The organism is Kineosphaera limosa NBRC 100340 (genome assembly GCF_000298215.1).
GTDB classification, from domain to species: Bacteria; Actinomycetota; Actinomycetes; order Actinomycetales; family Dermatophilaceae; genus Kineosphaera; species Kineosphaera limosa.
In genome coordinates, this window is sequence record NZ_BAHD01000061.1 from 1 (window position 1) to 42,512 (window position 42,512).

Consider the following 42,512-nt stretch of genomic DNA (forward strand, 5'->3'; position numbering starts at 1 on the left):
ACGAATTTCGACACAGACTCCAGGAGTTCCTTGGCGGTCCCGATGAGCAGCGCCGGGTCACTGGTGGAGCGACGAAGGCGATCGACCTGCTCCTCGAGGGCTGGCCGGCCACCGGTGTCTAGATCGACATTGCCAAAGGGTTGCAGGTATCCGTCCTCGGTCAGGTACCAGCCGGACGAGGCCAGGGCGCGCTTCAGACGGTCCACGTTCTCCCCGGAAGCCTCTTCTCCGATCAGGCCCGCCACCCGCAGTGTCGACAGGAGCTCGTCGACGAGGGTGCGGGCGCGAGTCGGCTCACGCTGCGCGGTTCTCAACGCGGTCAGCACCCGCTGTTGCTTGTTCGTACCCTGCGCATTGGGGTTGTAGACGTAATTGTCCCCGTATCCCGAGCCCGTCAGGACGGTCGTGATCGTGGTGTGGCTAGGCCCCGCGCCACCGTGGAAGAACATGGCCAGGGCAGCGCTGATGTCGCTGGTCAAAGGGACGGTGGCACGAGGACTCATCGGTGCTCCTCCGGCTGATGGGTGACCCTCAGAACGATCTCGGCCAAGGCCCGGGTCTGCGCGATGGTGAGGGATCGCGCGAACTTTCGATAGCGCCATGGGTCACCAGTTGTCGGCGCCGACGCGAGGTGGCTCTGCGCCGCTTCGAGCCATAACCACTGGACGGCGTACGAGTGGCTAGACGAGCGACTACCTGGACGGTTGGCACGGGCCCAGCGAGTGAACCAGCGGGTGGTGCGGGCAAGGTGCCGGACACGGTCTTCGAGATCTCGGTAGTCGATCTCGAGCTCACGGCTCGCTGCGCCGAGGGCGGCGACGACGGCGGCGGGCGATGCGGTCATCGATGCAGAGCCGGCGCGTGCGGTGCGTTCGCCGACCTCGGGTGACAGCCCGAGTTCGCGGGCTGCATCGGCCCAGGAGTGGATGTGCGGGTGGGTTCTGGCGAGGCAGAGGGATGCGAAGAGGCCGACGGTCGCGGGGCGGGAGTCGAAGAGCCCGCTGAGGTGTTCGTCGACGAGGCGAGCGGGGAGGACTTGCGGGATCTGCCGGGTCGAGTCGGTCAGCGGTGGTTGCTGGTCGAGGAGATGGGACAGGCGACGCCGCGGTGCGTGGGCGGCCATGACAAGCCGCGTGAGGGTCGAGGTCATGCGGGTGTGGTCGGCCAGCCATCCGAGCCGGCCTTCGGGGACGTCGGGGACGTGGCGGAGCCATTGCCCGAATCGGGCCGCGGCGGTGTCGATGTCCTCGACGGCGAGGATGCGGTCGGCTGCCGTGAGCGCGCGTGAGCGGAGTACGGGGTCTTGGGGCGGGCGGATGCTCCAGCGCCGAATACTGCGTGTGCTGGCATCTGCGACGTCACGTGCCCAGCAAGGAAGGTTGTCCGGCGTTCGGGATGCTGCGGCGAGGTGCAGCACAAGGGCGGTCAATGATCGGAGGGTTGCGGTGAACTCTGGCGCGTCGAGTCCGCCGGCGAACGTGGCGAGGATCCCGCCGACGTCGGCGGCGTCTTGCCGTGCTTGGCGTTGGAGGCAGTCATCGTCGGCCGGCTCGGCAGTGAGGGTGGTGAGGTCGACACGGCATTGTTTGCGTGGGCCTTGGCCAAGAGGGTTGCCGCACAGCGTCTGTGGACCAACGACGCGCAGGGGTGAGTGGCGCTGGTCGCGGAAAGGGCGCTGGCAGCCGGGGCACGTTGCGAGCAAGTAGGTGCCGTGGGTGCGGCATGCGGTCGTCGTCGGCAGACGCCAGGAGGTGCGCCAGATCCCGTCGTCACCGAGGCATTGCGGACAGATCTGGGTGCCGTGGCCGGGGGTCCAGCCGCGGGCGGAGATGGAACGGAAGCTGGACTGGTGGCCGGGGTCGAGCCCGCGCAGGTCCAGGCTGGTTCCGTCGTAGGCCGCCAGGGTCGCGTTCTGCAGGGCGGCAGTGTCGACTCCAGTGAGGTGGGCGATGCGGGCAAGGGTCCCCGGTGTGGGCGCGAGCATGAGGTACGCGGTGGTGGTGTCGTGCCCGGCCCGCACCATCTCGATCAGGCGGGCCGTGGTGAGGTAGTTGGCGTCAGCAACGCGTTCGAGATAGGCATCGAGGGCCTCGCCGGGAGCGAGGTCGACGAGGGTCGGCAGGTGGTTGTCGGCGTTGTCAGCCAGCATCTCGACTCTCCTCGGTTGCACCGGCCGGCGAGGCGGATTCCTGGGCCTTGACCAGGTCGCTGACGTGGCTGAGCCGCTGATGCCACCAGGCGCGCAGGTGGAGTTTCGTTTCGGGGTCGAGGGCGGTGTCGAAGGCCGCAATCTCGGCGTTGGCTCGGTGTGGGTGGGGTCCACCGGCGGGCCGGCCTGCGGTGGCGTCGAGCCACACCCAGGCAGCCGCGACCTCGCGATCGAGGTGCGCGCTGCCGGCTCGCGGGATATCTCGGAGGGCGGTGGATGGGAGACGTTGGATGCCGCGCAGTTCTGCCCGGGCTTGTGCCCGGTCAAGCAGGCCTGCGGAGTGCAGTCGCTCAGCATGTACGGCGAGTCGGCAGAGCGAATATGTGTCGGCGAGTAGGCGTGCTGCGACGCGTTGGGCGCGGGAGGAGCAATCGGCCGCGTGAAGCGAGGCAGCTCCGGCGACCGTCATGGGGGTGCCGTGCGCTTGGCTGGCGAGGGCGGTCAGGGCAAGGGCTTCGGCGGTTCGGTGGGTGCGTTGGTGTTCAGGAAGGATGATCGGGTCCTCGGGCAGGCGCAGGATGGTCGGGACGTGTCGTGCCTGGAGGCCGAGGTTCTCCAGGAGGTCGAGCAGACCGACTCGAGCGTCCACCGGGTTGCGCCAGTCTGGCATCTCGTGGGGGTCGGGATCCCACGGGTCGGCCATGATCGCAATGTCATCGAGGATCGCTTCGGCGGTGGCTCGATCAACCGATGCGTCCCAAGTCAGAGTGAGCAGGGTGGCGGTGATCGACGGCGGGCGGGCGAGCGTGTATCGGCCGGTGATGACGTTGCGGTCCACCCAGCGCACCGCCCGAGTTCTCCATTGCTGCGTTTCCCCGTCGAACAGTGGGGGCCAGTTCCGCCAGAGGGCGAGTTCGACCTCGGCCATGAGGGATTCCAGGCGCCGGAGCCGATCTTGAGCAGACTGGCTGGACGTCGTCGCCGCCAGGGTGGCCATCACCTCTCGGTGAACATGGCGGACGCGGGTCGGGACCGGTGGTGGCGTGGGGTCGAGACGATCGATGAAGAGTTCTTCGCAGTTGGTGCAGAGGACGACCAGGTTGAGCCTTGCGGCGACCGTGTCAAAGCAGCCGCGGGGGCATGTAGCGGGTTGGCCGGCATACCGGCGCCCGGTCCGGGCCCGTCCGAGCGCCATCCCCGGATAGGTACCCCCCAGCGTGGCAGCCCGCAGGCGTTCCTCGGCGACCCCGGTGATCGACGAGAGCTGGGCCAGAAATGGGTGCTCTGGGTTCTCCCAGACACGGGCGGTGCGCCGGTGGCTGGTCAAATCGCGGAAATCGAGGTAGTTGGCATCGGCGACCCGTTGCAGGAAGGCCACATGTCTTCCCCGGGCTGGATGTCGACAGCAACGGGGAGCTGGCAGGCACTGGTCATCCGGTGCCCTGCCCGTGCTGGGTGACGCTGACCGTGGGATGCAGCTGGGTCGGCTTCGCGACGGTCTTGTCGGCCTTCTGGGCGAGTTCGTCGACGGTGAGTTTGGACGCGGGAACGGCCAGCACATGCTCCTCGGTGACCGCCCAGGTGCCGTTCTCAATGGCCGCGACGGTGGCTCGGCGCAGGAGGGTGACGATGGCCTGCATTCGTCCGTGGGTGCGTTCCAGGATCAACCCGGGCAGGTCGTTGTGCAGCATGCCCGGTTCGGCGGCCGGAAGGAACGGGGCAATGATGTCGCCGGATTCTTTGAGGAACCGTTGCCACGCCAGCACTTGGTCGTGGGTGTCGGAACCGTAGGGAGCGACGGTGATCGCGTAGGCGCGGCCGGTGATCTGGGGGTCGCTCATCACGTCGTGGTCGTGCAGGTTCGCGCCGCTGAAGATGACAGTGATGCCGTACTCCCCCAGGGCGGTCACGATCGCTTTGAGGTGGTCCAGGGCGTATCGGCCGAGGCGTTCGGTCAGGATCAGCTGGTGGAGGTCGTCGATGACCAGCAGCCGTACCCCGTGCTCGAGGACCAGGTCGAGAGTGGAGGCCTTCTTCGCGGTGCTCTTGTCCATGTCGAAGGCCTCGACGACGAGCTCGTTGAACCGGGTGACTGTGGTCGCGGCTTCCAGGGACAAGAACAGCACCGGAGCGTGGGTGGGGTGGATTTCCTGGTCACGGCGCCCGAACCGACGGGTCGTGGTTCGCCGCGCCATACGTTCGGGGTCACCGTCAGGGCCGACGTGGTGGCGGTGCACGGCATACGACAGCTGGTAGAGGACTGTGGACTTGCCGAGGACGTTGAAGCCGGTCAGGAGGGCGACCTCCCGGGTCCCGGTCAGCATCTCGGCGTTGTCTTCAATCAGGTCATTGAGGACCTGCCGGATGTGACGATCCCGCTCGGAGTCGAAGTAGTGGCCGTTGAGGTAGCGGCGTACCTCACGTGCATACTCGCGACGCTTGGCCTCCGACATCCCCGCAGCCGCTGTCCGAGTCAACGTCGCAGGCGGGACCAGCGGGGGTGCATAAGCCTGCGCGTGCAGGCGGGACGCCTTCACGACTCCCCCTCCTGTGACTCCAGCGTCGGCCACGCCGTCTGTGTCGGGTCAAATGCTGGTGGAGTGCTCGACCTGCTCGCATCGGCGCGGGATCCCTTGGATGAGGCACCGTGGCGGGTGCGTCGGGTGCCGCGGGCGCCAGCTTCGGCGGCTTCGGCGTGGTCGAACTGGGATCGTGATTCGCGCAGGTGGGCCGCCGCGACCTTGTTGGGTTTCCAGTCGACCAGGTCCGGGTTGGCTCGGAGGCGGTCGATCGAGGCGATGTCGTTGATGGCCTCAAGGATTTCCCGCTGAACACTGTCCTTGTTGATGGTGGTGTTCGTGCCGCCGCGACGCTTCACCGCCTTGGCGGCGGCGTCGAGGACCAGGTCGGTCATCGGCGCCTGCAACTGGAATGCTCGCCGCCAAGGGACCTCCACCACGGCACCGGTGTCAGGTCGACGGAACCACAACCGCGAGAGGTCCCGCGGATCCATGAAGAAGGGGGCGGCACGGTCCCGGTCGCGGAAGAAGCCCTTGGGGACGGAGCGGAAGTCGTCCAGTTCCTCACAGTCGAACGTCAGGTCTTTGTACTCGACGCCGTCGTGGCGGATCGTCAGCCACAGTTGTGGCAGCAGGTCATAGAGAAGGTCCGGACGCTGGAGGACGTGCAGCCGGCCCGTAGCGGCCAGGAGCGCGTCGAAGACCTCCAGCGGGGTCATCCCCACCGCCGGTGAGCGGTCTTCCATGGTGCGGTCGACGACCGTGAGACCGCCGTGGCGGGTGCGGTGGTAGTCGGTGCAGATGAACTCTCGCAACCGGAGTTCGAGCTCGCGCGGCGTCAGGCTCGGGCCGTCGCCCTTGAAGACGGCGCGACCCTTCTTGTCGACGACGATCTTGCCGGCGTCGCTGCCCCGCTGGGACACGTTGCGGCCCTTGTGGCCGGACAACTGCAGCAAACAGCGCTGCAGCGTCTCGTGCCAGCGCTCCACAAACGCGTTGTCGGTGGGCTTCTTCGCCCGGGAGAGCAGGAGGTGGATTCCCAAGAGGGTGCACACTTCGCGGAAGTAGCGGCCGGTGAAGATGCTGCCCTTGTCGGCGCGGATCGCGTCCGGGAGCAGTCCCGGGATCGCATGCTCCCCGATCAGCGGGCGCCCGGAGAGGCGTTCGGCCTCGACGACGGCATCATCAATCGAGCCAATCGCCTCCGGGACTCCAGCCCAGCGCCAGTCATGAACCTGGCCGGGTTCGACGACTTGGCTGAACGGGCGCAGCACGTCGTAGAGGATGAGGCCGGCCTCGATGGCGTTTGCGCTGCGGGGCACGACCCGTAGAGCCAGGACGACACGCGTACACACGTCCAGGGCGGTGATGATCTCGACCGATATGGGTTTGCCTGTCCACGGGTCGACGCAGAAGGTGTCGCTGCGGGTCACGTCGATCGCGACGACTTGGCCCGGTCGAAGGGCGGGGTAGGCGGTCAAGGCCAGGACACCGCGAAGCTTCTTGGTCGTGTGGGAACGAGTTGTGCGGCCAGCGGCTTGAGCAGCCTGCGTCAGGTAGGTCCGCAGGGTCGACTCCGGTGGGTTGAGCGAGTCCAAACCCTCGGCTTTGAGCGCCAACAGCGTGCGGCGGAGAAGTTCATCGATCGAGCGAACCGCTTGTGTCCCATCGATGCGGGCGGCGATGTCGTCGGCGACGCGTCGCACCTCAGGATCGAGACCTCCGAAGGCGGAATGCCGGCGAACACGGCGCTTGTCCACCAAGGCCAGGAGGCCGCCGTTGATCGGGCGGTCGAACTCGGACAGCCAGTTCATCAGCTGACGCTGTGAGACCGCGCCAACCCTCGCTCGAGGTGTGGCTTTGCCCGCCTCCATGTTGCGTTGACGACGCCGATCGAGCAGAGCCTCCCGGGCAAGGATCTTGGCCATCGCCTCGCATTTCTTGCTGTCCGAGACCTTTCGGGCCGGGTTGAACAGCGAGTACGGCTCCCCTGGTCGTGCGAGAGCGGGGTGCCCACGGGCGAAGCCCGTGCGAATGGTCAGAACGACCTCCAGCTTGTCCAGCGACTCTTGGACAGCGTCATCGCTGAGCCCGGACAAGACGGCCATCAATGACTCGGCCACCGCGTCCACCCGCCCGTGGACGATGGCGCGTGCCGGTTGGACGTCGGTCCACGACACCTCGTCGACTCCGCCGGTGACGTCGCGGACCGTGTACCCGAACGGGCCGACTGCGACCACCACTCGGGGTCCCTCCGGGAAGAGGATGGTGGCGCCCTCGTAGAGCGTCACTCGGGCGTTCATGTCCGCGCCGCATCGGTTGCCCACGCGAGGCGCGAGCGCTGATCCCAAGGGGCGTTGAGGTCCATCTCGATCTCGCCGGACCAGACCAGGTGCCACATGGCTGACGTGAGGAACCCTCGATCGTCATCGGCCGCGATGACATCACCGACAGTGCCGTCACCGTCGGTCAGGACACCCTGCAGGATCGCCTTGGCAGGCATCACCCACTCCGGGGCTCGGCGCGCCGACGCGATCCAGCGGAGGTTCAACGACGCCACCGGGTCCAGACCACCGAACAGCTCGTAACGCCAGCCGACCTTCGCGCAGACCGCCTGAGTACGCGTCGACATCACCATGAACGTGTCGTCGCGTTCTTCCGGGGCGCGGACATCCCAGATGGTCACCGAACCGTCCCGGTGCGCGCTCAACACGTCGGGGAAGTGCTTCGTTCCGTCCTCCCAGCGCAACAACACGGGTTGACCGACCAGCCACGTCACATCACGTTGATGGTCCAACCATGTCGCGAGCTCGTGCTCAAGACCAGACTCGAGGAACAGCCACCCACCCGTCGTCGTCGACATCGCCTGCACCGGGATGTTTCTCGACAGTCGGCCAGACTTTGTCTCCCGCACCGGCTGCAAGCTGCGTGGATCGGGCGGCCCCGCCACCCATGACCACTCGGATCGCGAACCCCCAGCACACCAAAACGACCACGTCGCTTCACCCACTTGGGCACCGACGGGCCGTAGCCCTACACTGGGCATGACGACACCTCCTGTCTCCTCACCCGGATCAGGTACTTGTCTTACGAGGGCGCTCCGCTGGAACGGGGCGCCCTCGACGTTTGTCTAGTGCGTTGAACGTAGACCTTCCCCTCTCGCGCCGCCTAGCGCAGAAATCACGATCTGACAAGAAGACACGCCGTAAACCCTCCTATGAAACATAGGTGGCGGTTTGTGAAAAGTAGGACCCATCTCTACATGTGCGTCAGAAGTTGGTCGCCATGTTGGTGAAGCGCGAGTAGTGCCCCTGGAAAGCAACGGTGATGGTCTTGGTCGGGCCGTTGCGGTGCTTGGCGACGATGATGTCGGCTTCACCTTCGCGGGGGGAGTCTTGTTCGTAGACGGACTCGCGGTGCAGCAGCATGACCATGTCGGCGTCCTGCTCGATGGAGTTGTGCACGACGACGCCGTTGGCGACGAAGTTGTGGATGCCCAGGACCGTGGCGTCGAAGACCTCTTCGACACCGACCGGCTCGATGCCGACGATCATGTCCCACTCGACGTCGTTGACGGCGGCCAGGTCGACGTCGGCTCGGTCGAGCACGGCCGCGACCTGCGCCAGGCTGCCGGAGTCCGTCGCGGGTGAGCCGCCGGCGACGGCGGCCGCGACCTGATTCCACACCGGGTTGGCGTCCGGGGCCGGGCGGGTGTCGGTGCGCACAATCGTCAGCAGCCGGTCCGCCTCGCTGCCCAGCGCGCCCTCCACGCCGATCTCCTGCAGGAAACGCCGCTGCGAATCCAGGTCCACGACGTCCAGCACCCAGTCGCGGGCCCCGCCCCACACCTGACTCGAGATGCCGAACCGCAACAGCAGCAACGCGATTCGGTCCAAGCGCTCGCGGTCGTCGGCGAAGCAGAAGATCTCCCCGCCCGGGTGCGTCGCCGCCAGGCCCACCCCACCGGCGCGCGTGAACACCTCCCGCAGGAACAACGCGATCTGCGCCTTCGGGAGCTTGCTGATGCCGCTGGGCACCCGCGCCTCCGGCAACTCCGCCACCAGCCGCGCGGCCGTCGTCACGTCCTCGTCGCTGAACGAGTCGTCGTACTGGTCCGGCGCCGGCACGTGCCGCGGCACCGCCACCCGGCCCCCGACCTCCAACTCCCCCAGCGGCACCCACCCCGCGTAGGTGAGGAACGGGTGGTTGGCCGTCGCCCGCAGCGTGCGACCCGAACTCGTCGTCAACTCGAAGACTTCGCGCACCCCCGTGGAGAACACGTGCGTCATCGGCCGCGCCACGTAGCGCAGCGACTCGTCCAGCGCCCACACCGGCACGTCGGTGGCGCCCGCCCGATACAGCGCACCCAGCGTCGTCTCGGCGCCCGTGTCCGCCCGCAGAATCCGCGTCGACGCCGGCAGGCACCCCGACTCACGCAAGTCCGAGACCTGCGGCTTCTTGTCCGTCCGCTGCTCCGGACCACGGTTCAGCTGAGACAGGGCGATGACCGGCACTTCGATCTCCTTCGCGAGCAGCTTCAGAGCGCGAGAGAACTCACTGACCTCCTGCTGGCGCGACTCCACGCGCTTGCCAGAACTCATGAGCTGCAAATAGTCGATGATGACGAGCTTGAGATTGTGCCGCTGCTTGAGCCGCCGACACTTCGCCCGAATCTCCATGAGCGACATATTGGGCGAGTCGTCGATGAACAACGGGCTTTCGCTGACCTCCCCCATCGTGCGCGCCAACTTCGCCCAGTCGTCATCGCGCATCGTGCCCTTACGCATGTGCTGCAACTGGATCGACGCCTCAGCACTCAGCAAACGCATCGTGATCTCGTTACGGCTCATTTCCAACGAGAAAACGACCGTCGCCATGTTGTGCTTGATCGCCGCAGAACGGGCAAAATCCAAAGCCAGCGTCGATTTGCCCATTGCCGGACGCGCCGCGATGACGATCATCTGGCCGGAATGCAATCCGTTGGTCAGATCATCCAATTCCAGAAAGCCGGTGGGGACGCCGACCATCTCGCCGGAGGAGCCGGAGGCGTGCTCGATCTCGTCGGCCGTGGCCTCCAGCAGCTCGCCGAGCAGGTGGTAGTCCTCGGAGCCGCGTTTGTCGGCCACCTGGTAGATCTCCGCCTGCGCGGCGTTGACGATCTCTTCGACGTCGCCGCCGCCCGTGCCGTAGCCCATCTGCACGATGCGGGTGCCGGCGTCGACGAGGCGGCGCAGCACCGCGCGCTCCGCGACGATCTGCGCGTAGTAGCCAGCGTTCGCGGCCGTCGGCACCGCCGCGATGAGCTGGTGCAGGTAGCTCTGGCCGCCGATTCGGCTCAGGTCGCCGCGTTTGGTCAGCTCGTCGGCGACCGTGATGGCGTCCGCCGGCTCCCCGCGCCCGTAGAGGTTGAGGATCGCGTCGTAGATCAGCTCGTGCGCGGGACGGTAGAAGTCGACCCCGCGGGTGATCTCCAGGACGTCGGCGATCGCGTCCTTGCTCAACAGCATGCCGCCCAGCACGCTCTGCTCGGCGTGCATGTCCTGCGGCGGGAGACGGTCTTCACCGTCCTCGCGCGGGCCCTGCTCCATATCCCGCTCAAGGCGAACCAGAGACAACGCACTCCTCCTGTCGTGGCACTTCGTCGGACATGCGGTGTGGCTCCTCGTCGTGCCCTCCCACGACGAGGCGACCACCCCCCACACCCTCTTACGCACCACCGACAAGACTGCGAGCGCTAGGTTGCCTCCGGCCGGTGTGACCACCCGGTGAACGACCGGGTTCCGCAACGCTAAGTCGCAGGTCAGGCAGACTCAACACAGCCTGTGGACGGCCCTGGGGATACCCTGTGGACGCACAGGGGACAACGCCGAGCCGGGCTGTGGACCGACCTGGGGATTTCCGATGAATGCAACGGGACCCGAGCCGTTGACCTGGACATTCGCCATGCACCCCGTGTGTGCGAGAAAAAAACGCCTGACCAGCCGATCTGTCTCGCCCTTCGGTCGACGGGTCTGTCCAGATGAGATGTACGCAAGACTTCCGCCTCGCCACCAAGCCCATGTGGAGAACCTGTGGATAACTCGGGTGATCAGCCGCCACCCAGCACCCTCCGCTCGAGCCGCGACACGCGGCGTGAAGTGCTGCGATTGGCCATTCCGGCGTTCCTGGCCCTGGTCGCCGAACCGCTCTTCCTGCTGGCCGACGCCGCCATCGTCGGCCACCTGGGCACCCCCCAACTCGCCGGCCTCGGCGCTGCCTCCGCCGCCCTGACCACCATGGCGAGCATCTACATCTTCCTCGCCTACGGCACCACCTCCCTGGTCGCCCGCCGCCTCGGCGCCGGCGACCTGCGCGGAGCCCTCGGCGCGGGCCTCGACGGGATCTGGCTCGCCGTCATCCTGGGCCTCACCTCCGCCGTCCTCGTCGCCGTCTTCGCCCAACCCATCTGCGAAGTCTTCGGAGTCTCACCAGAGGCCACACAGCACGCCGTCACCTACCTGCGGATCAGCACGATCAGCCTCCCCGCCATGCTCATCGTGCTGGCCACCACCGGAGTGCTGCGCGGCCTGCAGGACACCCGCACCCCGCTCATCGCCTCCGTCGCCGCCTTCGGCACCAACGTGGTGCTCAACTACGTCTTCGTCTACGGCTTCCACATGGGCATCGCCGGCTCCGCCTGGGGCACCGTCATCGCCCAGACCGGCATGTCCGCCGCGCTGCTGATCGTCGTGCTGCGCGCCGCGCGCCGACACCAGGCACCCATGCGGTTCCGCCCCGGCCGGGTGCTGTCCGCCGCCGCCACCGGCGTCCCGCTGCTCGTGCGCACCCTCGCCCTGCGCGCCGCCATCCTGGCCACCACCTTCGTCGCCGCCCGCCTCGGCGACGTGCCCCTGGCCGCCTACCAGGTCGCCGCCACCATCTGGACCTTCCTCGCCTTCGCCCTCGACGCCCTGGCCATCGCCGCCCAAGCCCTCACCGGCCGGGCCCTCGGCGCCGGCGACGTACCGGCCGTCCGCGACGCCACCGGGCTCATGGTCCGGTGGGGCATCGGCTTCGGCGTCGTCCTCGGACTCCTCGTCGCGGCCCTGTCCCCCGTCCTGCCCCGGCTGTTCACCTCCGACCCCGCCGTACAGGCCGCCCTGACGGCCGGGCTGCTCGTCATCGGCCTCACCGTGCCCATCAGCGGACACGCCTTCGTGCTCGACGGCGTCCTCATCGGCGCCGGCGACGGCACCCACCTCGCCGTCCTGCAACTCATCGCCCTCGTCGCCTACCTCCCGGTGCTCGCGGTCGTCTTCCTCGCCGGCGAGCACCTCATGGCCCAGGGCGCGCCCCTGGCCATCGCCGCCGTCTGGGCCGCCATGGCGTGGTTCATGCTGCTGCGCAGCCTGCTGCTGCACCGGCGGGCCCGCACCGACAAGTGGCTGATTACCGGAGTGTGAGGCGCACCCGAATCGGGCCCCGGCACCTTGCGTAGGGTCCGGCCGTTGAGAACCTGGCCGTCACGCACCCGACCGCAACGGCCGCAACCACCGCAACGACCCGCCCAAGGAGGCGACGTGCGACGCTCCGACCCGCAGCGACGACGCCCCAGCGCGCCTCCCGTCGACGCGCCGCACCACCGCCCCGTCGACCGCGGCGGCTGGCGTGGCTCCGCCAAACCCGCCAAACCCCGGCACAACCCGCCGCCGCCCGCGCCCCTGGACGGCAGCCAGGCCCGCCCGCCGCACGCCTCCGTCGCCTCGAGCGACACGACCCGGATGCTCGCGTTCATCCTCGACGAACTCATCCGCGTGCCCGGCACCCGATTCCGCTTCGGCCTCGACCCGATCCTCGGCTTCATCCCCGGGCTCGGCGACGCGGCCGGCAGCGCCATCTCCGGCATCATCCTCGTCGAGGGCATCCGCCAGCGCGTGCCCTACAGCGTGCTGTTGCGGATGGGCGGCAACCTGCTCATCGACGGCCTGCTCGGCCTCCTGCCGTTCATCGGGGACGCCGCCGACGCCGCCCACCGCGCCAACAGCAAGAACGTGCGGCTGCTCGACCGCACCGTCGCCCGCGGGCAGCGGGTGCAGACCGACGGCATCGGCTACCTCCTCGGAGCCGGCGCCATCGTCGTCCTCATCCTCGCCGCCGTCATCGGGCTGGCCGTGCTGGGCGTCCTGGCGTTGCTGCGGGTGCTGGGCATCGTCTGATCAGCCCCCGGTCGCACCCGGGGTTCAGAGCGGAATGTTGTGCGGAGTGACGACCACGACCGGTCTCGGCAACGACACCGGACGCCCCGGCAGCAGCCCCTGCACCTGCAGCAGCGCGCCCAGGCTGCGGCGGGCATCGCGTCGCAGGTCGTGGTGCAGCACCGCGGTCAGGCGACCCGAGCGCAGCAGCACGAGGTTGTCCTCGTCGAGGTCGTGGGCCACGAAACCGCGGACCGGCCGGCGGGCGGCATCGAACGCGGCGAGCGTGCCCCGGTTGGCCCCGCCCGGGGAGTAGACGAGCGCCAGCCCCGGATCGTCGGCCAGAGCCTGCGCCGCCAGCCGCTCCATCGTCTCGTCGAGGCCGTCCGTACCGTCGAGGACGACCGCGCGCGACCCCGGGCGCAGCCGCGTGAATTCGTCCACGAACCCCTGCGCCCGCTGCCCCTCGCCGAGGAAGGCCGCCCGGCTCAGCGGCACAAGGGCGTCGACCACAGAACGGGCCTCTTGGGCGCGGGCCTCGTGGGTGCGGGCCACCTCCGAACGAGCCGCCCCCGAGCGGGCCACTTGCGAGAGCTCGCCCGGCCCAGGCGCGGCCCCTCGGTTCGTCGTCACCACGTCCGGCGACGCCTCGTCGGCGTGCCCAGGCCCGGCAGCGAGGTTGAGCAGGTAGGCCGCGGTCGCTCCGGCGGCCTGATTGTCGATGCCGACGTAGACGTGCCGGGCCGTCGTCGGCAGGTCGGTGACCAATGTGATGACCGGGATGCCCGCGGCGACCACAGCATCGACGGCCTCGGCGACCACCGGATCGTCGGGTGCCTTGAGCAGGATGCCGTCACTGCCGCGCCGCGCCAGCCGCGCCAGCCGGTCCGCGATCCAGGCCGGGTCGGCCGCCGCGTCCAGGTCGTAGCGCAACCGCAGCTGCGCCGGCCGCAGCATCGCTGCCTCCGCCTCGAAGGCCGCGCGCACCACGTCCGAGAACCGGTCCGGGGCCGCCATCACCAGGTCCGCGACGAGCGAGCGGCCCGTGAGCACGAGCTGCCCCGCCTGCCGATCCAGGTCTGCGATCGCCCGGTGCACCGCCCGCGTCGCGCGCACGCTCACCCCGGGCCGGTGATGCAGCACCCGGTCGACCGTCGCCTCCGACAGCCCAGCCTGATCGGCGATATCGCGCACCCGATGGCGATGCGGCACGGTCGGCCTCCCCTCCTGCTGATCCCCCAGTGTTGCGGTTAGTGCCCACCGGCGCGGTCGCACCCACACCCGTCGGCAGGCACCGCAACCGTCGAACGAGGGGGCCAGCGGGCTGAGGGGTTTCTGAGGGGTCGACCCCCTAGAAGGAGGCCGCTGTCAGCGCGACAGTGGAGTCAAGACGCCGCAGCACCCGTCCCACCGGACCGACTCACGAAGGAGCCCCCATGACCCTGGCCACCGGAGCCATCAGCACCCGCAAGACCGGACGCTACGACCTCTCCGACTGCCGGGTCGACGACCTCGTCGCCCTCATCGAGGAGGGCCTGGCCGGCACCGACATCGCCGACTACCCCACGGCGGCCGAGCTCGTCGAGGGCGTGCTCATCTACCAGGCCGACGCATTGCGCGAAGCCGCCAGCCGTGACGAGGCCGCCCTGACCGCCGAGCTCGCCCAGGCGCTGACCGACGGCCCCGGCATCGTCGTTATCAAGGGCGCCTTCACCCACGACGTCATCGACGAGGCCACCGACGCCTTCAACGACCTCATCGAGCGCCAACGCCAGGAGGGTCGTGTGGTCGGCGACCACTTCGCCGCCCCGGGAGCCAACGACCGGGTGTGGAACGCGCTGGAGAAGTTCGCACTCGCCCACCCGCAGACGTTCGTGCGGTACTACGCCAACGACGTGCTGGCCATCGCCGCCGGCGCCTGGCTGGGCCCGGCCTACCAGGTGACCAGCCAGGTCAACGTCGTCAACCCCGGCGGCCAGCGTCAGGAGGTGCACCGCGACTACCACCTGGGCTTCCTCGGACCGCAGGTCGCCGCCGGCTACCCCGCTCACGTGCACCACCTGTCCCCGGTGCTGACCCTGCAGGGCGCCGTCGCGCACGTCGACATGCCGGTGGAGTCCGGCCCGACGCTGTACCTGCCGCACAGCCAGAAGTACGGCCCCGGCTACCTGGCCTGGTGGCTGGAGGAGTTCAAGGAGCACTTCAACGGCCACCACATCCAGTTGCCGCTGGCCAAGGGCGACGCGGTCTTCTTCAACCCCGCCCTCTTCCACGCCGCCGGCACCAACCACTCCGCCGACATCTTGCGCATGGCCAACCTGCTGCAGGTCAGCTCGGCGTTCGGGCGGGCCATGGAGACCGTCGACCGCGGGCGGGTCGCCCTGGCCATCTACCCGGCGCTGGCCGCCGCGCTCGCCGACGGCAGCCTCGACGAGGCCGCCGCCCACAACGTCGTGGCCGCCAGCGCCGAGGGCTACCCGTTCCCCACCAACCTCGACCTCGACCCTCCGATCGACGGGCTGGCGCCGGCCTCCCAGGCCGACCACGTGCGCGAGGCCCTGCGCGAAGGCCGCAGCGTCGAGCAGCTCGCGCGCACCCTGAGCGAGTACGACGCCCGCCGGGTCAGCGCCTGACGAGGCCTGCCTCAGCCAGCGGCGCCGATCTCCAAGCCGCCAGCCCTCCAAGCCGCCAGCCTCCAAGCCGCCAGCCCGGCGCCGCACGGCGCGGCCCGCAGACCCCAGCCCCCGAGCGACCATGGGCGGACGCTCGGGGGCTCGGCCGTGCCCGACCCCACCTTCAGGTCCGGCCGAAAAACTGTTACCCAGTCACGGTGAGCGACCACTATTCGGACACAGCTACAGTCAGCTCCTGAAACAGCCCAGCAGACGCGTCGCAACTGCCCGAACGGGCACTGACCAGGGATATCGCTTCGATATTCCACGAACTCGGGCAGAAATTTCACCCGTTCATGTTGTTTCAGCAGTGTTTCGGGCCGACAAGGGAGTTGACACACCCCCGGGGGTCAGGCGCACGCTTGATATGTCGATCAGCCCAGTGATCGACGGTGCGGAACCGCTCCGCATCCCCCACAAGCCGCCCACTCCGGGCGCACGACGGCCGTGCAGGACGAGCCGTCGAGGCTCCCCTGCCACCGTCGCACGGTGAAGGAGCCCCACATGATGTACAGCTACCCCTACGCGGACAACACCTCGCCGCTCGGCGGCAAGGACCTGGTCAGCGCCCAGGCCCTCTCGCTGGCCGTGATCTCGCTCGTGATGCTGATCGGCGGCGTCGCCACCGGCGCCCACAGCCTCTTCCTCGTCGCCGGCGCCGCCGCCCTCGTCGCCGCGGGCATGGCCATCGTCCAGGCCATCAGCGCGATCGCCGCCGCCGGCGAGGCCACCGATCTGGACTCCCCGGCTCGCGAGACCAGCGCCGCCTGAATCAACCCAGCGCGCCGTCGCGCGCGACCAACCTCTTTTCGTACCCTCCTCGCCAGAAAGAAAGACTGTGACCATTTTCCCGCACAACGTTCCCGCCCCCACGAGCCTTCAGGCGCGTGACTACCTCAGCGCTCCGGCCGTCAGCGCCGGACTCATCGCCGTCGTGCTGTTCGTCATCGGCATGACCAGCGAGTCGGGCCTCATTCAGCTCCTCGCCGGACTCGCGGCGTTCACCACGGCAGCCCTTTCCCTGTCCGCTTCTGCGGTCGCCCTCATGGCCCCGGCGCAGAAGCAGCAGGGCTGACCTTCACCAGTCCCGCACGAATTGCGTCGGGGTCGACCACAAGGCGGTGGTCGACCCCGATTCGTGTCTCCGCACGCCCCGGGCGCGTAATAGCGTGAGGATCGATCCCGCGAGCGACCCTCGAATCGGCGACCGGAGGCACCCATGGAACCCTTGCGCATCGGCATTCTCGGGGCCGCGCGGATCGCTCCCCTGAGCATCGTCGCCCCCGCCCACACTGTCGGCGCCCGGCTCGTAGCGGTCGCGGCCCGCGACCGTGCGCGCGCGCAAACGTTCGCCGCAGAGCACGGCATCGAGCACGTCGTGGACTCCTACGAGGCGCTGGTGACCGATCCGGACGTCGACGTCGTCTACAACCCGCTGCCCAACGGCCTGCACGGACCGTGGAACCTGCGGGCCGCCCAGGCCGGCAAGCACGTGCTCGCCGAGAAGCCGTTCGCGTCGAACGCCGCGGAGGCCCGCCAGGTAGTAGCGGCAGCGCAGACCGCCCGAGTGCGTCTGCTGGAGGCCTTCCACTACCCCTTTCATCCGGTCTTCACACGACTGTGTGCGCTCATCGAGGCGGGTGCCATCGGTCAGGTGCGGCACGTCGAGGCCCCGATGCGGATGCCGGCCCCGGCGCCCGACGATCCGCGTTGGCAGCTCGACCTGGCCGGCGGCTCCACCATGGACCTGGGCTGCTACGCCTTCCACGCCGGTCGGCACCTCGGCCGGCGGTTCTGCGGCGGGGAGCCGACCATCACCACAGCCATCGCGCGCGAAAGGCCCGGCCACCCCGGCGTCGACGAACGCCTCAGTGTGGAGGCGCAATACCCCTCCGGCGCCACCGCCGCCCTCGGCAGCGACATGAACGCTGGCGACGACATGGACGAGCCCGGCCAGTGGGACTTCCATCTGCGCGTCACCGGCACCACCGGCAGCGTGCGGGCCGCCAACGTCGTGCAACCGCACCTGGACGACACCATCGAGCTGCGCCGCGACGGCCGCGAGCCGGTCGTCGAACACGCCGGCACCCGCTCCAGTTACACCTACCAACTGGAGGCGTTCACCGCGCTGGTGCGCGAGGGCCGGCCGCTGGGCTACGACCCGTTCGAGGATGTCGTGGCCCAGGCCGAGTTCGTCGATGCCGCCTATCGGGCGGCCGGCCTACAGCCGCGCCCGAGCCGGACGCTCTAGGGTGCGTGACGTGACTTTTCCGCCTGCCCCAGACCCGACTGCCGCTTCCAGCGAAAGCGTCGATGACCTGGGGCGGCACGGCCCGTTCACGCTCGCCGTATGTGCCGAGATGGTCTTCACCGACCTGCCCGTCCCCCAGCGGCTGCGGCACCTGCGCGACCTGGGCTTCGTCGCCGAGATCTGGAACTGGGCGAACCATGACCTCCAGGCGCTCGAGGAGGCCCGCCGCGACGGCGTCGTCATCGGTTCGATGACCGGCTACCTGCGCGGCACGCTGGCCGACCCCGCGGGGGCCGATGAACTCCTCGCCACCGCACAGGAGTCTGTGACGGTAGCCCGGCGACTGGGCATTCCCCGCCTCAACCTGCACGGCACCGGGCTCGACGGCCAGGGGCTACCCGTCGTCGCGTGCGACCGGGCGACCGGGCCGATGTGGGCCCAGGCCGCGCTCACGCTGCGCCGGATCGCCGAGCTCGGCGAACGCAACGACGTGGTTTTCGAGTTGGAGAACCTCAATACGGCGGTCGACCACCCGGGCACCCCGTTCGCGACGGCCGCCGACGTGCTGGCCCTGGTGCGCACCGTCGACAGCCCGCACCTGCGCGTCAATCTCGACCTGTACCACGCGCAGATCGGCGAGGGGAACCTCGTACAGCTGTGCCGGGAGGCACTGCCGTGGGTCGGCGAGATCCAGGTCGCCGACGTGCCGGGTCGGTGCGAACCCGGCACCGGCGAGATTCACTACCCGGCGATCGCGCGGGCCCTCGCCGAGGCCGGATACACCGGGACTATCGCCATGGAGGCCCACGCCAGCGGCGACTCCACGGCTGCGGTGGAGGCGTTCCGCGCGGCGTTCACGCTCTGAGCGGTCAGTAGCGGAAGCGCCCCACGAGACCGGTCAGGTCCGCCGCGCGCTGACTGAGCTCGCTGGCCGCCTCGGAGACGTGCTGCGCCGACTGCAGCGACTCCTGCGCACCGCGGGCCGCATCGGCGACATTGCCGGCGATACTGCGCGATCCGGTCGCCGCGTCGCTGACGTTGCGGCCCATCTCGTTGGTCGTGGCCGTCTGCTCCTCGACCGCGGAGGCGATGGTGGCCTGGGAGTCGTTGATCTGGGCGATGATCGTGGCGATCTCGGCGATGGCCTGCACCGCGGCCTCCGTGTCGAGTTGGATGGCCTCGACGCGGCGGCCGATGTCTTCGGTGGCCTTTCCGGTCTCCTGGGCCAGGTCCTTGACCTCGTTGGCGACGACGGCGAAGCCCTTGCCCGCCTCGCCGGCGCGCGCGGCCTCGATCGTCGCGTTCAGCGCCAACAGGTTGGTCTGCTCGGCGATGCTCGTGATGGTCTTCACCACGTTGCCGATTTCGGTGCTCGAGTCGCCGAGCTTGGCGACCGTGCGGTTCGTCGTGTCCGCGACGTGTACGGCCTGCGCGGCGATGCCGGCGGCGGCGTTGGCGCTACTGGCGATCTCGCGGATCGAGGCGGTCATCTCCTCGGTACCGGCGGCGACCGTCTCGATGTTCTCCGAGACGCCCTGGGCCGAATTGCTGACCTGCCCCAAGCGGCTCGAGGAGTCTCCGGCGTCGCGCCCGACCTGCGTCGCCACGGCGGTGAGCTCTTCGGACGCCGCCGCCACGGAGGTGGCGGTCTGACCCACCTGCGCGATGACCTGCTGCATCGAGACCCGGGTCTCCTCGGCAGCGGCGGCCATCTGACCGATCTCGTCGTCGCTGTCCGCCGTGGCCGGCACGGTCAGATCGCCGTGGCCGAGCGCGAGCAGCGCGGTCTTCACCGAGTCGACCGTGCGAAGAATGCCGCCGCTGATGCGCAGCGCCGCGAACAGCACGGCAGCCACGACGAGCAGGATCGTCACGAGGATGCTCAGGCGCGACACGGTGAACGCGTTGTCGCCGGCCTCGACGGTTTCGGCGACCTCGGTGGCCAGGTGCTTGGTCCACGCCGACTTCAGGTCGCGGATCTGGTGGAACACCGGCGTGCCTACCTGCTCCACCAAACGAAGACCCTCGGTGTTAGCGGCCGCCGTGTTCCGCGAGAACGCCGCCAACATGGCCTGGTCGGTCTCCCGGTAGGAGTTGATGAGCTGCTCCGCCTCGTTGGCGCTGGCGCGGTCCGCCTCGCCCATCTCGATGGTGCGCAGGCTGGCGACGGAGGCATCCACCGACTGCCACAGCGTGGAGGAGTACGTGCGCAGTTCACTGCCTTCGCCCAACGCCGCCTGGCGACCCTCGAGGGAGGACTGCAGCGCGATGTAGTTCTGCAGGCTGTCGAGCTCGGCGACCAGGCCGTACAGTTCCCGCGCCCCGGCCTCCACCTTGGCGAGCCGCTCCAGCTCCTCCTCGGCGGTGTGCAAGGACTGCAGACCCCACAGGCTCACGATGCCGAGGATCAGCGCACCGATCACGCCGATCAGTCCGACGCCGAGGATCTTGGCGCGGATGCCCAGGGTGCGAAAGGAGCGGCGCTGCTGCGAGGTAGCGGTGGTCATGGCGTGACTTTCCTGTCAGGACGCCGGCGGCTCGACGTCGTCAGCGGCAACGCCGACCATGCGGACCGGGGCGCCACCCACCTATCGACAGCTGAACCGCGTTGCTCAGCTATCGCTCAGGTGTTTAGTTAGCGCTCGCGAAACGCTCAAGGTTGGTCTGGCGCCGGGAAACACCGCGATGCGGCGGCCGCGCCGCACGTGTCTTCACACTCGCGCGCACGCCTGGGACAACGTGGCGACGGCCAGGCGCACCGACTCCTCTTGGCCCAGGGTGTAGTCCTCGTTCTCGATCGACAGGGGCCCGTCGTAACCGGCCGCCGCGAGCGCGGCGACAAAGCGGGCCCAGAAGTCCACGCCGTCCGGATGCCCGGTACCGACCGCCACGAAGTTCCAGGCCCGCTCGGTGGTCTGTTCGTTGGGCACGGTCTCCAGCCGCGAGGCGACGGCGGCACGGGCCTCGATACGCGTGTCCTTGGCGTGCACGTGGTGGATGGCGCCGGACAGGGCCTGCACCGCGGCCAGCGGGTCGGCGCCCATCCACAGCAGATGGCTGGGGTCGAGGTTCGCCCCGACGATGTCACCGACCGCCGCGCGCAGCCGCAACAGGCCGGGGACGGAGTACACCAGCTGGTTGGCGTGCATCTCGACGGCCAGCCGCACCCCAGCGGCCCGGGCGTGCTCGGCCAGGGCACCCCAATGCTCGACGGCGACCCGCCACTGGTGCTCCAGCAGTTGCAGGTTCTCCGGGGGCCACACAGTGGTGATCCACGCCGGGAAGGAGTCGCCGGGGGCCGCGGGCAGCCCGGACATCGTGACGACCGTGTCGAGCTCGAACGCGTTGGCCAGGTCGATCGCGCCGCGCAGCACGCGCGTGTCGCGGGCACCGTGCACCGGATGCAGGGGGTTGCCGGCGGCATTGAAGGCCTCCAGGCGTAGGCCGCGGGACGCGATGTCGCGGCGCAGCTCGGCGCGGGCGGCGGCATCGGTCAGCAGTTCGTGCAGATCGGCGTGCGGCGCCGGTGACCATCCGCCGTGGTCGCCGCCGAGCCCGATCTCGACGGTTTCGACGCCGAGGTCGGCCGCGACATCCAGTGCGTCGGCGCGGGTCAGGGTGGACAGGCTGTCGGTGAGCAGGCCGAGGTTCATGGCAGGTCCGTTCGATGGGGGAGGTCGCGACGGTGGGCCGTCGCGCGTGCTCAGGAGGTCGTGTGGCCCGGTGGCGCGGTGAGGCCCGGGTCGGGTAGGCGAGTCAGGCGCTCAGGCCGAAGAGCCCGAGGCGCCGGGCGGGTGAGCCTGCGGGCACGTCTAGGTCCGTGAGACCGACGGCGCCGCGCTCGAAGAGGGCTCCTGTCAGCGGCAGGTCGACGGTGCGGCGCAGGGCGCTGGCAGCGTACGCGGCGACGGTCGCCTCCAAGATCCGTTGGGCGGTGGCCCCGTCGGCGGCCGGGGCCCGGCCGGAGGTGATGGCCGCGCCGAGGTCGGCGAGGGTGTCGCGCATCGCGTCGGCGACGAGCGGCACCAGTTGCTGCCCGGGCGGAAGGTCGAGGGTCCGGGAACCCGATCCGGTCGTCACCTCGATCCGGTCGAAGGGTGCCCACGGCATGGTGCCGTCGGCCGCGTAGTGCGCGACGGCGCGTCCGGCGCTGCCCTCGATCGCGACCCCACCAGGGCCCAGGCCCCAGCCGACGTTGACGAGGGCCGCGGACCGGCCGGCCTCCAGTCGGCACAGGGCCAGGCTCTCGACCGCCTCACCGTCGGTGGCGTCGAGGAAGGCGTTGACCGCCTCGATCGGGGCACCCAGCAGGTGCTCGGCCACGTAGACGCCGTGCAGCATGTCCATGAGGACGCCACCGCCCGAAGCCGCCGGGTCCTTGCGCCACTGCGGCCGGTAACCGGCGGCGCCTGGGGAGTCGACGACCCCGAGCATGTCGACCCGCACGCTGCGGATCTCCCCGAGCTCGCCGGAGTCGATCAGCGCGCGCAGGGCAACGACCTCGGGAAAGAACAGGTAGTTGTGCACGACGCCCAGCACGACCCCGGCCGCATCGGCGGCGCTGACCATTGCGGCGGCGTCGGCGGGGATCGCTGCGAGCGGCTTCTCCGCCACCACGTGTTTGCCGGCGGCGGCCGCGGCCTGCACGACCTCGCGATGCAGATGCTGTGGGGTGCACACGTCGACCAAGTCGACGTCGTCGCGGGCCAACAGCTCGGCGACCTCGAGGTGCACCTGCTCGGGGGCCAGCCCGGCCGCCTCGCGGCCCAGCTCGAGCCGCTCCGCCGACGGATCGGCCAGGCCGACGATCGCGAACTGGTCGGGCAGCGCCCGGTAGGCGGGGACGTGGAAGTTGACGGCGACGTTGCCGCAGCCGACGAGGCCGACGCGCAGGGTCATCAGGAGTCCTTCTTGGGGAGGTTCGGGGTCTCGACGCAACGACCCGCAGGTCGTCTACACAGAATTGTTTGGTATTACAGGCGCACGGTCGGCAGATCGACCCAGGCGCCGCTCACGGCGGCGGCATGAACGGCCTCCAGCGTGGCGGCCTGTTCGATCGCGTCGGCGGCGCCGAACTCGTCCGTCTCGTCGGCGTCGCCGGCGATGAGGGCGCAGGCGTGCTGCAGCTCAAGCCGGTAGGCGTCCTCGTTCTCGGCATCGGTCGACAGCCCGAAACGGCCGTCAGGGTCGGCCGGCAGCTCCTGGGTGACGCCGTCGCGCTCCAGCCGCACCACCCCCGCGCGACACAGCCACGGGTCGGGCAGGGTGATCGTGCCGGCGGTGCCGATGAGCTCGAGCTCGTCGCGGCGGGGGTAATCCAGGGCGACATCGAACTGGGCCAGCACGCCCGCGGGCAGCTGGAGGGTGGCGGCCAGGCGCAGGTCGCCGCCGTCGGCCCCGGGAGCCTCGTCGAGCACTCGCGCGGCGGCGACCCGCACGGGCCGGCCGCCGAAGAGGCGGATCGCGCTGACGCAGTAGCAGCCGAGGTCGAGTAGGGCGCCACCGCCCAGCGCCCCCGTGCGGCGGATGTCGCCGGGGGGCACGTCGACGGTCAGGGCCGCGCGGATGAATGCCAGCCGCCCGATCGCCCCGTCGGCCAGCAGCCGGCGGGCCAGGGCGGTCTGCGGGTGGCGGCGCCCCATGAGCCCCTCGAGGACGACGCGATCAGCCTGCTGGGCGGCCTCGAAGCACGCTGCGGCGTCGGCGGCGCTGGTCGCGAACGGCTTTTCGCAGAGCACGTGCTTGCCGGCGCGCAGGGCCCTGATCGTCCACTCCGTGTGCAGCGAGATCGGCACCGGGACGTACACCGCGTCGACGTCGGGGTCGGCCAGCAGCTGCTCGTACGAGCCGTGGCTGCGTTCGATCCCCAGCTCGTCGGCGTAGGCGCGAGCGCGAGCGGCGTCCCGGCCGCCGACGGCGACGATCTGCGCGTTCGGCACCCCGGCCGCCGCCGCCGCGAGCACCCTCCCGATGCCGGAGGTCGACAGCATCCCCCAGCGCACGACGGTCGGCCCGACGCCGGTCCCTGTGCCGGTCCCTGTGCTGTTCGCAGCGCCGGTCACGGCGTCACCGGCGCGTCCAGGTCGGGCCCCGGGACGGCGACGGTGGCGCCGGTGCGCACACTCTCGTCGGCGGCCTGCGCCAGCACGAGCGCGGCGCGGCCGTCGGCGAAGCTCGGCGAGAAGCCGGTGCCGGCCTCGACTCCGGTGATGAAGGCGTCGAGCTCGGCGCGATACGCCGGGGTGTACCGGTCGAGGAAGAAGTTGTAGTACGGGGGCGCGACCTGCGTCGACGTGGCGCCGCTGAAGGTGACGCTCGTCGGCAGCTGATTCTCGGCACGCAGCATGCCAAGCTCGCCGAACGCCTCCAGCCGCTGGTCGTAGCCGAAGGCGGCCCGGCGGGAGTTGATGATCGTGGCGACCGCACCGTTGACTCCGCGCAGCACGACGACGGCGCCGTCGATGTCGCCGGCCGCTTCGATCTCGGGCGAGACGAGGTTGGAGCCGGTGGCGGTGACCTCGACGACGTCGCCGAGGAAGAACCGGGCCATGTCGAAGTCGTGGATCGTCATGTCCTTGAACAGCCCGCCGGAGGTCGCGACGTACGCGGCGGGCGGCGGGGCCGGGTCGCGGCTGATGATCGTCAGCTGCTCCAGCGGGCCGAGTTGACCGGCGGCGACGCGGGCGTGGATGTCGGCGAACGAGGGGTCGAAGCGTCGGTTGAAGCCGAGCATGACGCGGCCGGCGAGGTCATCGATCCGCTGCGCGCACGCGTCGACGAGGGCCACGTCGAGGTCGATCGGCTTCTCGCACAGCACGGCCTTGCCCGCCTCGACGGCGGCGGTCAGCAGGTCGATGTGCGTGGGGGTGGGTGAGGCGATGACGACGGCGTCGATGCCGGGGTCACCGATGATGTCGTCCACGTCGGTCGTCGTCTGCGCACCGAAACGGGCGCCGACCGCCGACGCGGCCTGCTCGAACGGGTCGTACACCCGGGCCAAGTGGGCTCTGGGGTTGGTCGCGATCGAGTCGGCGTGGACCCGGCCGATGCGGCCGCAGCCCAGCAGTCCGATGCTCAGCATGGTGTGGCTCCTTCGTCACCCTCGGTCGTCATCCCGGGACCCGCGAGAATCTCGCCGCGTCAGACTCAAGACTAGACCGGTCTAGTAGTACGGTCTAGGCTAGGAGGTGGAGCGGCCACCGTCAAGGGGCTCCGCCCCCGGATCTGCACCCGCTCGCCGTCGCCACGCCACTGACCCAACCACCCAGGAGGACCGATGCCGCCCGGACCGCGACCAGGCTCCGCGCCGACGATGCGTGACATCGCGGCGGAGGCCGGCGTCTCCAAGGCCCTGGTCTCCATCGTGTTCCGCGGGGCGCCGGGCGCCAGCGAGGCGACGCGACGCAAGGTCTTCGAGGCCGCGGACCGGCTGGGCTATCGGGCCAACCGCAGCGCCAGCCTGCTGGCCCGCACGCGCACCAACCAGCTAGGGGTGGTGCTCGATCTGCACAACGGCTTTCACGCAGAGATCGTCGAGGCGGCGCTCACGCAGGCGGAGGCCGCCGGGTACCACCTGGTGCTGGGTCCGCGCGCCGCCGGCCGCGACGAGCGGTCGGCGATCGAGGGGTTGTTGGAGTTCCGGTGCGAGGCGATGCTGCTGCTGGGCCCGACGTTGGACGCCGACGAGCTGGCCCACTTGGCCGCCGACACTCCGGTGGTGTGCATCGGGCGGCAGGCCCGCGGCGGCGACCTCGACGTCATCCGCAGCGCCGACGACGTGGGCATGGAGCTGGTCGTCGACCACCTCGTGGCCTTGGGCCACCGCCACCTCGCGCATGTCGACGGGGGCGCCGGCGACATTCCGGCGGCCCGGCGCGCGGGCTTCGAGCGGGCGGTGCGCCGGCATCGGCTGGTGGGCCGTTCCGTGGTGGTGCCGGGCGGCTCGACCGAAGAGGACGGTCGGCGGGCGGCGCGCTCGCTGCTGGAGCGCACCCGACGTCCGACGGCGATCGCCGCCTACAACGACCGCAGCGCCCTCGGCGTCATCGACGCCGTGACCCGGGCGGGCCTGCGCGTGCCGGTCGACGTCAGCGTCACCGGGTTCGACGATTCCCCGATCGCTGCGCTGGCCACCATCGACCTCACCAGCGTCAACCAGGACGCCACCCGGCTCGGTGCCGGCGCCGTGCGGGCCGCCCTCGAGCGCCTCGACGAGGGCCGCACGACCCCAAGGGAACTCACCTTGACCCCCGCCCTCGTCGCCCGCGGCACGAGCGCCGCGGCGCCAGCGGCCCCCTGACCGGCCCCCTGACCGCCCCCTGACCGCCGGGGTTCAGCGCGGCAGTAGCCCGATCCCGCGGGTCGCCTCGAAGAGCAGGCTGGTCTCGGTGCGGAGCACGCCCGGGCGATTGGACACGTGGTCGAGCAGGAAGTCGCGCAGGGCGTCGGCGCCGGCCGCAGCGATGTGGACGACGAAGTCGCTCGTGCCGCTCGTGTTGTAGATCGCGATGACGCCGGGCACCTGGGCGAGGTCGTCGCGCAGGGTCTCGTAGTGCGCCCGGCTCTGGCCGCTGAGGCTGACCGCGATCATCGCCTCGATGGCGTAGCCGACGGCGGCCGGATCGACGTCCGCGATGTAGCCGCGGACGATGCCGCGGGTGGTCAGGGAGCGGACGCGACCGGCGCACGTCGATTCGGCCAGGCCGAGGTCGCGGGCCAGAGCGGCGATCGACCGGCGGCCGTCGGACTGCAGGATCCGCAGGAGGTCGATGTCGATGTCGTCCAGCGCCGGCGGAACGGTCGGTGGCGGGCCTGGCGGCAGCTGGCGGCGGGTCGGCGGATTCCTCGGCATGAGCGACAGCGTAGCGGTGCATGTTCGTGGAAACCACGTAGTGGCTGCCTATTCGAAGAGGAATCACCGCATCTATGGCGTTCGATCCGGGGGTTCCGCTGAAATTGGGCTAACGACACCAACTCAGGACCCCCGGAGGACCCCATGTCATCGATCGACACCCAGGCGATCCACGCCGGCCGTGACGACCTGCGCGCCCTCGGCGTGCACGTGCCGCCCATCGACCTGTCGACGACCTACCCCATCACCGATGTGGACAGCGGCGGCGAGGCGTACGAGCAGATCACCGCCGGCGAGCGCGGCGATGGCGCGGCCACGATGGTCTACCAGCGGTTGTGGAACCCCAACTTCGACCGCTTCGAGCGCGCCGTCGCGGCCCTGGAGGGCGCGCAGGAGGCCGTGTCGTTCGCCTCCGGCATGGCCGCCTGGAGCGCCGCGCTGCTCGCGACCGTCGCCGCGGGCAAGCCGCACGTCGTCGCGGTCCGCCCGATCTACGGGGGCACCGACCACCTGCTGGCCACCGGCCTGCTCGGCACGCAGGTCACGTGGGCCACCCCCGAGACCGTCGCCGCCTCGATCACCCCGGCGACCGGGCTCGTCGTCCTCGAGACCCCCGCCAACCCGACGCTGGACCTGCTGGACATCGAGGCCATCGCCGCCCAGGCGGGCGACGTGCCGGTCATCGTCGACAACACCTTCGCCACCCCCATCCTGCAGAACCCGATTCGGCACGGCGCCACCCTCGTCGTGCACTCGGCGACCAAGTCGATCGGCGGCCACGGCGACCTGCTCGGCGGGGTCGTGGCCAGCGACAGCGAGTGGGCGGTGCGGCTGCGCTCCGTACGCGTGCTCACGGGGGCCGTGCTGCACCCGAAGGCCGCCTACGACCTGCACCGCGGTCTGCAGACCCTGCCGGTGCGGGTGCGGGCCGCCCAGGCCGGCGCGCAGGCGGTCGCCGCCTGGCTGGCGGCTCACCCGGGGGTGAGCCGAGTGTTCTACCCGGGTCTGGAGGACCCGAGCGGCCTTGTCGGCACCCAGCAGCGCGGCCCCGGCTCGACGATGGCGTTCGCGGTCCGGGGCGGGTACGCGGCCGCCGCCACCGTCGCCTCCCAATGCCAGCTCATCACCCACGCCGTCTCACTCGGTGGGGTCGACTCCCTGATCCAGCACCCGGCCGCCATCACCCACCGGCCCGTGCCGGCCGAAGCGCGGCCGGGCGCCGACATCCTGCGCCTGTCCATCGGCCTGGAAGACCCGGCGGACCTCATCGCCGACCTCGACCAGGCGCTGGCCGCCGCGGCCCGCCCCTTGTCGGCCTGAGCGCCGCCCGACCCAGCTCCTCGCACCCCCAGGAGGCCCACGCCATGACGACCTTGAACGCCGACACCACTCCCTCCCTCGCTGCCTCGAGCACCGCCTCGACGGGCCTGGATCCGACACCGGACGTGGCGACGCTGCGCTCCATCGCCACGCGCGTCCGCTGGCTGTCCACGGCGATCGTCGACGCCGCCAATCGCGGGCGTCCCAACGTCAGCGGCGTCAAGGCCGGCGGCCACCAGGCGTCCTGCGCCTCGATGGTCGACATTATGGTCGCGCTCTGGTTCGACGCGCTGCGCCGCGAGGACCGGGTGTCGGTCAAACCGCACGCCTCCCCCGTGTTGCACGCCGTCAACTACCTGCTCGGCGACCTGGACCCGAAGTACCTGCCGACGTTGCGTGAGCTGGGCGGGCTGCAGAGCTACCCGAGCCGGCTCAAGGACCCCGACACCGTCGACTTCTCCACGGGTTCCGTCGGCATCGGCGCCACCGCCGCGCTCTGGGCCGCGTTGGCCCACCGCTACACCGCCGCCCACTTCGGCGACACCCCGCCGGCAGGCCGCTTCGTCAGCCTGCTCGGCGACGCCGAACTCGACGAGGGCGCCATCTGGGAGGCCGTCGCCGACCCGCAGGTCGCCTGCCTCGGGGAGCTGCTGTGGGTCGTCGACCTCAACCGGCAGTCCCTGGATCGCGTCGTCCCCGACATCCAGATCGAACGGCTGCAGGGGATGTTCGCGGCGGCCGGGTGGCAGGTCGTCACCCTGAAGTGGGGGCGCGCCATCAGCGAGCTCTTCGCCCGCCCGGGCGGCGCGCAGCTGCAGCAGCGGCTCGAGACGATGCCGAACGAGGAGTACCAACGGATGCTGCGGGCCCCCGGATGCGAGGTCGCCGACCGGCTCCTGGCCGGCCAGGACGGTCCCGCGCTGAGCGAGCTCGTGGGCTCCCTGACCGCGGACGAGTTGGCCGCGATCGTCCGCGACCTCGGTGGGCACGACCTGGCCCTGCTGACCCAGACGTTCGCCGACGTCGACGAGCACCGCCCGACCGTCGTCTTCGCGTACACGATCAAGGGCCGGGGCCTGCCGATCGAGGGGCACCCCAACAACAACTCGGCGCTGCTGACGGCCGAGCAGATGAGCCAGTTGGCCGGCGCGAGCGGCACGAGCCTGGACGACCCCTGGCGCACCTTCGCGGCGGGCAGCCGCGAGGCCGACCTGTGCCTCGAGCGGGCGCAGGCGCTGCGCCGCGAGCCGACCCCGACCTGCCGCGACCTCGACATCCCGACGTCGTTGGGACGCGAGCACCGCACGGCCGGATCGACGCAGGCCGCCCTCGGCCGACTGCTCGCGGACCTGGTGCGCGACGCCCCGGGAATGGCCGACCGGATGGTGACGTGCAGCCCGGACGTCGCCTCCTCCACCAACCTCGGCGGCTGGATCAACAAGACCGGAGTCTGGTCGGCCACCCAGCGGCGGGACTGGTTCGCCGACGACGGGCAGCGGGTGCTGCGCTGGTCGGAGGTCGAGCGGGGCCGGCACATCGAGCTCGGCATCGCCGAGGTGAACCTCGTCAGCCTGCTCGGTGAGCTCGGCACCACCTGGTCACGGTGGGGGCAGCGGCTGATCCCGGTGGCGACCATCTACGACCCGTTCGTGTCGCGCGCCCTCGAACCGTGGTCGTACGGCATCTACGCCGGCGGACAGTCGATCCTCGTGGGCACCCCGTCGGGGGTGACCCTGGCCCCCGAGGGCGGCGCCCACCAGTCCATCACCACCCCGTCGATCGGGTTGGAGCAGCCGAACTGCGTCGCGTGGGAGCCCGCCTTCGCCCAGGACCTGGAGTGGACGTTCCTGGAGGCGGCCCGCCACGTCGGCGTCCCGGGCGGCACGTCGGCCTACTTCCGGCTCTCCACGCGCCCGATCGACCCGGCGCTGGCCAACCTGCCCGACGACCCGGACCTGCGGGAGCGGCGCCGCCGCCACGCGATCGCCGGCGGCTACCGCCTCAGCAGCCATCCGGCGGGGGCCGACCAGGTCACCCTCGTGGGCGTCGGCGCGATCATGCCCGAGGTCATCGAGGCCGCGCAGCGGCTCGCCGACCAGGGTGTGTGCGCCGGGATCGTCGTCCTGACCAGCCCCGACCTGGTGTTCCGCTCCTTCCAGCAGCGCGGCCACGTGTCCGGCGGACACAGCGGCGACATCCTGGGCACGCTGTTCCCGGCGCACGCACCCGCGCCGCTGGTCACGGTGCACGACGGCCACCCGCACACGCTGGCCTTCCTGGCCGGGGCCCGAGGCGACCGCATCCGGTGCCTGGGCGTCAGCGAGTTCGGCCAGTCGTCGGGGTTGGCCGACGCCTACCGCCTGCACGGCCTCGACGCGGCGAGCATCGTCGACGCGGCCCTGGGGCTGACCGGCCACTAGGGCGTGGGTGGCCTTCGGTGCCGCACGACGACGGCCGCCCCGACCCGGTGGGGTCGAGGCGGCCGTCGCTAGCCCGCCGCTTCGGCGAAGTCCGCCGCCAGGTGAGATCAGTTGTCCGGGTTGCCCTGGACGATCCGCATGGCGCCGGTGGGCGGCGCCACGTCGCCGGGCTGCACGGTGTGCGGCTCCACGACCCGCTCGGGGTGCAGGTCGCCCAGCTCGTGGGAGAGCTCGGCGAGCTCTTGACCGCCGGCCATCTCCGCCGTCAGCTGGTCGAGGGTCAGCTCGTTGCGGTGCGCGTCGAGCACGACCCGGCCCAGCTTGAGGATGATGAAGTGGTTGCCCACGAGGTAGGCGTGGTGCGGGTTGTGCGTGATGAAGACGACGCCCAGGCCGGAGTCGCGCATCTTCGAGATGTACTTGAGCACCACCCCGGACTGCTTGACACCCAGCGCCGCGGTCGGCTCGTCGAGAATGACGACCTTGGCGCCGAAGTAGATCGCGCGGGCGATGGCGATGCACTGGCGCTGACCACCGGAGAGCGCGCCGACCGGGCGGTCGAGATCGGGAATGACGATCCCCATCTTCTGCAATTCTTCGCCGGCGATGCGCTTCATCTCCGCGATGTTCATGCCGAAACCCGAGCGCATCTCGTTACCGAGGAAGAAGTTGCGCCACACGCTCATCAGCGGTGCGAGCGCCAGGTCTTGGTAGACGGTGGCGATGCCGCGACCTTGCGCCTCGCGCGGGGAGGAGAACACCGTCTCCTTACCCTCGACGCGCATCGTGCCGCTGGTGTGGGCGTGCAGGCCGGCGATGATCTTGATGAGCGTCGACTTGCCGGCGCCGTTGTCGCCCAGCACGCAGGTGACCTCGCCGCCGCGCACGTCCATCGAGACGCCGCGCAACGCGTCGACGTTTCCGTAGGACTTGCCCACGTCCTCCATCACCAGCAGGGAGTCGGCAGCGCCCGGGCTGCCGTGAGCTTCGGTCTCGACTGCGGTGCTCATAGCGATTCCGCCTTCTTCTTGACGTACATGTTGACCAGCACGGCGCCGAGCAGCATGACACCGAGGAAGGTGCGCAGCCAGTCGACGTCCCAGCCGGCGTAGCTGATGCCGAGCACCGCCATGCCGTAGATGAGCGCGCCGACCGCGCCACCGACGATCGAGCCGTAGCCGCCGGTGAGCAGGCAGCCGCCGATGACCGCGGCGATGATGTAGACGAACTCCTGACCGATGCCCTGGCCGGACTGCACGTTGTTGTACTGGAACAGCGTGTGCATTCCGACGACCCAGGCGGCGAAGCCGGTGCCCATGAACAGGCCGATCTTGGTGGCCGTCACCGGCACACCGACGGCCCGGGCGGCCTTGGCGTCGCCGCCGGCGGCCAGAATCCAGTTGCCGATCTTCGTGCGCAGCAGCACGTACGACAGGACCGCGGTGAGGAGCAGCCAGTAGAGCACGACGATGTTGAAGTTGATCGGGCCGATCTGGATGCTGGAGGCGAAGACGGCCTTGGCGCTGTTCCAGCCGTCCATGTCGCTGATGTTGTTGGACGAGACGCCGCCGGTGACGATGCGGGTCACCGCGAGGTTGACGCCCCACAGGATGAAGTACGTACTCAAGGTCACCAAGAAGCTTGGTAGCCCGGTTTTGATGAGCAAGAACCCGTTGAACGCCCCGACCGCCAGTGACATCACCAGCGCCAGGAAGATGCCGACCCACACATTCAGGCCGAAGTACCAGGCCATATGCGCTGCCGCGAGCCCGGAGAAGGTCACGGCCACACCGGTGGACAGGTCGAACTCGCCGCCGATCATCAGGAGGGCGACGAAGATCGCCATGATCCCGACGGTGGCGGCGGCGTACAGGATCGTGCCGACGTTGGCGACATTGCGGAACGGCTCGGCGGTGACGAAGAACAGGCCTGCCAGCACGATCGCGGCGACGAAGGCGCCGACCGCGGGCATGCTGAAGAAGAGCGCGAACGCGGACCGATTGCCGACCCGGTCGTCGCCGGCAGGCGGAGTCGCGGGCGCCTCCGGAGGCGCCGTGTTGGTGGTGCTCATCGGGTCACCGCGTTCCCTTGGCCGCGAACTCGGCGACCTTGTCGATGTTGGACTTGTCGATGAACGCCGGGCCGGTCGCGACGTTCTGGCCGCCACCGATGATGTTGCCGTTCGTCTTGTACAGCCACAGGGCGTCGACGGCCAGGTAGCCCTGCAGGTAGGGCTGCTGGTCGATGGCCCAGGCAATCTGGTCGTTCTGGATGGCCTTGACCAGCTCGGCGCTGGTGTCGAAGGTGCCGATCTTGGCGCTGCTGCCCGCACCGGAGACGGCCTGCACCGACTGCAGGGCGAACTGGGCCCCGAGGGTCACGATGTGGTCGATCGACGGGTCCTGGGTGAGCTTGGCCTGGATCGTCGTGGTGACGGCTGCCGGGTCGCGGCCGTTGACGTAGACGCGCTCGACGGAGGCGCCCTGGGCGCCCTCGGTGACGCCGGCGCAGCGGTCCTCGAGCTGCTGCTGACCCTGCTCCTGGATGACGCAGATGACCTTCTTCGCGCCGTCCGCGATGAGGCGCTCGCCGACGGCCTTGCCAGCGTCGGTCTCGCCCTGGCCGAAGTAGCTGAGCACGCCGAGTTCCATCGCGTCCGGGCCGCCGGCGTTGAGCATCGTCACCGGGATGCCGGCCTCGACCGCCTTCTTGATGTTGCCGGACAGGGCGCCGGTGTTCGGCATGGTGACGGCGATGCCGTCGACGTTCTTGTCGATCGCGGCCTGAATGAGCTGGGCCTGCTTGGTGGCGTCGGGGTCGTTGGTGTAGTCGAGCTGGACGTTGTCCTTCTTCGCGGCGACCTCGGCGCCGGAGCGCACGATGGTCCAGAAGGCGTCGCCAGGGGCCTCGTGGGTGATCATGGCGATCGTCATCTGGGGAGTGTCGGCGACGCCGGCGGCTCCGCCTCCGTCGGCGGTGGGCTGGCGACCTCCGCTGGAGGAGCAGGCAGACAATGCCAGAGTGGCCGTGGCAGCCAACGCCACAGCGGCACTGATGCGGCGGTTTCGGGTCATGATCTCGGTACCTTTCGCGGGCCCCGCCGCGGCGGCGGGGTCGATGGGCGGACTCCGGTTGTCGGAACCTCGTGCGGGATGGACTTGCTGGTTGAGCTCGGGCTCAGGCCTCGTCAGGCCGAGGCGATCTCGGCTAGGGCGACGGGGCGGTGTTCGCGGCGGGACAGCTCGCAGGCGTCGGCGACGCGGAAGGCCTGCAGGGCGTCGTACACGGTGCAGGGAGAGGGAATCTTGCCGGCGGCGACATCGGCGAAGGCGGTGAGTTCGGCCTGGTAGGCCGGCAGGAAGCGCTCCATGAACGACCACTTCTGCGGCCCGGTCGGCCAGGTGACGCCCTCCTGCGCCGAGACCATGGCCAGGGAGTCGTCGAGTCCCACACCGATGGTGCCCTCGCTGCCGCAGACCTCCATGCGCACGTCGTGGCCCCCGCCGTTGTAGCGGGTAGATGTGACAACGACCATCGTGTCGTCGTCCAGCGTCAGCACCGCGGCACCGGTGTCGACGTCGCCGGCCTCGGTGAAGAAGTCGGCGCCCTTGTTCGCGCCGGTCGCGTAGACCGTGGCAACCTCGCGGCCGGTGACGAAGCGCAGGATGTCGAAGTCGTGCACGTTGCAGTCGCGAAAGATGCCGCCGGAGGTCGGGATGTAGGAGGCGTGGGGCGGCGACTGGTCACCGGTGGTGGCGCGGATGGTGTGGATGAAACCCAGCTCGCCGGACTGCACGGCCTGCTGCGCCCGGCGGTAGCCGGTGTCGAAGCGCCGCTGGAACCCGATGTGGATCGGCACATCGGTCTGCTGCTCCAGTTGAACCAGCTCGATGGACTCCTCGAGCGTGGCCGCCACGGGCTTCTCGCAGAAGGTCGGGATGCCGGCCGCGACGCCCGCCCGCAGCAGGGCCGCGTGCGCCGGGGTCGCGGTGGTGATGACGAAGCCGTCGATGCCCGCACCCAGCAGCGCATCGACATTGTCGACCGACTCGACTCCGAGCCGCTGCGCGACGGTACTCGCGGCGTTCGGCAGGGCGTCGGCGAGCACCACCGACTCCACGAAATCAAGGTCACGCAGGGTTTCGGCGTGAAACGCTCCGATCCGGCCGACGCCGGCGACTCCGATACGCACGAGGGGTCCTTTGCACTTGGGCTGTCACGAACCCTCCCGACGTGCAGGCCTTGGGCGCGACGTCGAGCGGTGGTGAAAGCCTGCCCTGCGGATGACGTGATGTCAATGGTTTGTTATGACATTTTCACGTATCGATGGCGGAGACGCGGTGAACCAGTGCCGAGCGGATCTCGGCGGCGGGCTCGCGTTGGGTGGGCAGCTGCGAGAGCAGCGTCACGAGGGCGTCCCGCACCACCTCGGGTTGGGTGTGGGCCACGAAGGACGAGCCCTTCATGCGCACCGCCGCCCAGCCCAGGCGGGTGCGGGCCAGCGCCTCGATCTCGTCGAAGCCCTGCCCGTACTCGCCGGCCTCCGGCTGCAGCACCCACACCGGCGCGGCGACCCGCTCCAGCAACTCGCGCCCCGGCATGAGGGGAAAGTCCGTGCCCAGCTTGGTCAGCCGTGCCACGGTCTCCATGTTCGGTTGCCGCTCCCAGCGCCCCGTCGCCTCATCGGTGAGCACGGAGCGGCGGACCGAGTAGTTGTCGAAACTCAAGCGGGGCACGCTGAGCCAGTCGCGCGACATCTCCTCGCCGGCCCGCTCGCAGAATTCGTCGCGGGAGGCGATGCCCTGGCCGCAGACACCGAGCCGGAAGCGGCGGGCCAAGTCCGCGCTCACGGCGGGCGTGGAGAAGAGGTCGAGCAGCTCGCGGTACTCCGCCTGGGTGCCGATGACGGGGCTGTCGATCACGCACAGACCGCCCCACAACAGGGGGTAGCGCGCGGCCACCGCGGCGGCGATGCCGCCTCCGTACTGGTGACCCACCAGCACCGGACAGCGCAACTCCAGGGCGGCGACGAGGCGTTCGAAGTCGGCGACCAGATCGGCGACCGTGTCGACCTGGGCCGTGCTCTGCCCGTGGCCCCGCAGATCGACCGCAAGCACCCGGGCACTGCCGGAGAGCAGCGGGGCCAGGCGTCGCCAGACGTCGCAGGAGTAGCCGACGCTGTGGACCAGGACCACGGTGCGCCCCGCGCCGCCATAGTCGCGCACGGCGATGTGCCCGCCAGGCACCTCGATCCGCAGGTCCTCCACGCCGCACGCCTCCCCCGTCGCTCGAGCGGCTCGGGACGGCCTGGCCGCTGGTCTGTTACCGCACGGTAATGGACGCTCGTCACGGACAGCTGCATCACTTCTGCGCATCAGTGCGGCAGGTGTGCGGGCCCGCGGCGGTCAGGTCGCCCCGAGGCATCGTCGCGTCAAACGAAATCGCTACTCTTTCAATGCAACTGGGGCACAGAGGGTTTCCCGTTCAGCAGCTGCCGGCGTAAAAGTAACAATTCGGTCTCCGCCCGAACGGGCGCGGTCAGGCGTAGAACTGGGGCTTGTCGATCATCCGCACCGGTACGACGCCGTCTTCGGTGAGGGCCTTGACCCCGGCGTCGCACACGCAGGCCGCCGCGTAGCCGTCCCAGCTCGTCGAGCCGGTGTGCTCCCCGCGCGCGACCGCGTCGATCCACTCCTGCACCTCGGTGACGAAGGCGCCACCGAAGCGCTGGTTGTGGTCCATCGTCAGCGCGTTGTGTCGCCCGAGGGTACCGGTGCGCTCGATCTTGTGCTGGTCCGAGAGCCGGATCGTGCCGGTCTCGGCGACCGCCTCGCACTGGATGTCGTAGGAGTGCTGGTTGTTGACGAAGATCTCGTCGTCGATCCACACCCCCGACTGGGTCTCCATGATGAGGATGAGGGGGTCCTGCAGGTGCTCGAAGCGGTGCGAGGTCTTCTTCGGCTTGTCGACCCGGACGGCGACGATCTCCTCGCCGAGCAGCCAACGCATCGTGTCGACCTCGTGGATGCCGGTGTCGTTGATCGCCATGTCCCACGTGTAGTGCGCGGGCACGGTGGGGTTGCGGTGCCGGTTGTGCACGATGAGCGTCTCCCCGATCTCGCCGGAGTCCAGGATCGCCTTCATCTGCCGGTAGGACTCGTCGAAGCGCCGCATGAAGCCGACGGTGACGAGCTTGCGCCCGCCCGCCTGCTCGACCTCCATGATCTCCAGGGCCTCCCCGGAGGTCGGGGTCAGCGGCTTCTCGCAGAACACCGGCTTGCCAGCCTTGACGGCGGCGATGACGTCGTCCTTGTGCGCCGGCCCGTAGCTGCAGATCATCACCGCGTCGATGTTCGGGTCGCCGATGAGCGCGGTGGAGGTTTCGTAGACGCGCCCGCCGATCGATTCCGCGACCTTGGCGGCGTTCTCGGTGACGACATCGCTGACGCCGGTGACCCGCCCGCCCGCGATGACGGTGTGGATCCGATCGATGTGGGCCCGGCCCATACCGCCGGGGCCGATCATACCGATGCGTACCGTCATTTCACAGTCTCCTTTGTGGTGTGCCGAAGTCAGAGGATGCCGAGGCCGTGCCGCGCGAGAAACTCGCGGGTCTTGATGGCGTTGGGCTTGGGGTAGGAGGGGTCGCAGCCGTACATGTCCTGCTCGGTGATGACGTACAGCGGCTTGCCGAGGTCGGCGAGGGCCTCGATGACCGAGGGCATGTCGGGCTCACCGGCGGGCGGGGCGACCGAGCAGCCCTTGTGCACGGCCGCGACGAACGGCCAGTCGTCGTCGTGGGCCTGTTGGACCAGGCCCGGGTCCATCGCCTTGATGTGCACGTAGGAGATGCGCTCGGGGTAGGTCTTGATGAGGTCGATGTTGTCGGCGCCGCCGTAGACGATGTGCCCGGTGTCGAGGCAGAAGCCGACGTACTCGGGGTCGGTGGCGGTGAAGATGCGGTCGATGTCTTCGCGCGTCTCGATGTGGGAGTCGCCGTGCGGGTGCAGCACCATCTGCAGGCCGTAGTCCTCCTTCATCATCCGGCCGAGGCGGTTGGCGTTGGTGATGTAGAGGTCCCAGGCGGCGCCGGTCAGCGTGCGCTCGTCGGTGTACTCTCCGGTCTTCTCGTCGCGGAACATCGGGGGCAGGTGCACGACGTACTCGGCGCCCACGGCGGCGTGCGTCTCGCCGATGGCGCGGAAGGTCGCCTCCGTGTCGGCCCACGCCTCCTCCTTGTGCAGGATGCCCCACCCGGTGCCGGCGACGACGCGGAAGCCATGGGCGTCCATGGCCTCCGCCAGGCGCGCGGGATCCTTGGGGAAGTAGCCGAAGGGGCCCGTCTCCATGACCGAGAAGCCCGCGTCACTCATCTCCTGCAGGGCGGTCTCCCAAGGGATCTGTTTGGGGTCCTGCGGGAACCAGACGCCCCATTGGTCGGGGCAGACGCCGATCGTCAGGTTGGCGTAACGGGGCTCGGGGTTGCGGGACTTGTCCTCGCGCATGGCTTCCTCTCGGGGCGTCGTCGGCCCGGACGTCTGCGACCCTGCCAGTGGGGTCGCGCCGGTAGGCACCAACCTACCTCTCTGTAATAATGTCCTGTCAATAGCCCAATCCCCTGCGAGCCGGGGGTTGGCCGTGCCAGCCTGTAGGGGCAACGCCGCCCCATCGTCCTTCGGAGACCGCCATGTTGATTGCCACCGCCCCCTGCAACTGGAACAACGGGGACATTCCCGATTTTCGCCCGTATACGGCGGCCGGCCAGATGATGGACGAGATGATCGAGGCGGGGTATCGCGCCACGGAGTGGGGGCCGGGGATGCCGGACGACCCGGCCGTCGTGCGTTCGGAGATGGCGGCGCGCGGGCTCTCGATGGTCGGGGCCTTCGTGCGGCTGGGCTACCGCGAGCGTGAGGCGTGGGACGAGGTGGACGCGACGGCGCTGGCCGTCGCCGAGCGGGTGCGCGCTGCGGGCGGGTCGATCCTCGTGGCCGCCGAACTGGGCGACGAGCGACGGGATGCCGAGGCGGGGCACGTCGATGAGTCCCGCGGCCTGACCGACGAGCAGTGGCGCAACCTCGCCGACGGCCTGGCGCACCTGGCGGATCTGCTCGAGCCGATGGGGATGCGGGTCGTGCTGCACAACCACGTCGGCACCTACGTCGAGACGGCCGCCGAGACCAAGCGCTTCCTCGACGAGAGCGACCCGGCCAAGGTGGGCTGGTGCCTCGATGTGGGCCACCTGAAGTACGGCGGCGGCGACGCCCTGGACTTCCTGCCCCAGTACGGCGACCGGGTGGCGCACGTGCACCTCAAGGACGTCGACCCCGACGTGCTGGCGCGTGCGAAAGCGGAATCGTGGAGCTTCGGTGACGCGCTGCGCGGCATCATCTTCCCCGAGCTCGGCGAGGGACTCGTGCCGATCCCCGCGATCGTCGCCGACCTGCAGGCCCGCGGCTACGACGGTTGGTACGTGCTCGAGCAGGACACCACCCACAGGCACCCGCGCGAGGCGGCCGCCATCAACCTGCGGTACATCCAGGGACTGGGCTTCTGACGGGGCCACATCTCCTACAGGCTGAGGTGTAGGCGGAGGGCGTCGTCGATGTGGGCGAGCAGGTCGTCGGGCAGTCGGCCGACCCGCCTGCCGGCGCGTGCGACGTCGACGGAACGAACCTGCTCCCCCTGTGCCTTGGAGTCGAGCGGGAGGCCGGTGCGCTCGGCCGGTAGGTAGACCTGGAAGTCGAAGACGCGCCGCACGTTGCTGGTCACCGGAACGACGGTGATGACTCCTCGCTGGTTGCGGACGCTGACCCGGTTGCGTTCGTCGTTGCTGACGACGACGCAGGGCCGCGTTGTCGCCGCTTCGCTGCCGACCACCGGTTCGAGCGCGACAAGGAAAATGTCCCCTCTACGCATCGTCCGCGCTATCGGTCGGCGCGACCCTCCACACTTCATCGTCGAGCCCGTCGCCGACGGCGACATCCCAAGCCGCAGCGTCGCCGGAGGAGCGCCACTCCTCGTCCGCCGCCGCGTACTGCTGCTCGAGATCGGCCTCGTACAGCAACTTCACCGCCGCACTCAGGGCACGCTGCACGGTGGCATCGCCTCGGCGTGCCGCAAAACGTTCGAGGAAGGCGATCTCCAGAGGAGACAGCACCTCCGTCAGGGTGAGCGCATGACCGGGCCGATCCGCAGCGCGCTGCGCGCCTCGATAGCCGCCGACACCCCTTGGCGGGCCACTCTTGTAGCCGTGCCGCGCCGCACGCATCCGCACCCCGGCAACCGACAAGCCGCACGCGTCGGCGATCTGCTGCCAGGAGTGCCCCTGCTCGTGCAGCGACTTGATGAGGTCGCTGAACTCTTCGGACGCCTTTCGCTGGGGGGAGTCCAGCGGCGTACCACCATTCGTCTTTGCCGCCTGTGGGGCAAGCGACCTGAGCCGTTTGGCGACATCCGCTTCGACGGGGCCGGGACTGCCTCGACGCGAGGCCGTACCCGACGATCCGCGCACCGCCGATCGGGATGGGCTCATGCTGCTAGGTTACGCCGCCTCCACCTTGGTAGCAACTGCTACGTAGCAGATAGTTCACTTCCGGCCCGCCCCCTCCCAATCCGCCGACGGTGGCGGTCCCTGCGCTGGGTTGCTGTCGCGACCGCACCCAAAGGCAGGGAGGGCAACCGTCGATGCTCACTCCAGGAGACGCTCGGCGGTACGGCGGGCGAGGTCGGCGGCTAGCGGGTCTTCGCCGGCGGTGAAGCGCACGATCGCGCCCTCGTAGAGGATGGCGAGGGTGCGGGCCAGCTCGTCGACGCGTCGCTGTTCACCTTTGCGCACACTCTCGTGTGCCGCATTGTCGAGATAGCCGTCGCGTTCGAGGGACTCGGTGAAGAGGTCGTGAACCCAGCGCTTCTCCTCGCCGATGACAGCCAGGCCGGCGTGGTTGGTGCCGGCGAGCTCGGCGTAGGCATTGACGAAGCCGCAGCCGCGGGGGTTGACGGCCAGCCACGATTCGAGGGCGTCGAAGATCCCGAGGGTGCGGCCCCCGTTCGGCGGGAGCGCGTCGAGGTGGTCGTGTACGTGCTGGGTGAAGCGGGCGTGCCGGGCGCGCAAGTAGGCGACGACGAGCTGCTCCTTGGAGCCGAACCGGTCGTACAACGTCTTCTTCGTCGTCTCGGCCTCTTGAGCGATGCGGTCGACGCCGATCGCGCCGATGCCGTAGGCGTAGAAGAGGTCGGCGGCGGCGGCCAGGATGCGCGCGGCGGCCGGGGTGGCCGGGGCGTCGGCGAGGAGTCGCACGGTCCTCCGATCGGGGGCGGGTCAGGAGTCGGGGTGTGGCGATCGGGCAGTGGAGGTCGGTCGCGGCGAGAGGTCTCGCGGGTGCGGCATCGCTGCACGTCACGGCCGCGCCGTATCGCCCTTTGGTCAGGATACCGAGAGTATACCGACCGGTATGGTTACCTGCCTTTCATGACCACCCACACAATGGCTCGGCAGGGCACAGCAGGCACTTGCGCCGGCCGACGAGCTGCCCGCCGAGCCCGCCGGGCCGCTCACCCCAGTGGCCCGCGCGGCCCCCTTCCCACGGGGCTCTTGGCCCTTGCGCTGCCGTTGGCGTTCGTCCTGCTGTGGAGTTCGGGTTTCATCGGTGCCGAGCTCGGCGCGCGAGTGACCACACCCGACACGCTCCTCATGTGGCGCTTCGTCGTCGCTTCGGCGCTTCTGCTGCTCGTGTGCGCGGCGACGGGTCGACGGATCACCTCAGCGACGCTGCGCCGGCACGTGCCGCTGGGCGTGCTCATGCAGTTTGTCTACCTTGCGGGGGTCTTCCACGGTGTGGAGGCGGGCGTCTCCGGGTCGACGGTGGCGCTGGTCGCGGCGCTGCAGCCGGTGCTCGTCGCCGTTGTCGGCATCCTGGCGCTGCGCGAATCTCTCTCGTGGCGGGCCGCGGTGGGCCTCGCGTTGGGTTTTGGCGGTGTCGCGCTCGTCGTCAGCGACGGGCTGGGTGCGGGGTCGGCACCCGGCTGGGCCTACCTGCTGCCCATCGGCGGGATGTTGGCTCTCGCGCTAGGGACGATCCTGGCGCAGCGCGTGCCGGATCGCGGCGATCTGCTCGCCGGCCTGACGGTGCAGACCGTCACCGCCGCGGTCGGCTTCACTGTGTGGGCGCTACTGGCGGGCACGGCGGCACCCTCGCCGACGCGGACGTTCGCCGGCGCCGTGGCGTGGGTTGTCGTGCTCGCGGGCTTCGGCGGGTACGGCACCTACCTGCTGCTGCTCGCGACCCGCGGCGCGGCCACCGTCAGCGCGCTGCTGTATCTCACGCCCCCCACGACGGCCCTGTGGAGCGCGATGATGTTCGGGACCCCGATCCGCGCCGCCGCCCTGCTCGGCATGGCGGTCTCCACTCTCGGCGTGCTCGTCTTTCTGCGCGCTCGGAGACGAAGTGTCGCGGGGTCTCGTGCCGCAGGGTCCCGGGACACTGGCGGTCGGGTCGACGGCGATCCGATCGCCTAGAGCGTGTCTCATAGCTCGGCAGCGACGGGACCCTGGTGTAGGTGACGTCGGCGGGGGGAGCCGTCGAGGACGATTCCAGCGCCAGTTCACATGCTTGATCGGGAGGCGGGTGAGCGGCTCGTCGTCAGGGCGGCTGGGCCGGGGGCGCGCACCTCGGCACGTATCGGAAGCACCGGCTCGTCCGTTGTCGTCGCCAGCCCCGTGGACACCTCAGCCGCAGTGGTCGCCGGAGCCCCCGCCGCCGTTGCCGCTGCTGCGGTGGCGGCCGCCGGCGTCTCTGCCGGCACTAGTGAGGTGTCGCCCGGGCGCGGTTGGTTGCCGATGGGCGTGCCGTCGGCGCGCGTCCAGGTGACCCCGGTCGGGGTGACGGTCGCTACGTGGCCGTGTCGGTGCACGACGGTGTGGTGGTGTCGGCAGAGGCAACACGTGTTGCCTTTGGTCGTTGGTCCGCCGTTGGCCCAATGTGTGATGTGGTGCTTGTCGGTCCAGGCGGCCGGTATTCGGCACCCGGGGTAGGTGCAGGTCTTGTCCCGCAGCTCCAGCGCGGTGACCAGTCCGGGCTTGGCGAGCCGATGGGCGTGGCCCAGGTCGAGCAGTTCGCTGCGGGTGCCGAGGACGGCGGGGATGATCTGCGCGTC

37 protein-coding genes are annotated in these 42,512 nt (G+C 69.9%); 12 read left to right on the forward strand and 25 right to left on the reverse strand.

What is annotated here, in order from left to right; translation table 11 throughout:
- From KILIM_RS15915 to dnaB, 7 genes are all read right to left on the reverse strand, one after another.
- Positions 1 to 479: hypothetical protein (locus KILIM_RS15915; RefSeq protein WP_040563625.1), on the reverse strand; the 479-nt coding region annotated here is incomplete at its 3' end.
- Positions 480 to 499: 20 nt separating this feature from the next.
- Entirely contained in the window at positions 500 to 2,149 is a 1,650-nt protein-coding gene (locus KILIM_RS15920; RefSeq protein WP_040563626.1) for a TniQ family protein, read from the reverse strand.
- Entirely contained in the window at positions 2,139 to 3,527 is a 1,389-nt protein-coding gene (locus KILIM_RS24100; RefSeq protein WP_006593751.1) for a hypothetical protein, read from the reverse strand. The genes KILIM_RS15920 and KILIM_RS24100 overlap by 11 nt, the downstream gene beginning before the upstream one ends.
- A 52-nt stretch (positions 3,528 to 3,579) precedes the next feature.
- On the reverse strand, positions 3,580 to 4,686 hold the full coding sequence (locus tag KILIM_RS22590; RefSeq protein ID WP_006593752.1) for a TniB family NTP-binding protein: 1,107 nt from the start codon (positions 4,684 to 4,686) through the stop codon (positions 3,580 to 3,582).
- On the reverse strand, positions 4,683 to 6,971 hold the full coding sequence (locus tag KILIM_RS15935) for a DDE-type integrase/transposase/recombinase (protein WP_006593753.1): 2,289 nt from the start codon (positions 6,969 to 6,971) through the stop codon (positions 4,683 to 4,685). Before KILIM_RS15935 ends, KILIM_RS22590 begins: the two co-directional genes overlap by 4 nt.
- Positions 6,968 to 7,714, reverse strand: coding sequence for a TnsA-like heteromeric transposase endonuclease subunit (locus KILIM_RS22595; RefSeq protein WP_006593754.1), 747 nt, complete (start codon positions 7,712 to 7,714; stop codon positions 6,968 to 6,970). The genes KILIM_RS15935 and KILIM_RS22595 overlap by 4 nt, the downstream gene beginning before the upstream one ends.
- A 223-nt stretch (positions 7,715 to 7,937) precedes the next feature.
- Positions 7,938 to 10,256: a replicative DNA helicase gene (gene dnaB, locus KILIM_RS15945; protein WP_083876212.1), complete on the reverse strand. Its 2,319-nt coding sequence runs from the start codon at positions 10,254 to 10,256 to the stop codon at positions 7,938 to 7,940.
- A 549-nt stretch (positions 10,257 to 10,805) separates the two neighbouring features.
- Here dnaB and KILIM_RS15950 point away from each other — a divergent pair.
- Both KILIM_RS15950 and KILIM_RS15955 read left to right on the forward strand, forming a co-directional pair.
- Positions 10,806 to 12,110 carry an MATE family efflux transporter gene (locus tag KILIM_RS15950; RefSeq protein WP_006593756.1) on the forward strand — a complete coding sequence of 435 codons (1,305 nt, stop codon included), beginning with the start codon at positions 10,806 to 10,808 and terminating at the stop codon, positions 12,108 to 12,110.
- Between the two features lie 117 nt (positions 12,111 to 12,227).
- Positions 12,228 to 12,863: a DUF4112 domain-containing protein gene (locus KILIM_RS15955; RefSeq protein WP_006593757.1), complete on the forward strand. Its 636-nt coding sequence runs from the start codon at positions 12,228 to 12,230 to the stop codon at positions 12,861 to 12,863.
- A 24-nt stretch (positions 12,864 to 12,887) separates the two neighbouring features.
- Here KILIM_RS15955 and KILIM_RS15960 read toward each other — a convergent pair whose 3' ends face one another.
- Complete coding sequence (locus tag KILIM_RS15960) at positions 12,888 to 14,054, reverse strand: LacI family DNA-binding transcriptional regulator (protein WP_006593758.1); 1,167 nt, start codon at positions 14,052 to 14,054, stop codon at positions 12,888 to 12,890.
- A gap of 224 nt (positions 14,055 to 14,278) precedes the next feature.
- Here KILIM_RS15960 and KILIM_RS15965 point away from each other — a divergent pair, with 224 nt between their 5' ends.
- The 5 genes from KILIM_RS15965 (at position 14,279) to KILIM_RS15985 (ending at position 18,630) form a co-directional block, all read left to right on the forward strand.
- A complete protein-coding gene (locus KILIM_RS15965) occupies positions 14,279 to 15,475 on the forward strand; it encodes a phytanoyl-CoA dioxygenase family protein (RefSeq protein ID WP_006593759.1) in 1,197 nt (398 codons plus the stop codon).
- 543 nt (positions 15,476 to 16,018) lie between these two features.
- Positions 16,019 to 16,285: a hypothetical protein gene (locus tag KILIM_RS15970; protein WP_006593760.1), complete on the forward strand. Its 267-nt coding sequence runs from the start codon at positions 16,019 to 16,021 to the stop codon at positions 16,283 to 16,285.
- Positions 16,286 to 16,352: 67 nt separating this feature from the next.
- Positions 16,353 to 16,589 carry a hypothetical protein gene (locus tag KILIM_RS15975; protein WP_006593761.1) on the forward strand — a complete coding sequence of 79 codons (237 nt, stop codon included), beginning with the start codon at positions 16,353 to 16,355 and terminating at the stop codon, positions 16,587 to 16,589.
- Between the two features lie 144 nt (positions 16,590 to 16,733).
- A complete protein-coding gene (locus KILIM_RS15980; RefSeq protein WP_006593762.1) occupies positions 16,734 to 17,765 on the forward strand; it encodes a Gfo/Idh/MocA family protein in 1,032 nt (343 codons plus the stop codon).
- 109 nt (positions 17,766 to 17,874) lie between these two features.
- Positions 17,875 to 18,630 carry a TIM barrel protein gene (locus tag KILIM_RS15985; protein ID WP_006593763.1) on the forward strand — a complete coding sequence of 252 codons (756 nt, stop codon included), beginning with the start codon at positions 17,875 to 17,877 and terminating at the stop codon, positions 18,628 to 18,630.
- Positions 18,631 to 18,634: 4 nt separating this feature from the next.
- On the opposite strand, the gene KILIM_RS15990 is transcribed toward KILIM_RS15985, so the two are convergent.
- The 5 genes from KILIM_RS15990 to iolG form a co-directional block, all read right to left on the reverse strand.
- Positions 18,635 to 20,272, reverse strand: coding sequence for a methyl-accepting chemotaxis protein (locus KILIM_RS15990; protein WP_006593764.1), 1,638 nt, complete (start codon positions 20,270 to 20,272; stop codon positions 18,635 to 18,637).
- A 204-nt stretch (positions 20,273 to 20,476) separates the two neighbouring features.
- Positions 20,477 to 21,418 (reverse strand): sugar phosphate isomerase/epimerase family protein, encoded by a 942-nt coding sequence (locus KILIM_RS15995; protein WP_006593765.1) that lies wholly within the window; start codon positions 21,416 to 21,418, stop codon positions 20,477 to 20,479.
- A gap of 103 nt (positions 21,419 to 21,521) precedes the next feature.
- Complete coding sequence (locus KILIM_RS16000; RefSeq protein ID WP_006593766.1) at positions 21,522 to 22,664, reverse strand: Gfo/Idh/MocA family protein; 1,143 nt, start codon at positions 22,662 to 22,664, stop codon at positions 21,522 to 21,524.
- 74 nt (positions 22,665 to 22,738) lie between these two features.
- On the reverse strand, positions 22,739 to 23,827 hold the full coding sequence (locus KILIM_RS22600) for a Gfo/Idh/MocA family protein (protein WP_006593767.1): 1,089 nt from the start codon (positions 23,825 to 23,827) through the stop codon (positions 22,739 to 22,741).
- Entirely contained in the window at positions 23,824 to 24,846 is a 1,023-nt protein-coding gene (gene iolG, locus KILIM_RS16010) for an inositol 2-dehydrogenase (RefSeq protein ID WP_006593768.1), read from the reverse strand. Before iolG ends, KILIM_RS22600 begins: the two co-directional genes overlap by 4 nt.
- Before the next feature lie 195 nt (positions 24,847 to 25,041).
- Between iolG and KILIM_RS16015 the strand changes: the two genes are divergently transcribed.
- Positions 25,042 to 26,064 (forward strand): LacI family DNA-binding transcriptional regulator, encoded by a 1,023-nt coding sequence (locus tag KILIM_RS16015; RefSeq protein ID WP_006593769.1) that lies wholly within the window; start codon positions 25,042 to 25,044, stop codon positions 26,062 to 26,064.
- Positions 26,065 to 26,097: 33 nt separating this feature from the next.
- Here the strand turns inward: KILIM_RS16015 and KILIM_RS16020 are convergent, their stop codons facing one another.
- A complete protein-coding gene (locus KILIM_RS16020) occupies positions 26,098 to 26,616 on the reverse strand; it encodes an Lrp/AsnC family transcriptional regulator (protein WP_006593770.1) in 519 nt (172 codons plus the stop codon).
- 144 nt (positions 26,617 to 26,760) lie between these two features.
- Between KILIM_RS16020 and KILIM_RS16025 the strand changes: the two genes are divergently transcribed.
- Entirely contained in the window at positions 26,761 to 27,936 is a 1,176-nt protein-coding gene (locus KILIM_RS16025; protein WP_006593771.1) for a trans-sulfuration enzyme family protein, read from the forward strand.
- 44 nt (positions 27,937 to 27,980) lie between these two features.
- Positions 27,981 to 30,356: a thiamine pyrophosphate-binding protein gene (locus KILIM_RS16030; RefSeq protein WP_006593772.1), complete on the forward strand. Its 2,376-nt coding sequence runs from the start codon at positions 27,981 to 27,983 to the stop codon at positions 30,354 to 30,356.
- 107 nt (positions 30,357 to 30,463) lie between these two features.
- Here the strand turns inward: KILIM_RS16030 and KILIM_RS16035 are convergent, their stop codons facing one another.
- From KILIM_RS16035 to KILIM_RS16065, 7 genes are all read right to left on the reverse strand, one after another.
- Positions 30,464 to 31,366 carry an ATP-binding cassette domain-containing protein gene (locus tag KILIM_RS16035; protein WP_006593773.1) on the reverse strand — a complete coding sequence of 301 codons (903 nt, stop codon included), beginning with the start codon at positions 31,364 to 31,366 and terminating at the stop codon, positions 30,464 to 30,466.
- Positions 31,363 to 32,427, reverse strand: coding sequence for an ABC transporter permease (locus KILIM_RS16040; protein ID WP_006593774.1), 1,065 nt, complete (start codon positions 32,425 to 32,427; stop codon positions 31,363 to 31,365). The genes KILIM_RS16035 and KILIM_RS16040 overlap by 4 nt, the downstream gene beginning before the upstream one ends.
- A gap of 4 nt (positions 32,428 to 32,431) precedes the next feature.
- Positions 32,432 to 33,430 carry a sugar ABC transporter substrate-binding protein gene (locus KILIM_RS16045; protein ID WP_006593775.1) on the reverse strand — a complete coding sequence of 333 codons (999 nt, stop codon included), beginning with the start codon at positions 33,428 to 33,430 and terminating at the stop codon, positions 32,432 to 32,434.
- A gap of 113 nt (positions 33,431 to 33,543) precedes the next feature.
- Entirely contained in the window at positions 33,544 to 34,548 is a 1,005-nt protein-coding gene (locus KILIM_RS16050; RefSeq protein ID WP_006593776.1) for a Gfo/Idh/MocA family protein, read from the reverse strand.
- Between the two features lie 124 nt (positions 34,549 to 34,672).
- Positions 34,673 to 35,623, reverse strand: a complete 951-nt coding sequence (locus tag KILIM_RS16055; RefSeq protein WP_006593777.1) for an alpha/beta fold hydrolase — start codon at positions 35,621 to 35,623, stop codon at positions 34,673 to 34,675.
- A 271-nt stretch (positions 35,624 to 35,894) separates the two neighbouring features.
- Positions 35,895 to 36,899 carry a Gfo/Idh/MocA family protein gene (locus KILIM_RS16060; protein ID WP_006593778.1) on the reverse strand — a complete coding sequence of 335 codons (1,005 nt, stop codon included), beginning with the start codon at positions 36,897 to 36,899 and terminating at the stop codon, positions 35,895 to 35,897.
- Positions 36,900 to 36,928: 29 nt separating this feature from the next.
- Positions 36,929 to 37,861, reverse strand: a complete 933-nt coding sequence (locus tag KILIM_RS16065) for a TIM barrel protein (protein ID WP_006593779.1) — start codon at positions 37,859 to 37,861, stop codon at positions 36,929 to 36,931.
- A gap of 182 nt (positions 37,862 to 38,043) precedes the next feature.
- On the opposite strand from KILIM_RS16065, the gene KILIM_RS16070 reads away from it, so the two are divergent.
- A complete protein-coding gene (locus KILIM_RS16070) occupies positions 38,044 to 38,913 on the forward strand; it encodes a sugar phosphate isomerase/epimerase family protein (RefSeq protein ID WP_006593780.1) in 870 nt (289 codons plus the stop codon).
- Between the two features lie 14 nt (positions 38,914 to 38,927).
- On the opposite strand, the gene KILIM_RS16075 is transcribed toward KILIM_RS16070, so the two are convergent.
- The 3 genes from KILIM_RS16075 to KILIM_RS16085 all read right to left on the reverse strand — a co-directional run bounded on the left by KILIM_RS16075 (position 38,928) and on the right by KILIM_RS16085 (position 40,656).
- Complete coding sequence (locus KILIM_RS16075) at positions 38,928 to 39,275, reverse strand: type II toxin-antitoxin system PemK/MazF family toxin (RefSeq protein ID WP_006593781.1); 348 nt, start codon at positions 39,273 to 39,275, stop codon at positions 38,928 to 38,930.
- Positions 39,268 to 39,891, reverse strand: a complete 624-nt coding sequence (locus KILIM_RS22605; protein WP_006593782.1) for a hypothetical protein — start codon at positions 39,889 to 39,891, stop codon at positions 39,268 to 39,270. Before KILIM_RS22605 ends, KILIM_RS16075 begins: the two co-directional genes overlap by 8 nt.
- A 156-nt stretch (positions 39,892 to 40,047) precedes the next feature.
- Positions 40,048 to 40,656: a TetR/AcrR family transcriptional regulator gene (locus tag KILIM_RS16085; protein ID WP_006593783.1), complete on the reverse strand. Its 609-nt coding sequence runs from the start codon at positions 40,654 to 40,656 to the stop codon at positions 40,048 to 40,050.
- 294 nt (positions 40,657 to 40,950) lie between these two features.
- Here KILIM_RS16085 and KILIM_RS16090 point away from each other — a divergent pair, with 294 nt between their 5' ends.
- Positions 40,951 to 41,874, forward strand: coding sequence for a DMT family transporter (locus KILIM_RS16090; RefSeq protein ID WP_006593784.1), 924 nt, complete (start codon positions 40,951 to 40,953; stop codon positions 41,872 to 41,874).
- An 86-nt stretch (positions 41,875 to 41,960) separates the two neighbouring features.
- Here the strand turns inward: KILIM_RS16090 and KILIM_RS24495 are convergent.
- Positions 41,961 to 42,512 (reverse strand): HNH endonuclease signature motif containing protein (locus KILIM_RS24495; protein WP_006593785.1); only part of this gene is annotated, 552 nt, incomplete at its 5' end.

Excerpts from the sequence above, each read along its gene's own strand:
- iolG (WP_006593768.1), bottom strand. The coding sequence starts at position 24,846 with ATGCTGAGCATCGGACTGCTGGGCTGCGGCCGCATCGGCCGGGTCCAC.
- KILIM_RS16065 (WP_006593779.1), bottom strand. The coding sequence starts at position 37,861 with ATGCGCGAGGACAAGTCCCGCAACCCCGAGCCCCGTTACGCCAACCTG.
- KILIM_RS16040 (WP_006593774.1), bottom strand. The coding sequence starts at position 32,427 with ATGAGCACCACCAACACGGCGCCTCCGGAGGCGCCCGCGACTCCGCCT.
- KILIM_RS15970 (WP_006593760.1), top strand. The coding sequence starts at position 16,019 with ATGATGTACAGCTACCCCTACGCGGACAACACCTCGCCGCTCGGCGGC.
- KILIM_RS16015 (WP_006593769.1), top strand. The coding sequence starts at position 25,042 with ATGCCGCCCGGACCGCGACCAGGCTCCGCGCCGACGATGCGTGACATC.
- KILIM_RS15990 (WP_006593764.1), bottom strand. The coding sequence starts at position 20,272 with ATGACCACCGCTACCTCGCAGCAGCGCCGCTCCTTTCGCACCCTGGGC.
- KILIM_RS16020 (WP_006593770.1), bottom strand. The coding sequence starts at position 26,616 with ATGCCGAGGAATCCGCCGACCCGCCGCCAGCTGCCGCCAGGCCCGCCA.
- KILIM_RS15965 (WP_006593759.1), top strand. The coding sequence starts at position 14,279 with ATGACCCTGGCCACCGGAGCCATCAGCACCCGCAAGACCGGACGCTAC.
- KILIM_RS22605 (WP_006593782.1), bottom strand. The coding sequence starts at position 39,891 with ATGAGCCCATCCCGATCGGCGGTGCGCGGATCGTCGGGTACGGCCTCG.
- KILIM_RS16075 (WP_006593781.1), bottom strand. The coding sequence starts at position 39,275 with ATGCGTAGAGGGGACATTTTCCTTGTCGCGCTCGAACCGGTGGTCGGC.
- KILIM_RS15995 (WP_006593765.1), bottom strand. The coding sequence starts at position 21,418 with ATGAACCTCGGCCTGCTCACCGACAGCCTGTCCACCCTGACCCGCGCC.
- KILIM_RS16025 (WP_006593771.1), top strand. The coding sequence starts at position 26,761 with ATGTCATCGATCGACACCCAGGCGATCCACGCCGGCCGTGACGACCTG.
- KILIM_RS22595 (WP_006593754.1), bottom strand. The coding sequence starts at position 7,714 with ATGCCCAGTGTAGGGCTACGGCCCGTCGGTGCCCAAGTGGGTGAAGCG.
- KILIM_RS16030 (WP_006593772.1), top strand. The coding sequence starts at position 27,981 with ATGACGACCTTGAACGCCGACACCACTCCCTCCCTCGCTGCCTCGAGC.
- KILIM_RS15935 (WP_006593753.1), bottom strand. The coding sequence starts at position 6,971 with ATGAACGCCCGAGTGACGCTCTACGAGGGCGCCACCATCCTCTTCCCG.
- KILIM_RS16035 (WP_006593773.1), bottom strand. The coding sequence starts at position 31,366 with ATGAGCACCGCAGTCGAGACCGAAGCTCACGGCAGCCCGGGCGCTGCC.
- KILIM_RS16070 (WP_006593780.1), top strand. The coding sequence starts at position 38,044 with ATGTTGATTGCCACCGCCCCCTGCAACTGGAACAACGGGGACATTCCC.
- KILIM_RS15920 (WP_040563626.1), bottom strand. The coding sequence starts at position 2,149 with ATGCTGGCTGACAACGCCGACAACCACCTGCCGACCCTCGTCGACCTC.
- KILIM_RS16045 (WP_006593775.1), bottom strand. The coding sequence starts at position 33,430 with ATGACCCGAAACCGCCGCATCAGTGCCGCTGTGGCGTTGGCTGCCACG.
- dnaB (WP_083876212.1), bottom strand. The coding sequence starts at position 10,256 with ATGGAGCAGGGCCCGCGCGAGGACGGTGAAGACCGTCTCCCGCCGCAG.
- KILIM_RS16060 (WP_006593778.1), bottom strand. The coding sequence starts at position 36,899 with ATGACGGTACGCATCGGTATGATCGGCCCCGGCGGTATGGGCCGGGCC.
- KILIM_RS15980 (WP_006593762.1), top strand. The coding sequence starts at position 16,734 with ATGGAACCCTTGCGCATCGGCATTCTCGGGGCCGCGCGGATCGCTCCC.
- KILIM_RS15985 (WP_006593763.1), top strand. The coding sequence starts at position 17,875 with ATGGTCTTCACCGACCTGCCCGTCCCCCAGCGGCTGCGGCACCTGCGC.
- KILIM_RS16000 (WP_006593766.1), bottom strand. The coding sequence starts at position 22,664 with ATGACCCTGCGCGTCGGCCTCGTCGGCTGCGGCAACGTCGCCGTCAAC.